The 57671-nt window shown below is 60.3% G+C and carries 52 protein-coding genes and 1 pseudogene (2 of these 53 only partly in view); 19 read left to right on the top strand and 34 right to left on the bottom strand.

Features of this window, described 5'->3' with window-relative positions; genetic code table 11:
* From AC07V8_RS14745 to recA, 10 genes and pseudogenes are all read right to left on the bottom strand, one after another.
* Window positions 1-129, bottom strand: the start of a protein-coding gene (locus AC07V8_RS14745; RefSeq protein ID WP_494678863.1) for a hypothetical protein. 171 nt of this gene lie to the left of the window's left edge; 129 of the gene's 300 nt are visible here — the first part of the coding sequence; it begins with the start codon at window positions 127-129; its stop codon lies beyond the left edge, outside the window.
* 248 nt (window positions 130-377) lie between these two features.
* The gene (locus AC07V8_RS14740) at window positions 378-860 is read right to left on the bottom strand and encodes a pilin (protein ID WP_494678862.1); all 483 of its coding nucleotides are present in this window, start codon (window positions 858-860) and stop codon (window positions 378-380) included.
* A 224-nt stretch (window positions 861-1084) separates the two neighbouring features.
* Window positions 1085-1567: a pilin gene (locus AC07V8_RS14735; RefSeq protein ID WP_494678861.1), complete on the bottom strand. Its 483-nt coding sequence runs from the start codon at window positions 1565-1567 to the stop codon at window positions 1085-1087.
* Between the two features lie 371 nt (window positions 1568-1938).
* Window positions 1939-2541, bottom strand: a complete 603-nt coding sequence (locus tag AC07V8_RS14730) for an FHA domain-containing protein (RefSeq protein WP_494678860.1) — start codon at window positions 2539-2541, stop codon at window positions 1939-1941.
* Between the two features lie 224 nt (window positions 2542-2765).
* Entirely contained in the window at window positions 2766-3530 is a 765-nt protein-coding gene (locus AC07V8_RS14725; RefSeq protein ID WP_494678902.1) for a Stp1/IreP family PP2C-type Ser/Thr phosphatase, read from the bottom strand.
* A 241-nt stretch (window positions 3531-3771) separates the two neighbouring features.
* Window positions 3772-4653, bottom strand: coding sequence for a succinate--CoA ligase subunit alpha (gene sucD / locus AC07V8_RS14720; protein ID WP_092355167.1), 882 nt, complete (start codon window positions 4651-4653; stop codon window positions 3772-3774).
* Window positions 4654-4672: 19 nt separating this feature from the next.
* Window positions 4673-5845 (bottom strand): annotated as a pseudogene (gene sucC, locus AC07V8_RS14715) (ADP-forming succinate--CoA ligase subunit beta); the annotation flags it as partial.
* A gap of 14 nt (window positions 5846-5859) precedes the next feature.
* Window positions 5860-6465: a DUF2889 domain-containing protein gene (locus AC07V8_RS14710; protein WP_494678859.1), complete on the bottom strand. Its 606-nt coding sequence runs from the start codon at window positions 6463-6465 to the stop codon at window positions 5860-5862.
* Window positions 6466-6722: 257 nt separating this feature from the next.
* On the bottom strand, window positions 6723-7184 hold the full coding sequence (gene recX, locus AC07V8_RS14705; protein ID WP_494678858.1) for a recombination regulator RecX: 462 nt from the start codon (window positions 7182-7184) through the stop codon (window positions 6723-6725).
* A gap of 190 nt (window positions 7185-7374) precedes the next feature.
* Window positions 7375-8493, bottom strand: coding sequence for a recombinase RecA (recA, locus tag AC07V8_RS14700; protein WP_494678857.1), 1119 nt, complete (start codon window positions 8491-8493; stop codon window positions 7375-7377).
* Window positions 8494-9030: 537 nt separating this feature from the next.
* On the opposite strand from recA, the gene ggt reads away from it, so the two are divergent.
* The 5 genes from ggt to amaB all read left to right on the top strand — a co-directional run bounded on the left by ggt (window position 9031) and on the right by amaB (window position 16044).
* Window positions 9031-10692 carry a gamma-glutamyltransferase gene (gene ggt, locus AC07V8_RS14695; protein WP_494678901.1) on the top strand — a complete coding sequence of 554 codons (1662 nt, stop codon included), beginning with the start codon at window positions 9031-9033 and terminating at the stop codon, window positions 10690-10692.
* Window positions 10693-10884: 192 nt separating this feature from the next.
* Window positions 10885-11922: a DUF1338 domain-containing protein gene (locus AC07V8_RS14690; RefSeq protein WP_494678856.1), complete on the top strand. Its 1038-nt coding sequence runs from the start codon at window positions 10885-10887 to the stop codon at window positions 11920-11922.
* A 7-nt stretch (window positions 11923-11929) separates the two neighbouring features.
* Complete coding sequence (locus AC07V8_RS14685; protein WP_494678855.1) at window positions 11930-13348, top strand: FAD-binding oxidoreductase; 1419 nt, start codon at window positions 11930-11932, stop codon at window positions 13346-13348.
* A gap of 123 nt (window positions 13349-13471) precedes the next feature.
* Complete coding sequence (gene gcvA, locus AC07V8_RS14680) at window positions 13472-14356, top strand: transcriptional regulator GcvA (protein ID WP_494678854.1); 885 nt, start codon at window positions 13472-13474, stop codon at window positions 14354-14356.
* A gap of 167 nt (window positions 14357-14523) precedes the next feature.
* On the top strand, window positions 14524-16044 hold the full coding sequence (amaB, locus tag AC07V8_RS14675) for an L-piperidine-6-carboxylate dehydrogenase (protein ID WP_494678853.1): 1521 nt from the start codon (window positions 14524-14526) through the stop codon (window positions 16042-16044).
* Window positions 16045-16144: 100 nt separating this feature from the next.
* On the opposite strand, the gene AC07V8_RS14670 is transcribed toward amaB, so the two are convergent.
* The 5 genes from AC07V8_RS14670 to AC07V8_RS14650 form a co-directional block, all read right to left on the bottom strand.
* Complete coding sequence (locus AC07V8_RS14670) at window positions 16145-16984, bottom strand: SDR family NAD(P)-dependent oxidoreductase (RefSeq protein ID WP_494678852.1); 840 nt, start codon at window positions 16982-16984, stop codon at window positions 16145-16147.
* Between the two features lie 61 nt (window positions 16985-17045).
* Window positions 17046-17816 (bottom strand): SDR family oxidoreductase, encoded by a 771-nt coding sequence (locus tag AC07V8_RS14665; RefSeq protein WP_494678851.1) that lies wholly within the window; start codon window positions 17814-17816, stop codon window positions 17046-17048.
* A gap of 45 nt (window positions 17817-17861) precedes the next feature.
* The gene (locus AC07V8_RS14660; RefSeq protein WP_494678850.1) at window positions 17862-18569 is read right to left on the bottom strand and encodes a histidine phosphatase family protein; all 708 of its coding nucleotides are present in this window, start codon (window positions 18567-18569) and stop codon (window positions 17862-17864) included.
* 42 nt (window positions 18570-18611) lie between these two features.
* Window positions 18612-19679: a phosphotransferase family protein gene (locus AC07V8_RS14655; protein WP_494678849.1), complete on the bottom strand. Its 1068-nt coding sequence runs from the start codon at window positions 19677-19679 to the stop codon at window positions 18612-18614.
* Complete coding sequence (locus tag AC07V8_RS14650; protein WP_494678848.1) at window positions 19676-20911, bottom strand: acyl-CoA dehydrogenase family protein; 1236 nt, start codon at window positions 20909-20911, stop codon at window positions 19676-19678. The genes AC07V8_RS14655 and AC07V8_RS14650 overlap by 4 nt, the downstream gene beginning before the upstream one ends.
* Window positions 20912-21002: 91 nt before the next feature.
* Here AC07V8_RS14650 and AC07V8_RS14645 point away from each other — a divergent pair, with 91 nt between their 5' ends.
* Window positions 21003-21947, top strand: a complete 945-nt coding sequence (locus tag AC07V8_RS14645) for a LysR family transcriptional regulator (protein ID WP_494678847.1) — start codon at window positions 21003-21005, stop codon at window positions 21945-21947.
* 16 nt (window positions 21948-21963) lie between these two features.
* Here the strand turns inward: AC07V8_RS14645 and AC07V8_RS14640 are convergent, their stop codons facing one another.
* The gene (locus AC07V8_RS14640; RefSeq protein WP_494678846.1) at window positions 21964-22326 is read right to left on the bottom strand and encodes a helix-turn-helix domain-containing protein; all 363 of its coding nucleotides are present in this window, start codon (window positions 22324-22326) and stop codon (window positions 21964-21966) included.
* 96 nt (window positions 22327-22422) lie between these two features.
* Here AC07V8_RS14640 and AC07V8_RS14635 point away from each other — a divergent pair, with 96 nt between their 5' ends.
* Window positions 22423-23205 (top strand): SDR family NAD(P)-dependent oxidoreductase, encoded by a 783-nt coding sequence (locus AC07V8_RS14635; RefSeq protein WP_494678845.1) that lies wholly within the window; start codon window positions 22423-22425, stop codon window positions 23203-23205.
* A gap of 526 nt (window positions 23206-23731) precedes the next feature.
* Here the strand turns inward: AC07V8_RS14635 and trpS are convergent.
* From trpS to AC07V8_RS14620, 3 genes are all read right to left on the bottom strand, one after another.
* On the bottom strand, window positions 23732-24766 hold the full coding sequence (trpS, locus tag AC07V8_RS14630; RefSeq protein WP_494678844.1) for a tryptophan--tRNA ligase: 1035 nt from the start codon (window positions 24764-24766) through the stop codon (window positions 23732-23734).
* 168 nt (window positions 24767-24934) lie between these two features.
* Window positions 24935-25879: a Tim44 domain-containing protein gene (locus AC07V8_RS14625; RefSeq protein WP_494678843.1), complete on the bottom strand. Its 945-nt coding sequence runs from the start codon at window positions 25877-25879 to the stop codon at window positions 24935-24937.
* Window positions 25880-26119: 240 nt separating this feature from the next.
* The gene (locus tag AC07V8_RS14620; RefSeq protein WP_494678842.1) at window positions 26120-26461 is read right to left on the bottom strand and encodes a hypothetical protein; all 342 of its coding nucleotides are present in this window, start codon (window positions 26459-26461) and stop codon (window positions 26120-26122) included.
* Between the two features lie 148 nt (window positions 26462-26609).
* On the opposite strand from AC07V8_RS14620, the gene AC07V8_RS14615 reads away from it, so the two are divergent.
* Genes AC07V8_RS14615 through AC07V8_RS14600 form a run of 4 tightly spaced genes read left to right on the top strand, consistent with a single transcriptional unit; the run spans window position 26610 to window position 31221 of the window.
* Entirely contained in the window at window positions 26610-27335 is a 726-nt protein-coding gene (locus tag AC07V8_RS14615) for a response regulator transcription factor (RefSeq protein ID WP_211473677.1), read from the top strand.
* A 9-nt stretch (window positions 27336-27344) separates the two neighbouring features.
* Window positions 27345-28883 carry a sensor histidine kinase gene (locus AC07V8_RS14610; protein ID WP_494678841.1) on the top strand — a complete coding sequence of 513 codons (1539 nt, stop codon included), beginning with the start codon at window positions 27345-27347 and terminating at the stop codon, window positions 28881-28883.
* Window positions 28884-28909: 26 nt separating this feature from the next.
* The gene (locus AC07V8_RS14605) at window positions 28910-29188 is read left to right on the top strand and encodes a DUF4212 domain-containing protein (protein WP_494678840.1); all 279 of its coding nucleotides are present in this window, start codon (window positions 28910-28912) and stop codon (window positions 29186-29188) included.
* Entirely contained in the window at window positions 29185-31221 is a 2037-nt protein-coding gene (locus AC07V8_RS14600) for a sodium:solute symporter family protein (RefSeq protein WP_494678839.1), read from the top strand. Before AC07V8_RS14605 ends, AC07V8_RS14600 begins: the two co-directional genes overlap by 4 nt.
* Before the next feature lie 518 nt (window positions 31222-31739).
* On the opposite strand, the gene AC07V8_RS14595 is transcribed toward AC07V8_RS14600, so the two are convergent.
* From AC07V8_RS14595 to AC07V8_RS14575, 5 genes are all read right to left on the bottom strand, one after another.
* Entirely contained in the window at window positions 31740-33251 is a 1512-nt protein-coding gene (locus AC07V8_RS14595; RefSeq protein WP_494678900.1) for a M20/M25/M40 family metallo-hydrolase, read from the bottom strand.
* Window positions 33252-33503: 252 nt separating this feature from the next.
* Complete coding sequence (locus AC07V8_RS14590) at window positions 33504-34436, bottom strand: transglutaminase family protein (RefSeq protein WP_494678838.1); 933 nt, start codon at window positions 34434-34436, stop codon at window positions 33504-33506.
* Window positions 34436-36985 (bottom strand): circularly permuted type 2 ATP-grasp protein, encoded by a 2550-nt coding sequence (locus AC07V8_RS14585; RefSeq protein WP_494678837.1) that lies wholly within the window; start codon window positions 36983-36985, stop codon window positions 34436-34438. Before AC07V8_RS14585 ends, AC07V8_RS14590 begins: the two co-directional genes overlap by 1 nt.
* Window positions 36986-37106: 121 nt before the next feature.
* Window positions 37107-40466, bottom strand: coding sequence for a transglutaminase family protein (locus tag AC07V8_RS14580; RefSeq protein WP_494678836.1), 3360 nt, complete (start codon window positions 40464-40466; stop codon window positions 37107-37109).
* 93 nt (window positions 40467-40559) lie between these two features.
* On the bottom strand, window positions 40560-41786 hold the full coding sequence (locus tag AC07V8_RS14575) for a polyhydroxyalkanoate depolymerase (protein WP_494678835.1): 1227 nt from the start codon (window positions 41784-41786) through the stop codon (window positions 40560-40562).
* 140 nt (window positions 41787-41926) lie between these two features.
* On the opposite strand from AC07V8_RS14575, the gene AC07V8_RS14570 reads away from it, so the two are divergent.
* From AC07V8_RS14570 to AC07V8_RS14540, 7 genes are all read left to right on the top strand, one after another.
* On the top strand, window positions 41927-42580 hold the full coding sequence (locus AC07V8_RS14570) for a glutathione S-transferase family protein (protein ID WP_098494125.1): 654 nt from the start codon (window positions 41927-41929) through the stop codon (window positions 42578-42580).
* A 34-nt stretch (window positions 42581-42614) separates the two neighbouring features.
* Window positions 42615-43043 carry a cupin domain-containing protein gene (locus AC07V8_RS14565; RefSeq protein WP_494678834.1) on the top strand — a complete coding sequence of 143 codons (429 nt, stop codon included), beginning with the start codon at window positions 42615-42617 and terminating at the stop codon, window positions 43041-43043.
* Window positions 43044-43311: 268 nt separating this feature from the next.
* On the top strand, window positions 43312-44727 hold the full coding sequence (locus tag AC07V8_RS14560) for a circularly permuted type 2 ATP-grasp protein (protein ID WP_211444961.1): 1416 nt from the start codon (window positions 43312-43314) through the stop codon (window positions 44725-44727).
* Window position 44728: 1 nt separating this feature from the next.
* Window positions 44729-45739: an alpha-E domain-containing protein gene (locus AC07V8_RS14555; RefSeq protein ID WP_494678833.1), complete on the top strand. Its 1011-nt coding sequence runs from the start codon at window positions 44729-44731 to the stop codon at window positions 45737-45739.
* 19 nt (window positions 45740-45758) lie between these two features.
* Window positions 45759-46571 (top strand): transglutaminase family protein, encoded by an 813-nt coding sequence (locus AC07V8_RS14550; protein WP_494678832.1) that lies wholly within the window; start codon window positions 45759-45761, stop codon window positions 46569-46571.
* Between the two features lie 116 nt (window positions 46572-46687).
* On the top strand, window positions 46688-47563 hold the full coding sequence (locus AC07V8_RS14545) for a proteasome-type protease (RefSeq protein ID WP_494678831.1): 876 nt from the start codon (window positions 46688-46690) through the stop codon (window positions 47561-47563).
* Window positions 47564-47590: 27 nt separating this feature from the next.
* Complete coding sequence (locus AC07V8_RS14540) at window positions 47591-48091, top strand: GNAT family N-acetyltransferase (RefSeq protein WP_494678830.1); 501 nt, start codon at window positions 47591-47593, stop codon at window positions 48089-48091.
* Window positions 48092-48121: 30 nt separating this feature from the next.
* Here the strand turns inward: AC07V8_RS14540 and panB are convergent, their stop codons facing one another.
* The 7 genes from panB to AC07V8_RS14505 all read right to left on the bottom strand — a co-directional run bounded on the left by panB (window position 48122) and on the right by AC07V8_RS14505 (window position 54134).
* Entirely contained in the window at window positions 48122-48955 is an 834-nt protein-coding gene (gene panB, locus AC07V8_RS14535) for a 3-methyl-2-oxobutanoate hydroxymethyltransferase (protein ID WP_494678829.1), read from the bottom strand.
* Window positions 48956-48957: 2 nt separating this feature from the next.
* Window positions 48958-49605, bottom strand: a complete 648-nt coding sequence (locus AC07V8_RS14530; protein ID WP_494678828.1) for a deoxynucleoside kinase — start codon at window positions 49603-49605, stop codon at window positions 48958-48960.
* Window positions 49606-49710: 105 nt separating this feature from the next.
* On the bottom strand, window positions 49711-50220 hold the full coding sequence (gene folK / locus AC07V8_RS14525; protein WP_494678827.1) for a 2-amino-4-hydroxy-6-hydroxymethyldihydropteridine diphosphokinase: 510 nt from the start codon (window positions 50218-50220) through the stop codon (window positions 49711-49713).
* 4 nt (window positions 50221-50224) lie between these two features.
* Window positions 50225-51601 carry a polynucleotide adenylyltransferase PcnB gene (gene pcnB, locus AC07V8_RS14520; RefSeq protein WP_494678826.1) on the bottom strand — a complete coding sequence of 459 codons (1377 nt, stop codon included), beginning with the start codon at window positions 51599-51601 and terminating at the stop codon, window positions 50225-50227.
* Entirely contained in the window at window positions 51598-52272 is a 675-nt protein-coding gene (locus AC07V8_RS14515) for a histidinol-phosphatase (RefSeq protein ID WP_494678825.1), read from the bottom strand. The genes pcnB and AC07V8_RS14515 overlap by 4 nt, the downstream gene beginning before the upstream one ends.
* Complete coding sequence (gene hda / locus AC07V8_RS14510; protein ID WP_211444953.1) at window positions 52269-52970, bottom strand: DnaA regulatory inactivator Hda; 702 nt, start codon at window positions 52968-52970, stop codon at window positions 52269-52271. Before hda ends, AC07V8_RS14515 begins: the two co-directional genes overlap by 4 nt.
* Window positions 52971-53051: 81 nt before the next feature.
* A complete protein-coding gene (locus tag AC07V8_RS14505; RefSeq protein WP_494678824.1) occupies window positions 53052-54134 on the bottom strand; it encodes an AI-2E family transporter in 1083 nt (360 codons plus the stop codon).
* A gap of 144 nt (window positions 54135-54278) precedes the next feature.
* Between AC07V8_RS14505 and purM the strand changes: the two genes are divergently transcribed.
* On the top strand, window positions 54279-55331 hold the full coding sequence (purM, locus tag AC07V8_RS14500; RefSeq protein WP_211444951.1) for a phosphoribosylformylglycinamidine cyclo-ligase: 1053 nt from the start codon (window positions 54279-54281) through the stop codon (window positions 55329-55331).
* 75 nt (window positions 55332-55406) lie between these two features.
* Here the strand turns inward: purM and can are convergent, their stop codons facing one another.
* From can to dnaJ, 3 genes are all read right to left on the bottom strand, one after another.
* A complete protein-coding gene (can, locus tag AC07V8_RS14495; protein ID WP_494678823.1) occupies window positions 55407-56075 on the bottom strand; it encodes a carbonate dehydratase in 669 nt (222 codons plus the stop codon).
* Between the two features lie 293 nt (window positions 56076-56368).
* The gene (locus AC07V8_RS14490; RefSeq protein ID WP_494678822.1) at window positions 56369-56965 is read right to left on the bottom strand and encodes a chalcone isomerase family protein; all 597 of its coding nucleotides are present in this window, start codon (window positions 56963-56965) and stop codon (window positions 56369-56371) included.
* Window positions 56966-57218: 253 nt separating this feature from the next.
* Window positions 57219-57671, bottom strand: the end of a protein-coding gene (dnaJ, locus tag AC07V8_RS14485; protein ID WP_098494138.1) for a molecular chaperone DnaJ. The gene runs 675 nt beyond the window's last position; 453 of the gene's 1128 nt are visible here — the last part of the coding sequence; its start codon lies off the right edge, out of view — the gene reads right to left on this strand; the stop codon is at window positions 57219-57221.

The raw sequence follows: 57671 nt of genomic DNA, 5'->3' as shown, positions 1-57671 counted from the left end.
ATCGTGTTTCTTCCCCATTAAACGGTTATTGTGAGCCAATTCCTCAAAAACAAGCCTCTCCATTAAGGTAGCGGCAAGTGATTGTCCAAACTGCTTTTCTTCACGCGCATTTAACCAGCTAAACCACATCTCGTTACCCCACAAAAAATTGCATCAATACGTAGGTAGTCCTTGTTAGCAAGAGCGAAAAATAAATCTAATCTTGATTCGATCCATCAGCGTTATTCTTGCAAAATATCTAAACCGTCTCTTTACGACTATAAACTTCAAACCGCACTTGCTGCTCTCGCTAGCTTATGTCGATGCTTGTTAGGTTATTGAACAAAATTCCAACTATATTATTACTTACACAGATGATTTAGTTACTCGGTCAATATTTAAGTACCTGAGCACACTAGCGGAACGACTTTTTGTGGTGCAGACGAAATACATGTCCAACTCATGCTTCCTGAAGTTCCTGAATTAGGGGTGGTTCCCATCGTCAAAACCAAATTTGCACCATGGATGCTATTCGAGGTGGACGTGACGTTCATCACGACAGTAATTGTACAGCCACCGCTTGCGCTCGAAACACCGCCAGTAGTGACAGACTCCACATATTTACCACGAATTGAGGTTGAAGCTGGAATGCCATTAGTGCCATTTGTCGGGCATGTACCGTCTTGAGCAAACGCAGTTCCAATTGGAACTTTCAGGCCCGCAGCGAGCTCCAGGCCCTCGCTGATCTGGGCGCGTGCAATGCTATCCTGATAGGCAGGGATTGCTATCGCCGCCAAAATACCAATGATGGCCGTCACGATCATCAACTCAATTAATGTAAATCCGTGGTCACTGCTTCGCAACGCTTTTGTTTGTTTCATCTTATATCCCTCTGCAAGAGTCACACAATTTCGAGAGCTAGCTTTGACAATGCAATATTTGCTCCAGCTAAACGACGTATGTCAGCGCACTCGCTTTAAGAAATATCTGGGAACTATTATTGCAGGCAAAAAAAAACACTTCTCATCTGTACCAGCATGAGAAGTGTTTCCTGCAGGGGTATATTTTCTATACCCTAGACTGCTCAATCAAACATTTAATACAATTAGGCTCCAACGCAAGCTTTAGGTACATATTTTTGCAGAGCGTCAGAAGTACATGCCCAGTTCATCGTTCCAGCAGTAGCAGCAGTTGACATAGTCAAAGTCAAAGTTTTGCTTACGATGCCTGTGGATACACCACTCGCTTGCATCTTAGCCGCAATCGTACAACCACCCGCTGCTGACCCTGTGCCAGCAGTTGTTACCGACAGTACATACTTACCTGTAATATTTGCAGCAGCTGCAATCCCACTAACTGCCGCAGCAGCATTCGAAGGACAATTGCCGTCCTGTGAAAATGATTCTGAAACTGCAGTTTTCAGACCGTCAGCAAGAACCATTGCTTCAGACATTTGGGCTCGTGCAATGTAATCCTGATAGGCCGGCAAAGCAATCGCTGCCAAAATACCAATAATCGCCACAACGATCATCAATTCAATCAAAGTAAAACCGCGCTGAACGCGTTGCATCATTTTCATCGATTTCATTTGTTTCTCCTGTTAATAAAAAGGGGGGTCACTACGCAAGAGATAGAGCAATGTCTGTGCCAGTTGCGAATCCTAGGATTTCACGATTTTCTTTGGGGAAAGTGAGGAAATTTGGCAGATTTTCGATAACGCGCTGACAAAGTTTGTCACAAAGAAACTACGCAAAATCGTCTTTTCCGACCTGATCCGAAAGATGAGCTTGCTTACCTATCTTGCGCGGCAAGCAAGGCCCTTTTAGTGTCATTACGTTGCGGGGGAAAGGGTATTGGTATTCAATCTAAACCCTGTACATCGTACGAAATACCTGCCAGCGTGGAGATCCGGTATCAAGAGTCATTCAGGCAAAACTGCTGAGCGCTCATCGAAGCCGATTAAACGGCCTTCCAGGAAAACTTCATCAAGGTGCCGGCGATATCAATCACATCCTCATCCTTCAGCGCCCGCGTCCCTGAACTCAAGGGCGTATCGTTGACACGGGTATAAGTCTGCCCTTCAACATGCGTCAGCTCATAGCCATGCGGCCGGCGCGTCACAATCGCCACCTGGATGCCAGGACGGCCAATAGTCGTCAGCACCTTGGTCAGCAACATCTCCTTGCCGACACTAGGCCCATCCAGCACAGTAATAGTGGCATCCGGCCGCGGCACCGGGAACATCTTGGGCCGGTTGTCCTTGATCTCTTCATCCGTATCCACCTGGTATAGCAGCTTGTACCTTGCCATCTGGATCACATCATTGTGCTGCAGGAAATGCTTGGTGACCGGATGGCCATTGACCTGGGTGCCGTTGGTGCTGTTGAGGTCTTCCAGAAACGAGTCGTTGTAGATAGTGATGATGACCGCATGCTCGCCGCTGATGGCGAGGTTGTCGATGACCAGGTCATTGTGGGCGCGGCGGCCGATGGTGGTGCGCTCTTTGGTGAGCGTCATCTCTTGTATTACGGTGCCGCCTTTGGTCAGGATGATCTTCGCCATTCCTATCTCTCTTGGGAAACGCTATCTGTAAGTTGATTAAAACAATATCCTGGCGGCTATTGGTGCTGGCGCTGCTCTCGCAATTCACACATCGGGCCGTACATGTCTTCACACACCCCAGTTTAATGTTGTTTTGGGGCAATCGTACTCAAAATCCGGGATTTATGTTGCGGCCCGGGCTGTTGCACCGCCCGCGGCCTGCGCTGGCAATTTAACAACGGCACCTATTCATTCTGCGCCACCCTGATCAGTATCACCGACACATTGTCCTGCCCCCCGGACTTGTTGGCAGCATTGATAAGCATGGTGCATGCCATCTTGAGGTCGCCCTGGGCGTCGCTGATGATATTGCTGATATCGCCGTCGCCGATGCGGTCCGACAGACCATCGGAACAGAGCAGATACAGGTCGCCGGCCTGTATGTCGTGCTGGTGGACTTCCACCACCAGCTGGTAGTCGATGCCGACGGCGCGCGTGACGATATTGCGGTTGAGCGCAAATTGCGCGTCTTCAGCACGAATCAGGCCGGCGTCGATCTGTTCCTGCAGCAGGGAATGGTCGCGCGTCAACTGTTCCAGCAAGCCGTCGCGGATGCGGTAGGCGCGCGAATCGCCGACGTGGGCGATGCTGACCTGGCCTTCGGGCTGGAACCAGGCCACCACCAGGGTGGTGCCCATGCCGCGGTATTCCGGCTCGCGGCGGGCGGCGTTGATGATGGTGCTGTTGGCTTGGCGCACGGCCTGCATCAGCCACAGACGGGTCGGCAGTTCTTCTTCCGGTTTTTGCAGGCGGCGATACTCCTGCAGCTGACTTTCGATTTCTTCCTGGATGGCGACGGTGGCGATGCTGCTGGCGACTTCACCGGCGTTGTAGCCGCCCATGCCGTCGGCCAGGATCGCCAGCTGCAAGCCGGCATCGACGACGACGGTGTCTTCGTTTTGTACTCGCACCATACCAATATCCGTTTTGGCGGCAAACTCAAGCGGCATATGTCGAGACATGTTCGGTGAATAAAGGTGATACAGATTAGGCGGTTGCCAGATTACAAGCATTTTCCTTGGTTCTGCCGGGGACGGCAAGACATATTGCAGTCTCTCCAGATGCCGACTTCAGGATGCCGCATCCCCACTGCGGACGGAATTGTGCACCACAATAAAAAAGGGAGCCGAAGCTCCCTTTCCTGTCTGGCCGGCTGATGCTGCGCCGGCCGTCCGTTTTGCTATGCGACGATTACAGCATCGCCTTCAGCAGACGCGCCATTTCCGATGGATTCTTGGTCACGGTGATGCCACACGCTTCCATGATGTCCAGCTTGGCTTGCGCCGTGTCGGCGCCGCCCGAGATCAGCGCGCCGGCGTGGCCCATGCGCTTGCCTGGAGGAGCGGTAACGCCTGCGATAAAGCTGACCACCGGCTTCTTCATGTTGTCCTTGATCCAGTAAGCGGCATTCGCTTCGTCCGGACCGCCGATTTCGCCGATCATGATGACGGCATCGGTTTCAGGATCGTCGTTGAACATCTTCATGATGTCGATGTGCTTCAAGCCGTTGATCGGATCGCCGCCGATGCCGACTGCCGACGACTGGCCCAGGCCCAGTGCGGTCAATTGACCGACTGCTTCATAAGTCAGGGTGCCGGAACGCGACACCACGCCGATGCGGCCCTTCTTGTGGATGTGGCCCGGCATGATGCCGATCTTGATTTCGTCCGGCGTGATCAGGCCTGGGCAGTTAGGGCCCAGCAGCAAAGTCTTGCTGCCGGCTTTTGCCATGCGGTCTTTCAAGGCCAGCATGTCGCGGACCGGGATGCCTTCGGTGATGCAGATGGCCAGGTCGAGTTCAGCTTCGACGGCTTCCCAGATCGCTGCTGCCGCGCCTGCTGGCGGCACGTAGATCACTGAAACGTTGGCGCCGGTGGCGGCCTTGGCTTCGGAAACGTTAGCGAAAATCGGGATGCCTTCGAAATCTTCACCGGCTTTTTTCGGGTTCACGCCGGCGACAAATGCGTTCTTGCCGTTTGCGTAATCGCGGCAGCCGCGGGTGTGGAATTGACCGGTCTTGCCGGTGATGCCTTGGGTGACGACTTTAGTGTCTTTGTTGATCAGGATCGACATAGTTGTTCCTTGTTATTTATTACTTACCGTTAGCAGCAGCAACAACCTTCTGCGCCGCTTCTTCCATGCTGTCCGCCGAGATGATCGGCAGGCCGGAGTCGGCCAGCATTTTCTTGCCGATTTCTTCGTTGGTGCCCTTCATGCGGACCACCAGCGGCACTTTCAGCGAAACGGCTTTGGATGCGGTGATGACGCCTTCGGCGATCACATCGCAGCGCATGATGCCGCCGAAAATGTTGACCAGGATGGCTTTCAGGCCTGGATTCTTCAACATGATCTTGAACGCTTCAGTCACTTTTTCAGCAGTTGCGCCGCCGCCGACGTCGAGGAAGTTGGCTGGCTCGCCGCCGAACAGCTTGATGGTGTCCATGGTGGCCATGGCCAGGCCGGCGCCGTTCACCAGGCAGCCGATGTTGCCGTCGAGCGAGATGTAAGCCAGGTCGAACTTGGAAGCTTCGATTTCAGCTGGATCTTCTTCGTCCAGATCGCGGTAAGCGACGATTTCAGGATGGCGGAACAGGGCGTTGGAGTCAAAGTTGAACTTGGCGTCCAGGGCGATGACCTTGCCGGAACCGGTAACGATCAGCGGGTTGATTTCAGCCAGCGAGCAATCGGTATCCCAGTATGCCTTGTACAGACCTTGCAGCTGGACGCGCGCGTCGGCGATCGAACCGGCAGGAACGCCGATCAGAGTGCTGATGCTGTCAGCGTCAGCATCGGTCAGGCCGGTAGCCGGATCGATGACGACTTGGTGGATCTTTTCCGGGTGGCTGGCTGCGACTTCTTCGATGTCCATGCCGCCTTCGCTGGATGCCATCAGCACCACGCGCTGGCTTACGCGATCGGTGACCATACTCACATACAGTTCTTGCTTGATGTCAGCGCCTTCTTCGATCAGCAGGCGACGCACTTTCTGGCCTTCAGGGCCAGTCTGATGCGTGATCAGCTGCATGCCGAGAATCTGGTTGGCGTACTCGCGCACTTGTTCCAGCGACTTGGCAACCTTGACGCCGCCGCCCTTGCCGCGACCGCCGGCGTGGATCTGGGCTTTGACGACCCAAACCGAACCGCCGAGTGTTTCGGCTGCCTTGACCGCGTCATCGACGCTCAGGCACGGGATGCCACGCGGTGTTGTCACTCCGAACTGGCGGAGAATTTCTTTACCCTGATACTCATGGATTTTCATGCGAGCTTCCCTTCTGACACTTAATTAAATGAAATTGCTTGGTTGGATAAATGCGTTTGTTGGTCTACTTCGGCTGGTGGGCTGATTGCCCACTTCGGATAATATTGGGCGACGACTGCGCCTTCACTACGTAAAGCATGACAGCGGTCGAGCTGGGGCGGCTTACCCTGCCCGGCGGCGGCATCGGCGCTGCGGTCTATCTCGCCGCCGAAAGCCTGCAAGGCGGCGGTCGGCAGGATCTGCGCCAGCTCGGTTAAATGAGTACAACCCAGGGCGCCACCGATGCGCTCCTTGAGCGTATAGCGGAAGCCCTTGACCAGGCTCAGGCCGACCAGGGTTTTATATGCGGGGTTGATGGTATTGCAATAGCCCTGATATGGCACCGCTTCCGAGTGCGCCTCGACCTCGACAATGGTGAACTGGCGATCCAGCGTCAGCCGCAGCCACAGGCTGTGCAGCGGTGCACCCGCGGGCAAGTTACCGGCAGGCAAAGAAAGGTCGAAAGGCTTGGTATCGGTCAGGTGCGCGTCCAGTTCCCACAAGCCGTCATCACGCACAAATGCTTCGATGTGAATCGCGCGGGTGTGCTTCAACGCTCGGCGGGAAATGGAAGGTGTCAGAGACATAATGGTGGACTTATTTGCGTGTCGTTACCACAGTTTCTATGGTAACTGCCGCTCCTGCGGTTTGCAAAAAACCCCAAAAGTGTAGCACAGCTTCGCTGGCTTAGCGATGTTGACGGACAGTTGCAAAATAGCCATCAACGGCGCTCGCCACCGGAATCAGCTGGAGAAACAAGAAGGCACACGATGGAAAGCAGCATGAGCATGCTGCCGGTTTTGTCGCATTTCAATCACATATATACAAATGCGACGCTTCGTTCTCAGCAATCCTCAGCGTCCTCATCCCCGCCTTTTACCGCCGCCTGTATGGCCCGATGAGAAAACCCGCGCTGCAGCAGGAACCGCATCTGTTTGGCCCGTTCGGCCGCATCCGCCGGCGGCCGATTGAATTTCTTGCGCCAGACCTCGCGCGCTCGCGCGACTTCGCCGCTGGCCAGGTCGGCCTTGATGTCCACCAGTGACTCGGCGTCAATCCCGTGGCTTTGCAATTCGGAGAGGATGCGGCTGTTGCCGTAGCGATGGGCGCGGCGGTGGATCAGGGATTCGGAGAAGCGCGATTGCGACAGCAGCTTGGCCGCTTCCAGCGTGTCGAGCAAGGCTTCAATGTCGTCGCCTTCCTGTGCATAGCGCGCCAGTTTGCGCGCCAGTTCCAGGCGGCTGTGTTCGCGTGCCGACAGATAGCGGAGCGCCCTGCCCTTCAGGCTGATTTGCAGTTTGGCCATCTCCGCTTTCCGAGTAATGCGTATCAAGTATCAAGTAGCGCTGGTTATGTACCTTATGTACTGTATATGCAGCTCGCTACAAACAACAACGCCTTTCAAAAATCCGTTGTGTGGAATTTTATGAAAGGCGCTTTCTTACTTCCTTAGACGGCCCGGCCTGCTTGATTGCTGAAGCAAGGCCGCCGGGATATCAGACCGGCTCTTCAGCCTTGGCCGCAGCCGCAGCAGCGGCCTTATTGGCTTTGGCAGCGGCTTTATCAGCCTTGTCGCCGCCTTCCGCCTTGATCTCGCCCAACAGCGGCACGCCCAGCGAAGCGCGCACCTTGTTTTCGATCTCGCGCGCCAGTTCCGGACGTTCTTTCAGGTAGGTGCGTGCATTGTCCTTGCCCTGGCCGATGCGTTCGCCGTTGTAGCTGTACCAGGCGCCCGACTTTTCAACGATCTTGGCATCGGAACCGAGATCGAGGATTTCACCTTCGCGCGATGTGCCTTCGCCATACAGGATGTCGAAGTGCGCTTCCTTGAATGGCGGCGCGATCTTGTTCTTGACAACCTTGACCTTGGTTTCGTTGCCGATGACTTCGTCGCCGGACTTGATCGAGCCGGTACGGCGGATATCCAGGCGCACCGAAGCGTAGAACTTGAGGGCATTGCCGCCAGTGGTGGTTTCCGGATTGCCGAACATGACGCCGATCTTCATGCGGATCTGGTTGATGAAGATCACCAGGGTATTGGTGCGGTTGATGCTGCCGGTCAGCTTGCGCAGCGCTTGCGACATTAAACGCGCCTGCAGGCCTGGCAGGGAATCGCCCATGTCGCCTTCGATTTCGGCGCGTGGCGTCAAGGCCGCCACCGAGTCGACCACGATCAGGTCGACGCCGCCCGAGCGCACCAGCGCGTCGGTGATTTCCAACGCCTGCTCGCCGGTATCCGGCTGCGAGATCAGCAGTTCGGACAGGTTGATGCCCAGCTTCTGGGCATAGCCGACGTCCAGCGCGTGTTCCGCGTCGATAAAGGCGCAGGTGCCGCCCAACTTTTGCATTTCGGCGATGGTTTGCAGGGTCAGCGTGGTCTTGCCGGACGATTCCGGACCGTAGATTTCCACGACACGGCCGCGCGGCAAGCCGCCGACGCCGAGTGCGATATCCAGGCCGAGCGAACCGGTCGAGACCACTTGCACTTCTTCGACCACGGCGCCGTCTTCCATGCGCATGACCGAACCTTTGCCGAACTGCTTTTCGATCTGCGCCAAGGCCGCGGCAAGGGCCTTGCTTTTATCCGGGTTGGCGGCGGATTTTTTATCGTCCATGGTTGCTCTTTCGACAAAAGTGATGAGATAACGGTGACAAATTCGGGACTTCAGGTAAGCACTGTATAAAAAAACAGTGATTTATGCAAGCACTGTCGTCATCTTTTCAAAAAGCTTGTGGCCATATTGTATGTCCGCAAGCCCCTGACTTGCATGCGGATTATCGCAAACTGCCAAACCGAAGCTTTGTTTAGGGTCGAACTTATGCCCGATCCTGGTGAATGCAGACCACGCAGCGCGGGCGCAAATTATGCTTAATACGCATATCGTCATCCGGAAAAGTAAAAAGGACAACGCCCGGACGACAGCAATGCAATAATTGTGGCGCCTATCATTTGTTCATGCAGCCGGTCCGCTGCCGGTTCAAATTTATGCGCCATATTCAAAGCTAGGGGCAAACGGCTTGCCCACTAATAAAAGGGAGAAGGTATGCGTACTACTTATTGGTTGAAACCGTTGGCGGCATCGGTGCTGCTGCTGGGCTTGCTGGGCAGCGCGCAGGCGGCATCCGCGCCTGCGGTCGAGGCGAAGAACGGCATGGTGGTGACTTCCCAGCACCTTGCTTCGCAGGTCGGGGTCGATATCCTCAAGATGGGCGGCAACGCCGTCGATGCGGCGGTAGCGGTCGGCTATGCGCAGGCGGTGGTGAATCCCTGCTGCGGCAATATCGGCGGCGGCGGCTTCATGACCATCCACCTGGCCGATGGCCGCGATACCTTCATCAATTTCCGTGAAACCGCGCCGGCCGCGGCCAGCGCCAATATGTACCTGGATGCCAACGGCAAGGCAATTACCAACGCCAGCCTGTTTGGCTACCTGGCGGCTGGCGTGCCGGGCACCGTGCTGGGCCTCGACAGCGCGCAGCGCAAGTACGGCAAGCTGACCCGTGCACAAGTCATGCAGCCGGCGATCAAGCTGGCGCGCGACGGCTACATCCTGAACCGCGGCGACACCGACATCCTCGACACCACCATCGCCCAGTTCAAGAAAGACCCGGAAGCGGCCCGCCTGTTCCTGCGCCGCGACGGCACGCCGTTGCAGCCGGGCGACCGCCTGGTGCAGAAAGATCTGGCCAAGACCCTGGAAGCCATCTCGCGCAACGGTCCTGACGCATTCTATAAAGGCGCGATTCCTGCCGCGGTGGAACGCGCCTCCAAGGCGGGCGGCGGCATCATTACCGCAGCCGACTTCGCCAGCTACAAGATCAGCGAAAGCGCGCCATTGTCGTGCAACTACCGCGGTTATGTATTCGTCTCCGCCCCGCCGCCAAGCTCCGGCGGCGCCACCATGTGCCAGATCCTCAATATCCTCGAGGGCTACGACATGAAGGGGCTCGGCTTCCACTCGGCAGCCTCGGTGCACTACATGACCGAAGCGATGCGCCACTCCTATATGGACCGCAACACTTTCCTGGGCGACCCGGCCTTCGTCAAGAATCCGCTGGAGCGCTTGCTGAGCAAGGAATACGCCGCCTCGATCCGCGAAAAGATCAGCGCCGACAAGGCCACGCCATCGGTAGAAGTACAGCCAGGCATGGCGCCGCACGAGAAGCCTGAAACCACCCATTACTCGATCGTCGACAAGGATGGCAATGCGGTATCCACCACCTACACCATCAACGGTCGCTTCGGCGCCGTGGTGATTGCGCCGGGCACCGGCTTCTTCCTCAACGATGAGATGGATGACTTCACCGTCAAGGCCGGCGTGCAGAACCTGTTCGGCCTGGTGCAGGGCGCGACCAACTCGATCGCTCCCGGCAAGCGTCCGCTGTCGTCGATGGCGCCGACGCTGGTGACCAAGGATGGCAAGACTTATATGGTGCTGGGCTCGCCGGGCGGTTCGCGCATCATCACCATCACGCTGGAAACCGCGCTGAACGTGATCGACTACGGCATGGCGCCGCAGGAAGCGGTCGATGCGCCGCGCATCCATCATCAATGGCTGCCGGACGAGGTGTACTACGAAACCCGCGGCCTGTCGCCGGATACCCTGAAGATTCTCGACGGCATGGGCTACAAGATGAAAGAGCAAACCCCTTGGGGCGCGGCTGAGCTGATCATGATCGGCTTGCCGGGCGCGGCAGGCGTTGCCGGCGCCAGCTCCGGCAATGATGCCGGCGTTTCAGGCGTCGTCCGTCCGGGCTTGTATTACGGCGCCAACGATACGCGCCGCCCTGCCGGCGCTGCCATCGGTTACTAAATAAGTAAATAAGCCGTTTCCGGTTTGTTGCGCAAAAGATGGGCATCCGCCGTGCCCATCTTTTTTTCGCCCTTAAAAAACCAAAAACACCATTTCCATGAGTAAAACGCATGGTTCTAATAGTATTTATCGTTTTATCCAAGCCCGAATCAAATTTACACTGCGCCTATCCTCCTCCGATAAAGAGCGCGCATGTCCACCACCAACCTGCAATTCATGCTGGCCTCCCTGCTGGGCGCCGAGCATGCCGACCAATTATCCGATCTGCTGCAAATCCCGGCCAGCACCCTGCGTCCGCGTTCCGACACTGTTTCGCGCATCGAAATCGCCCAGGCACTGAACATGCTGCTGTTCGAGAAACTGCTGAAAGCCGTCCCGCAAGGGAACGACTACGTGCAGGATTCTGTACGCGCCGGCAACAAGATCCGCTTCGATCACGGCGCCCTGCGCACCGTGCTGGGCATCAGCACCGGCACCCTGCCGGCCGGCGAAGCGGCGTTCACGCGCATCCTGCGGCCGCTGGGCTACCACGTGAACGGCATCTATCCGCTGCAACGGATCAGCATGACCGGCCGCGCTTACGCCCATGAAGACGATGCCGAAGAAATCGCCCAGTTCTTCCTGAGCGAACTGCATCCGCACAATTTCTCGGCCGAATTCCAGCACACCGTCAACCGGGTCCTGGCGACCTCTCAGGATCCGATCGACCCGCACTCGGCGCAGTTGCTGCAGCAGCTCGGCAAGGATAAGGTCCTGCCGATAGCCGACGCGCTGACGCTGTTGCCGGTGCTGGTCGCCTGCTTCGACCGCCAGCACGAGCTGCCCAGCATCGCCGACTACCAGACCCTGCTGGCGGAATCGGCCGAGATGGCCTGGATTTCGACCGAGGGCAACGCCTTCAACCACGCCACCGACCGCGTGCCGAACGTGGAACAGGTGGCCGATGCGCAACGCGCGCTGGGCCGCGCCATCAAGGAAAAGATCGAAGTCTCGCGCAACGGACGGGTGCGCCAGACCGCCTTCCGCGCCAGTACCGTGACCCGCGCCATGCGCGATGAAAACGGCGTGCTGGTCGACATGCAAGTACCGGGATCGTTCTACGAATTCATTTCGCGCGACCGCTACCTGGACGCCGACAGCCAGGCCGAGAAGCTCGACCTGACCTTCGACAGCGGCAACGCCCAGGGTATTTTCAAGATGACCGCTTCCGCCGCGGCGAATCAACAATGAAGCAAACATGACAAGCGCCAGCCAGACCCTGCAAAAAATCATCGGGCTGCTCGGCCCGCAAGGCTGCCTGAGCACGCCGGAGCAGCGCCAGCCCTATGAGCACGGCGCCCGCTACGGCAGCGGCAAAAGCCTGTGCATTGCGCGCCCCGCCAGCGTTGAAGAGGCGGCCGAACTGCTGCGCTTGTGCGCCAGGGACAAGATCCGCATCGTCCCCCAAGGTGCGAACACCGGCCTGGTGGGCGCGTCCTCACCCGACCATAGCGGCCACGATGTGGTGCTCAGCATGGAACGCATCAAGGGCGTCATCGATATCGATCCGGTCGACCGCGTGGTGCAGGCCTATGCCGGCACCCGCTTGTCGGAGCTGAACCAGGCGCTGGAAAGGCACGACCTGTATTTTCCCATCGACCTCGGCGCCGATCCGTCGCTGGGCGGCATGCTGGCGGCCAATACCGGCGGCGCCCGCCTGATCCGCTACGGCGACGTGCGCCACAACGTCCTGGGCCTGGAGGCATTGCTGATCGATCCGCCCGGCGAGCGCCTGGATCTGTGCAACCGGCTCCGCAAAAACAATACCGGCCCCGACTGGAAGCAATGCTTCATCGGCACCGGCGGCGCCTACGGCATCATCACCCAGGTGGTGTTGCAGGTGCATCCGCGGCCGCAGCAAAGCGCCACCGCGCTGGTCGTGCCGGCCTCGATGGCAGCGGCGGCGCTGCTGCTGCGCGACGCCGAACGCAACTTCGCCGATTTCCTCAGCGCCTTTGAAGGCATCTCGCAAAACGCCCTGCAATCCGTGCTGCAGCATGTGCCGGGCATCACAGCGCCGTTTGACCCGCTGCCGCCCTACGCCTTTTTGATCGAACTCAGCTCGGCGCGGCCGCGCAGCGCCGATTTCGACCTGGAAAAGCTGTTCGGCGCCTGGCTGGAAAGCTGCTTCGGCGATCTCATCCTGGACGCCGTGATCGACAAACCCGAGGTGCTGTGGCGCATCCGCCATGCCGTCAGCGACAGCGTGCGCCAGGAAGGCAAAGTGGTGGCTTTCGACATTTCCGTGCCGCGTTCCAGGCTCGGCCAGTTCCGCCAGGATGCGGTCGCGCTGCTGGAACATGGCTACGCCGGCATCAAGGTCTTCGATTTCGGCCACTGGGGCGATGGCGGCCTGCATTTCAACCTGGCGATTCCGGAACAGCTGATCGCCGATTTCCCGCCCTTGCGCATCAACGCCCTGCGCCAGGAAATCTACGACCTCGCCGTGCGCGAATATAAAGGCAGCTTCAGCGCCGAACATGGGGTCGGCCCGTTCAACCAGCAATTCTACGAGCGTTATACGATGCCCGAACAACTGGCCTTGGCGGCGAGGATGCAGAACGTGTTCGATCCCGAGCGGCTGCTGGGCGTCACCAGCTTTGCGTCTACGCAGTAATGCCGCCGTCGATGCCGGTTAGCGTATATGCAAGCTAAAGGTAAAGCTGAAAAGCTGCGCGTTTGGTATAGTGCCTGCTCGATAGCAAGCACGGCAGCACATACCTACTCGGCAACACGAAAAATGCGTAGATTCATCCCCTCGACCTCCTGTCTGATCGCTTTCGACACGGCCGCACGCCACCTGTCCTTCACCAAGGCCGCCAACGAACTGCACATGACCCAGGGCGCAGTCAGCCGGCAAGCGGCGATCCTGGAGGATTATCTCGGGGTAAAACTGTTCGAGCGCATCAACCGCCGCCTGATCCTGACCGCCGCCGGCGCCGAATACGCCGGCCAGGTGGCCGTCATCCTGAAAGAAATCGAGATGGCGACCTTCCAGGTGATGGCGCACAAGAATTCGGGCGGCGTGCTCAATCTGGCAACATTGCCGACTTTCGGCATCAAGTGGCTGATTCCGCGCCTGGCCAAGTTCACCGCCGCGCATCCGGACGTGATCCTGAACCTGAGCACCGAGGTGCTGCCTTTCGATTTCAACAAGCGCTCCGTCGACGCCGCCATCCACTTCGGCGAGCCGAACTGGCCCGGCGCGGTGATGGTGCGGCTGATGGGCGAGGAGGTGGTGCCGGTATGCAGTCTGGCGCTGAGCCAGCAGATCCAGCGCATCGAAGACCTCGGCAGCATGACCTTGTTGCAACACACCACCCGCCCGCAAGCCTGGCAAGACTGGTTCAACCATGTTGGCGTGACATGTCCCGACGCCCTCTCCGGCCCCCGTTTTGAGCAGCTGGCGATGGTGATCCAGGCTGCCGCCGCCGGCCTCGGCGTGGCGCTGATGCCGAAATTTCTGGTGGAAACCGAAATCGCCCTCGGCCAGCTGCACGTGCCCTTCCCCTTTGCCGTCAAAAGCCCGCAAGCCTATTACCTGACCTATCCCGAGAAAAACGCCAGCAAGGCGGCGGTGATCAAGTTCCAGGAGTGGATCCTGGGCGAACTGGCGGACGCCTGAGCCCGGCATTTAAAATTAAAATACGGCGCTGCATGATCAAAGGTAATGATGTCCTGATATTTTTTGATTTTAAGATTCCCCGATTTATTCCTTATACTCAGCTATATCACTGATATGAAACTCGCCCATTCTTGCGGCAAGCTGATAGAACTCAGAACAAGGACATCATGACGCAAATCTCATCCATCTTCGCCGAACTCGGTTTCGACTTTTCCGCCCATGCCGGCAACGACCTGCATTCGCGCTCGCCGCGCGACGGCGCTGCGATTGGCGCGCTGCGCGCCCATACCGTGGCGGAAACCGAAGCCGCCATCAAGAACGCCCATCAAGCTTATGAAAAATGGCGCGTGGTGCCGGCGCCGGTGCGCGGCGAACTGGTGCGCATCCTGGGTGAAGTGCTGCGCGAAAACCGCGAGCCGCTGGGCAAGCTGGTGACACTGGAATCCGGCAAGATCCTGTCCGAAGGCATAGGCGAAGTGCAGGAAATGATCGACATCTGCGATTTCGCGGTCGGCCTGTCGCGCCAGCTGTACGGCCTGACCATCGCTTCCGAGCGTCCAGGCCACCGCATGATGGAAACCTGGCATCCGCTGGGCGTGTGCGGCGTCATCACCGCCTTCAACTTCCCGGTCGCGGTATGGGCCTGGAATGCGGCACTGGCGCTGGTATGCGGCAATGCCGTGATCTGGAAACCGTCCGAAAAGACCCCGGTCGTCGCGCTGGCCGTGCATGCCTTGTACGAAAAAGCCGTGGCGCGTTTCTCGCAACAGCGCCCTGACCTGCTGCCGGCCCATCTGTGCCAGGTGGTGCTGGGCCGCGCCGAAATCGGCGCCGCCCTGTCGGCTTCGCCGCTGGTGCCGCTGGTGAGTGCCACCGGCAGCGTGCGCATGGGCCGCAAGGTTGCCACTACCGTGGCAGAGCGCCTGGGCCGCAGCCTGCTGGAACTGGGCGGCAACAACGGCATGATCGTCACGCCGACAGCCGACCTCAGCCTGGCCTTGCGCGCAATTACCTTCTCCGCCGTCGGCACCGCCGGCCAGCGTTGCACCAGCCTGCGCCGCCTGTTCGTCCACAGCAGCATTTATAACGACGTGGTGAGCCGCATCGAACGCATCTACGCCAGCGTCAAGGTCGGCGATCCGCTGGCTGCGGATACCCTGGTCGGTCCGCTGGTCGACCAGCAATCGTTCGAAGGCATGCAAGCCGCGCTGGCGCAGGCCAAGGCCGAAGGCGGCGTGGTGACCGGCGGCGAACGGGTGCAGGTTGGCGACAATGGCAACGCATTCTATGTGCGGCCGGCGCTGGTGCGCATGCCGCAGCAAAGCGCCATCGTGCATCACGAAACCTTTGCGCCTATCCTGTACGTGCTGTCCTACGATCATTTCGAGGATGCCGTGCGCCTCAACAACGCCGTGCCGCAAGGCTTGTCGTCCGCCATCTTCACCAATGACGTGCGCGAAGCGGAAGCGTTCATGTCCGCCAGCGGCAGCGATTGCGGCCTGGCCAACGTCAACATCGGCACCAGCGGCGCTGAAATCGGCGGCGCTTTCGGCGGCGAAAAAGAAACCGGCGGCGGCCGCGAATCGGGTTCCGATTCCTGGAAGACCTACATGCGCCGGGCGACCAATACCATCAACTACAGCCGCACCTTGCCATTGGCGCAAGGCGTCAAGTTTGATATCGACTAAGCCGCGCTAGCTGAAATAAAAAGGCAGGATGAGCATGCAAAAGCTCATCCTGCCTTTTTTCATGTAGGGTGGGCACGATGCTGTGCCCACCATACATTCTTTATATCTTCAGCAAAGTCGGTGCACGCTGCTGCAGGATATCTTCCATCCGCAGCTGGATCGCCTGCTTCATTTCCGGATGCGTCAGGATGTAAAAACGTTCCGCATCAATCGCAGCGAACACATCGTCGGCCACCTGGTTGACGGAGATGCCGTTTTCCACCGCATGCAGCACCGCCATGCCGACCTTGGCGGCCACAGGATCGATGGCGGCCGGCGCGGTTTTGTCGCCATCGCGATTGCGTTCCGAATGGCCGATGCCGGTCTTGACCCAGCCGGGGCACAGCACCGAGACCTTGATGCGCGACTGCCGCAACGCGAGGTCATGATGCAGCCCTTCGGACAGCGTCACCACCGCATGCTTGCTGGCGTTGTAGCTGGCCAGGCTGGGCTGCGAAGTAAGACCGGCCATCGACGCCGTGTTGACGATATGCCCTTCCTCGCCGTGCTTCAGCATGGCCGGCACAAACGCGCGCAAGGCATGCGTCACGCCATAGAAATTGACGCCCATGACCCAGTCCCAATCCTTCTGGCTGGTTTCCCATGCCGGCTTGGCGACCGCGACGCCGGCGTTGTTCACCAGCAGATGCACCTTGCCGAATGTGGCGAAGGCCAGCTCCGCCAGCGCGTTGACCTGCTCTTCCCTGGCGACGTCGGTCGGCACGCCGATGACTTCGCATCCTTGCGCCTTGAACTCCGCCACCGTGACTTCCAGCTTGGCGGCGTTGATGTCGGCCAGCACCAGTTTCATGCCTTCGGCTGCAGCGCGTACTGCGATGCCCTTGCCTATTCCTTCGGCGCCGCCGGTGATCACCGCGACCTTGCCTTGTAAATTCTTCATGCGTGTTTTCCTGTCAATCCAAGTATTCATGCAAGTATTAATGCAGGTATTAATGCAGGTATCAATTCAGCAGATAGCCGCCATCGACATTCATGCAAACTCCGGTGGTGTAGCTTGCCGCCGGCGACACCAGGTACAGCACCGCGCCCGCCATCTCGTCCGGCTGGGCGACGCGGTTCATCGGAATATGCTGCAGCGCCTGTTTCAGGATCGCCGGATTGTCGATCAGGGTCGCCGCAAACTTGGTTTCGGTAAAGCCAGGCAGCAAGGCGTTGACGCGCACGCCGCTGGCCGCGCACTCCTTGGCGAAGGCCTTGGTCATCGAGATCACCGCCGCCTTCGTGATCGAGTAGATGCCCTGGAACACACCGGGCGTGACGCCGTTGACCGAGGCGACATTGACGATGGCGCCGCCACCGCCCTGGGCCATCAGCTTGACGCCATACGAGGACATGAAAAAATAGCCGCGGATATTCACATCAACCGTTTTCTGGAAGGCAGCCAGGTCGGTGTCGACGATTGGCCCGAAATGCGGATTGGCGGCGGCGTTGTTGACCAGGATATCGAGCCGCCCGTGCTGGCTGGCGATGTTCTGGAACAGCGTTTCGATCTGCGCCATTTCACCGATATGGCAAGCCATGGTTTCGGCCGTGCCGCCGGCCGCCTGGATCTCAGCCACCACCTTGTCGCAGGCTTCCGCCTTGCGGCTGGAAACGATGACGTGCGCGCCGTGTTGCGCCAGCGTACGGGCGATCGACGCGCCTATGCCGCGGCTGGCGCCCGTCACCAGAGCGATTTTTCCTTTCAGGTCAAACATGGTTGTGCTGGTCATGCCTTGCTCCTTTTAATTTGTCGCTGGTTGTCTATCGCTGGTTTTCTATCTATAACTCACTAAGCCCGGATCGCGCGCGCCTTCAAGATGCGCGTAACTATTCATGTAGCTCAAGCTGACCCGCCCCGGGCTATGCAACAGCTTGGTGACGCCGGTGTTGACCAGCGCCCAGTTCAGCTCGAAAATCTGGCGGTCCGGGATCGCCAGCAGCTGCTGGCAGATCACGCTGACCGGACCGCCCGAAGTAAATACCCAGACCGACTGCCCCTTGCCGGCTTGCTCCAGCAATCCGGCCAAGGCCGCCTGGCAGCGCGCCTTGAACAGCGGCCACGGCTCGCTATAGTCGCCGTCGTGCTGACCATCCACCCAGCGCGCCACCGCCCTGGCAAACACTTTCTGAAAGGCGCGCGCGGGATGCTCCTGCTGCGCCAGATAGGCTGCCAGCACGGCGGGGTCGGCAAACTCCGGCATCAGCCGCAACAGGACTTGCCGGTGATCGAATTCGTCGAAGCCGGGATCCTGCAAAACCTGCGGCGCCTGCTCCGCTGCCTGCGGCCATGCGGCCAGGCAGGCGTCACGGCTCTGCTGATGGCGGCGATGGCTGCCGGTCACCAGCAAGGAAATATCCTGGCCGGTCTGCGCCAGCCACTGCCCCAGCAAGGTCGCCTGCCGCGCACCCAGCGCAGAGAGCTGGTCGTAATCGGCGGCGCCGAAGCTGGCCTGGCCATGCCGCACCAGATAGATCGCGCCCATCTCAGGTTTGCTCCGGTGCCGCCGTCGTCAGCATGGTGTGCTTCATATGCTCGATTGCGCGATCAGATTCCTGCAGCGCTGGTCAAGGTAGTTGACCACATGGCCAAACATGGCGAACTGCGGATTGGTGGTTTGACCATGATGGAAGCGGTAGTAAATTTGCTGGATGATCACGGCCAGCCGGAACAAGCCGTAGATTTCATAGAAATCGAAATGGCCGGTGCGGTAGCCGGTTTGCTCGCCGTAATAGGCGATCACTTCCTTGCGCGTCAGCATGCCCGGCAGGTGCGTCGGCTGGCGCCGCGTCTGCTGGAACTGCGGCTCGTCGTCGGCCTGCACCCAGTAGGCCAGGGTATTGCCGAGGTCCATCAGCGGATCGCCCAGGGTCGCCATTTCCCAGTCCAGCACGCCGATCACCTGCAAGGGATCGTCGGCATCCAGCACCACGTTATCGAAGCGGAAATCGTTGTGGATCAGGCAGGTGGCGACATCGGCTGCAGGCATCTTGGCGGCCAGCCAGCGCATCACCTCTTCGCAATCGACCACGTCGTCGGTGCGCGCCTTGCGGAAGCGCTCGCTCCAGCCGGCGATCTGCCGCTGCACATAGCCTTCACCCTTGCCCAAATGGGCCAGGCCGGCCGCCTGGTAATCGACCTTGTGCAGGGCGATCATCTTGTCGATCACGTTCAGGCACAGCTGGCGCGTGTCGCTCTCGCTCAGCGCCAGGCCGGGCGGCAGCTTGTTGCGCAGGATGATGCCGCGCAGCCGCTCCATCACATAGAAATCGCTATCCATCACGTCGCGGTCCTGGCAGGTCGCGAACACGCTCGGCACATAGGGATAGACCGGCTTCAATTCAGCCATGATATTGGCTTCGCGCAGCATGTCGTGGGCCGACTTGGCCTTGGCGCCGAACGGCGGCCGGCGCAGGATCAGTTCGCGGTCGCCATAGCTCAGCAGGTAGGTCAGGTTGGAGGCGCCGCCGGGGAACTGGCTCACTGCTGGCAAGCCTTGCAGGCTGCTGTCGACTCCCTGCAGAAAGGCCGCAATCCTGGCGACATCCAGTTCTTCGCCGCTGCGCACCGCGCCGGCTTGGTCGATCAGGCTCATGCCGCGGCTCCTTGCGCCGCGGCGCGGGCGCCTTGCGCTTTCAGTTCCAGCTTGGCGACCAGGGCCCGATGCACTTCGTCCGGACCATCCGCCAAACGCAATATGCGGGCATAGACATACAGGCCGGTCAGCGACAGATCATCGCAGACGCCGGCGCCGCCGTGCATCTGGATCGCCTGGTCGATCACCAGCTGCGCCAGGTTCGGCACCACCACCTTGATCTGGGAAATCTCGCTCATGGCCGCCTTGGCGCCGACGGTATCCATCATCCATGCGGCTTTCAAGGTCAGCAAGCGCGCCTGTTCGATACGCATGCGGACATTGGCGATGATGTCGGCATTACCGCCGAGATCGGCCAGCGGCTTGCCGAAAGCCGTGCGCGTCAAGGCGCGCTGGCACATCATTTCCATGGCCACTTCAGCCGCACCGAGAGCCCGCATGCAGTGATGGATGCGGCCAGGTCCGAGGCGGCCCTGGGCGATTTCAAAACCGCGTCCCGGCCCGGCGATGATATTCGACAGCGGCACCTTTACGTTGGTGAAACTGACTTCACCGTGACCGTAGGGCTCGTCAAGCGCGCCGAATACCGGCAGCATGCGTTCGATCTTGACCCCGGGCGTATCGAGCGGCACGATCACCATCGAATGGCGGGCATGCTTGGGGCCATCGGGATAGGTCAAGCCCATGAAAATCGCGAATTTGCAGTCGGGATGGCCGATGCCGGTGCTCCACCATTTGCGGCCGTTGAGCAGCACTTCGTCGCCTTCGACAATGGCGGTAGCGCGCATATTGGTGGCGTCGCTGGAAGCGACTTCAGGTTCGGTCATGCAGAACGCCGAGCGGATTTCACCGGCCAGCAGCGGCTTGAGCCATTGCTCCTGCTGCGCTGGCGAACCGTACTTGACCAGCACTTCCATATTGCCGGTATCCGGCGCGTTGCAGTTGAAGATTTCCGGCGCGATCTGCGAGCGCCCCATGATTTCCGCCAGTGGCGCGTAATCGGTATTGCTGAGGCCGGCGCCGAATTCCGCGTCCGGCAGGAACAGATTCCACAAGCCGGCTGCTTTCGCCTTGGCTTTCAGCGCCAGCATCACCGGCGGCACATTCCATGGCCGCGCGCCGCGCTTGAGCTGGCTGAAATATTCTGCTTCAGCCGGCAGCACATGCTCGCTCATGAAGGTATTGAGCCGCTCGATGTACTGGCGGGCCTGGGGCGAATAAGCAAAATCCATGATCTTCCTCGACTGTTGGGCGATGCAAGCAGTGTGCCGCAAGGTCTATAATTCATCAAATGAATGATTTACATAGATAATAATTAATCTCATGCATATTAGCCGCATCGACCTCAACCTGTTCGTGGTGCTCGACACCATCTACGCGGAAGGCAATATCACTCGCGCAGCCAAGGCCCTGAGCCTGACCCAGCCGGCGGTCAGCCACGCCCTGGCGCGCCTGCGCGAACTGCTGGGCGATCCCTTGTTCATCCGGCAAGGCAGCAATATGCTGCCGACGCCGATGACGCGTTCTCTGATCGGTCCGGTGCGGCAAGCCTTGCAGACGCTGGAAGTCAGCGTCAAGCACGGCAACCAGTTCGATCCGGCCAGCAGCCGCCGCAGTTTCAACCTCGGCCTGACCGGCGTGCTGGAAGCGCGGCTGCTGCCGCCGCTGATCCAGCTGCTACAGGCACAGGCGCCGACAGTGGCGATCAACTCGGTGCGGGTGGAGCGGCGCCAGCTGGCATCGGAACTGGCGGCCGGCACGCTCGACATCGCGGTCGACGTCTTGCTGCAGCGGCCGGCGGAGATCCACAGTACGCCTTTATCGCGCGATGCGCTGGTGGTGATCGCGCGCCAGGATCATCCGGCGCTGCAGAAGGGCCTCGACCTGGAAACCTATCTGGCGCAAAGCCACATTTTAGTATCTTCGCGGCGCACCGGCCCCGGCATTGAAGATGTCGAACTGGCGCGCATGGGCCGCCAGCGCCAGATCGGCTTGCGCTGCCAGCACTACCACGCTGCCTGCCATGTGGTCAGCGCATCGGACCTGCTGACCACCATGCCCGAGCACTATGCGCAGATCGCCAACCTCAACCTGCCGAACCGGATCTATCCGCTGCCGCTGCCGACGCCGACCCTGGATGTGTATTTGTACTGGCATGAGAATGCGGAACTTGATCCGGCCAACCGCTGGCTGCGCGGGGTGCTGGGACAGCTGTTTCCTGAACCGAATCGCCTGGCGACAGCTGCATCTCCACGCAAGAAAAAATAGCTGCGGATGCAGCTGCTTATTTTTTCGCCGGATGGGCCGCCTGCCACTTCCTGACGCAGAACTCGATGTATTCGCCTACACGGTTCTGCTCTTCCTCCGGTATTGCCAGGAACGATTCCAGACTGATGCTGAAAGGCCACTGGCCGGACATCTTGGTCACTATCTTCGCGCTGCCGGTCCCGGTGGCCAGCCAGAAAATGTCGACGCCGAGGAATTTCGCGGCGAGCGCTGAATTCTCCGCTGTCAGCGCCTTGGTTTTTCCGGCAATCACCTGCCCAACCGCCTGCACGCTCACGCCGATGGCGTCCGCGAGTTCTTGCCTGTCTTTTCGGGCTATCTGCAAAGCCTCCGCGAGTCGCGCGCCATAATTATTCACCATCGGTAAAGAATACTTTCATTCAATTAAAGCATGGTTGCAATGTGCACTAAAGAATGCTTTAATCCACGTGTAAAAACTGACAATGGTTTTAGCGACATGGACCCACTTTCCACGTATTTCCCGCTCAAAAACAAAGTCGCCCTGGTCACCGGTGCGGCGCGCGGCATAGCTTTACACATTGCCTGCGCCTTGTCTGCGGCTGGTGCACATTTAGCGATCCTGGATGAGCGGGAGCAGGAAGGAGAGGTTATTGCGGGGCTGCTGGGCAGCAAACAGAGCGAGGTCCGGTTCTGGCAACTGGATGTCAGCGACAACGATGCCGTACAACAGGTGATTACGGCAGTTGAAGCGCACTTCGGCCGCATCGATATCCTGGTCAACAGCACCGGCGTCGATGCCAATCAACCGTATGCATACGGGCTGTCGCAGAAACATTGGGAAAAAGCCATGCTGGCCAACGTCAACGGCAGCATCCTGTGCAGCAAGCACGTGGCGCCCGCCATGGAGCGCGCCGGCGGCGGTTCCATCGTCAACGTCCTGGCGCCCTGCGCCATGAACGGCAAACAGCATGCGGCCGCCGATCAGGCAGCGAAAGCGACGCTGCGCATGAACAACATGAATGCCATGCGCTATGTCACGCAAAACATCCGCGTCAACTCCATCCACCCAGGCGTAGTCCGCCCCCCCGCCCTGGCCGCAGCCATGCGCAAACGCGACGACCTGACCCAAGCCCTGGCCGACCGCGCCGAACTACAAATGCAAACCAGCCGCGGCTCCGCCACCGACGTAGCCGCCGCCATCCTCTACCTGACATCAGACGCCAGCCGCTTTGTCACCGGCAACGAACTGGTGATTGACGCGGGGCCTTGCCATAGCTGATGGTAGGGCCGTTGGGGTTGCTTTTGAAGTTGCCGTTGACGTTGCTTTTGACGTTGGGGTTGCTTTTGACGTGCCCCGCATTGAGACGTTGCCAAATCCGGCGCGTGTCAGCCGGGAATTGTGGGAGGACATGTTTGAGCCGAAGGCGAGTTGGTCCTCCCACCCGGCTGATACGCGCCGGATTTGGGGACCCGACCGAAGGGAGGGCAACGGCTTTGCGGTCGCCTTCTTTTTGGTTACTTTTTCTTGGCGAAGCAAGAAAAAGTGACTGGCTGCCGGGCCACCCCCGGCAAGCTTCCACGGAGTAGCAACAGTGTTATCAAGCCATAGACCGTTCTTAGCATGCCACCGCACTCACTCCGTAGAACGTCAAATGGGGTCAGAGTAATTTTCGCAAAGAACGCGAAAAAAAACTCCGACCCCATTTGACTGCTGCGGCGGCGAATTTGACTGCTGCGGCGAATTTGACTGCTGCTGCGGTGAATTTAGCTACGGCAGTGGTGAATTTGACCGCGGCTGCGTTGATTTAGAAGTAGCTCAGGCCCAGAGCGGCTTTGACTTCGTCGGCTGTCTTCGCCGCTACTTCACGCGCCTTGGCCGTGCCCTCTTTCAGGATCTGCATGACATGCCCCTTGTCCTTCGCCAGCTCCTCCCGGCGCGCCCGGATCGGCGCCAACAGATCCTGCAGACAAGCCTCCAACCGCGCCTTGACCAGACTATCGCCCAGCCCGCCACGCACATAATGCGCCTTCATCTCCGCCAGACCAGCCTTATCCAGGTCAAACGCATCCAGGTACAAAAAGGCCACATTGCCCTCCAGATGCCCAGGATCCTGCACCCGCAAATGCAAAGGATCCGTGTAGACCTGCTTGACCGCAGCCCGGATCTCATCCGCGCTGGCGCCAAGATTGATCGTATTGCCCAGCGACTTGCTCATCTTCGCCTTGCCGTCGATCCCCGGCAAACGCCCGATCTCAGGCACCAGCGCCTTCGCCTCCACCAGCACATCCCGCCCGGCAGTGCGATTGAAACGCCGCACGATCTCATTGGTCTGCTCGATCATCGGAATCTGGTCCTCCCCCACCGGCACCAGCGCCGCCTTGAAAGCCGTGATGTCGGCCGCCTGGCTGGCCGGATAAGTCAGGAAGCCAGCCGGAATATCACGCTCGAAACCGCGCAAACGGATTTCTTCCTTGACCGTAGGATTGCGCTCCAGGCGCGCCACCGTCACCAGGTTAAGGTAGTAAAAAGTCAATTCCGCCAGCTCAGGAATCTGCGACTGGATCAGGATGGTCGACTTGGCCGGATCGATGCCGACCGCCAGGTAATCCAGCGCCACCTCCACCACATTGCGGTGCACCTTGTTGGTGTCGTCCATATTGTCCGTCAGCGCCTGGGCGTCGGCCAGCATGATGAACTGCTTGTAGGTGTGCTGATATTCGATACGATTACGCAAGCTGCCGACGAAATGGCCGAGATGCAAAGGCCCGGTAGGACGATCGCCGGTCAGGATCACGGCTGATTCGGTGGACTTGGGAGACTCGTTCGTTGGCAAACTCATTAACTTTCCTTTTTAGCGATATCCTGAAAACCCTCTATTGTGCCATCAGCGACGCCGAAGAATAAGAAAAGCCGCCGGCGATCTCTCGCCGGCGGCTTTTTTGCTTCCAACCGATGCAATCGGCGGTACAGCGCGGCGCTAAGCCAACCCTGCCCGCCAACACCGCTATCAGCTGGTTTTCTCTTCCTGCTCGATCCCCGCCAGGATCCAGCCGCCCTGGCCGGCAGTCGGCTTGGACAGGTTCCAGATCTCGGCAAACGGCGCGGCAGCGGCATTGGCGTCTTCCTTGATCATGCCGGTGAAGCGCACGCTCGCCAGGTAGTCGCTATCGACAGTGTCGATGCCCAGCAATTCCGCATCCAGCGACACCACGTCGGTATGGTTTTCCGAAGCGCCGCGCTCCTGCAATTGCATGCGCAGTTCGGCAAACATTTCAGGCGTGGTGAATTCGCGGATATCGTTGCCGTCGGCCTTGTCCCAAGCCGCCTGCAGGCGCAGGAAGTAAGTCTTCGCGTGACGCAGGAAACCGGCGGTATCGAAATCCGCAGGCACGCCCCAGGCAGCGACGCCTGCAACACCAGCGCCGGCAGCTGCTGCAGGCGCAGCGTCAAATGCCGTGCGCTGCATAGGCTGTTCGATGCGCGAAGCGATTTCCGGCGTGAAGCTGGACGGCGCTGCGCTGGCGAAGGCAGGCTGCATGCCGCCGTTAGCCGAGTTGCCGCCGGCCATTTTGCGGCGCACCAGCTTGTAGATGAACATGGCGGCAAACGCGAACAAGGCGATCATGATCATGTTGCTGATCATGCCGGCCATGGCGCCGCCCAGACCCATGCTGGACAGCAATGCGCCCAGGCCGAGGCCCAGCAAGGCGCCGCCCAGCATGCCTTTCCACATGCTCGGCTTGGCTGCCGCAGCGGCGCCCGCCGCGGCTGGTGCTGCAGCCGCGGCAGCAGGCTTGGCCGCCTGGCTTGGCGCCGGCGCGGCCTGGCGGTTCATGCTTTGCGATTTCTTGCCGAAGGAAGCGCCGCCGCCCATGCGCTTGGCTTCCACGGTTGAGATACCGGCTGAGAACGTCATGGCGACGACGATCAGCGCGAGGAATAATTTCTTCATACTTTCTCCTGAGATTTGACGCCATGCAGGACATGGCTATAGGTATTACGGATTGCTGGGAATGCTGATTCGATCTCCTCGCATGCACGGCCGATCAGACAGGCAGAGGAATTGCATAATGAAATCAAGCAATCCGGCAAGCTGAGCGGCAAACAATGGCTACGAGGAAGGCCGGATAAAGATCCGGCAGATGGCTAGGCGCCCGCCGCCGGAACAGATATCCATGCGGCGTGAAGGCGCTTATGCTCTAGGAGGAGGTCCGACCGGAGGCAGGAATGGCGGCTGACGCGCTTTGTCGTTGCTCAGCGCGGGACTGGATGCGATTGCCGTGGCGGCAAATACAAAAGGGAAAGCAGGTACGGTGTCGTCGCCAAGATCGACGTGCATCTCGATTTCGTCGGCAAGGCTGTCTTGATCGTCCTGCGCGTCATGACTGTCGGCCAGGTTGCATTGCGCTGCCGCGGCATCCAGCTGAAACGTGTACGCCAGCGCCGCCGTCGCATCCGCCTTGGATTCGGCGATGCCTGCAAAGACTTGCATAGGCAGCAGAAACACCAGCAGAAGGATCAATAAGCGTTGCATCAAGGCAGTAAACCACGTCAAGACGAAAATAAGGAGCGATGATTATACCAAACGGCAGCAATTTCACAGTCTGTCTTGCTGACAAGAATGAAACGCCATAGACTACAAGCAGCAGCGTCCACTTACCCCACAGGGAACCCACAAGATCATGCGCATTTTGCTTGCCGAAGACGACAGTGTACTGGCCGATGGATTGACGCGTTCGCTGCGGCAGTCGGGCTATGCCACGGATTGCGTCATGAACGGGATGGAAGCGGATTCGGCCTTGTCGACCCAGGATTTCGACCTGCTGATCCTCGACCTCGGCTTGCCGAAAATGAGCGGCCTGGAAGTACTGCGCCGCCTGCGCGCCAGAAATTCGCACTTGCCGGTGCTGATCCTGACCGCCGCCGATTCGGTCGAACAGCGTGTCAAAGGACTGGATCTGGGCGCCGACGACTACATGGCCAAGCCGTTCGAGTTGTCGGAACTGGAGGCGCGCGTGCGCGCCCTGACCCGCCGCGGCGCGGGCGGCGGCCCCACCGTCATCAGGCACGGGCCGCTGAGCTACGACCAGGTCGGGCGGATCGCCTATATCAATGAACAGATGCTGGACCTGTCGGCGCGTGAACTGGGCTTGCTGGAGGTTTTACTGCAGCGCACCGGCCGCCTCGTCTCCAAGGAGCAGCTGGTCGACCACCTGTGCGAATGGGGCGAAGAAGTCAGCAACAACGCCATCGAAGTCTATGTACACCGCTTGCGCAAGAAAATCGAAATCGGCGGCGTGCGCATCGCCACGGTGCGCGGTCTCGGCTATTGCCTGGAGAAAATCAGCGAGCCGCCTCCCAATCCAGTCACCGCTCTCTCCCCGCTCGATTCTTCCAGCCGCCGCTGAAGCTGAGCCATGGCCTTGTCTCCGGATACGCTGCCGACCACACATCCACCCACTGCGCCGCTGGCACAACAGGCTGAAGAGCGCGTCCAGCGCTCGCTGTTCGGCGAAATTCTCGACTGGATGCTGGTGCCGCTGCTGCTGCTGTGGCCGATCAGCATTGCGATTACCTATGTGGTGGCGAAAACCATCGCCAACCAGCCTTTCGACCAGGCCTTGGACGACAGCGTCATGGTGCTGTCGCAACAGGTGATCGAAATCAACGGCAAGGTGACGACGCGGCTCAACGGACCGGCGCGCGATTTCCTGCGCGCCGATGATATCGACAATGTCTACTACCTGATCACCGATGCGCGCGGCAATATCGTCGAAGGCGACCGCGACCTGATCATCCCGCCGGCCATCGCCCAGGAAGACACCGCTCATCCGGGCACGGTGCAGCACCGCGACGCGATCCTGCATGGCAACGACGTGCGGATTGCCTACGCCTACGTCGACCTGCGCAGCGTCGCCGAGGTCAACGCCACCGCACCGCCACGCACGGCGCTGGTGCAGGTTGCGGAAACGCTGGAAAAGCGCGCGCGCCTGGCGAACGCCATCATCAAGGGCGTGATCCTGCCGCAGTTCCTGATCCTGCCGATCGTGCTGGCGCTGATCTGGTTTGCGCTGTCGCGCGGACTGTCGCCCCTGTCCGAGTTGCAGCAACGGATCCGGGCCCGGCGGCCGGACGACCTCAGCCCTATCGATTCTGGCCAGGTGCCGGAAGAAATTTCGCCGCTGGTGCGTTCCCTCAACGACATGCTGGAACGGCTCTCGCTTTCGATACAAACCCAGAAGCGCTTTATCGCCGACGCCGCGCACCAGATGAAGACGCCGCTGGCCGGCATGCGCATGCAATCGGAACTGGCGCTGCGCCAGACCCGCCAGGAGGATGTCCATCGCTCGCTGCAGCAGCTGGCCAAGAGTTCCGAGTCTGCCACCCGGCTGGTGAACCAGCTGCTGTCGCTGGCCAGGGCGGAAAACCAGTCGCAGGAAAATGCGCCGTTCGTGCAGCGCGACCTGTCCGAGTTTGCGCGCGGCGTGGTGCAGGACTGGGTGCAGGCGTCTTTCACGCAACGCATCGACCTCGGTTTTGAACAGGCAGAACTGCCGCTGCCGGTCATGTGCAATCCCCTCATGCTGCGCGAACTGCTCAGCAACCTGATCGACAATGCGCTGCATTACACGCCGGTGGAGGGCCGCGTCACGGTGCGCGTGCGCGCCGACGGCGAACCAGGACAGGCGCAGTTCGCCATCCTGGAAGTAGAAGACACCGGACCAGGCATTCCGCCGGCCGAGCGCGATCATATCTTCCAGCGCTTCTACCGCATCCTCGACAGCAGCCGCAGCGGCAGCGGGCTGGGGCTGGCGATCGTACGCGAGATCGCCCTGCAGCACGACGCGCACATCACGATTTCCTACAATCCCCACAGCAGCGATCCGGAACTGCCGGGCAGCCTGTTCCGCGTCAGCCTGCATTTGCTGAAAACAGCCAAGACAGATTTCCATTGACCGTCAATCCGAGACCAGAACTATCCATGCCGACTTCCCCCTCTCCCAGCCATTGGCGCAGCACCAGGCGACTGACCCTGGCGCTGCTGCTGGTCTGGTTCGTCCTGACCTTCGCTGTCATCTTCTTTGCCCGAGAACTGGCAAGCATCACCTGGTTCGGCTGGCCGCTGTCGTTCTACATGGCGGCGCAAGGCCTGGCCCTGGGCTACCTGCTGATCGTGGCGCTCTATACCTGGCGGATGCACAAGACTGATCGCCGCCACCAGGCTGACAACATGGACAACGCGGACAGCAGCGCGCGATGAACGACAAATCCTTCTTCTGGCGGCTGGTGCGCTACTACGGCTGGTACACCGCCGGTTTCATCGCCTTGCTGGTGGTGCTGGCGATCCTGGAACAGGAAGGCTTGCCGCGCACCTGGATCGGCTATATGTTCATGTTTGCCACCGTGGTGCTGTATGCCGGCATCGGCATCATGAGCCGCACCTCCGACGTCTCCGAATATTATGTAGCGGGACGGCGCGTGCCGGGCCTGTTCAACGGCATGGCCACCGCGGCCGACTGGATTTCCGCCGCCACCTTCATCAGCCTGGCCGGCGGCCTCTACCTGCAAGGCTTTGACGGCCTCGCCTACATCATCGGCTGGACCGGCGGCTATTGCCTGGTGGCGCTGCTGATCGCGCCCTACCTGCGCAAGTTCGGGCAGTACACCATTCCGGATTTCCTGGCGGCGCGCTACCGCGGCCGCACCAGCAGCAATCCGGTGCGCATCCTGGCCGTCATCGCCACCGTGCTGATTTCCTTCATTTATGTGGTGGCGCAGATCTACGGCGTCGGCCTGATCACCTCGCGCTTTACCGGCGTCGATTTCTCGGTCGGCATTTTCCTCGGGCTGGCCAGCATTCTGGTCTGCTCTTTCCTGGGCGGCATGCGGGCGATCACCTGGACTCAGGTAGCACAGTACATCATCATCCTGTTCGCCTACCTGATCCCGGTGGTCTTGCTGTCGACGCAGCACACGCACAGTCCGCTGGCGCAGGTTTCCTACGGCACGGTGCTGACCCAGATCACCGATATCGAAAAGAAGTTCGACGCCGATCCCAAGGAAATCCAGGTGCGCGAGATCTTCAAGGCCAAGGCCGACGACTACGATGCACGCCTGCACAATCTGCCGACCTCCTGGGAGCAAGGCCGCGTAGAGGCCCAGCAGTACCTGGAAAAACTCAAGCGCAGCAACGGTTCGCTGATCGAGATCCGCGCCGCCAGCCGCGCCCTCAGCAACTATCCGAAAACGCCCGAGGAAGCCGAACGCAGCTGGCAGCAGGAGAAAGCCGGCTACCTGGCGCGCGCCGAACCGCCGATTCCGCAAGCCACGCCGTTTGCCGCCGCCAGCCCGGAAGCCTCGGACATCAAGCGCAACAACTTCCTGGCACTGGTGTTCTGCCTGATGCTGGGCACCGCCGCGCTGCCGCATATCCTGATGCGCTACTACACCACGCCATCGGTGCACGAGACGCGCAAGTCGGTATTCTGGACCTTGTTTTTCATCCTGCTGATCTACCTGACGGTGCCGGCGCTGGCGGTGCTGGTGAAATACTATATCTACACGTCGCTGGTCGGTTCCGACTACGCGCACCTGCCGGAATGGATCTCGTACTGGGCCAATATCGACAAGGCCCATCCGCTGGTCAGCGTCACCGACGTCAACCACGACGGCATTGTGCAACTGTCGGAAATCGTGCTGGACGGCGACATCATCGTGCTGGCGACGCCGGAGATCGCCAAACTGCCCTACTACATTTCCGGCCTGGTCGCCGCCGGCGGCCTGGCGGCGGCGCTGTCGACCGCGGACGGCTTGCTGCTGACGATTTCCAACGCCCTCTCGCACGACGTCTACTACAAGATGATCGACCCGCACGCCTCCACCGCCAAGCGCGTCACGGTGTCCAAGTTGCTGCTGCTGGTGGTGGCGCTGCTGGCGGCCTACACGGCATCGCTGAAGCCCGGCGACATCCTGTCGATGGTAGGCGCAGCGTTTTCGCTGGCAGCTTCCGCCCTGTTCCCGGTGCTGGCGCTAGGCGTATTCTGGAAGCGCGGCAACCAGGAAGGCGCCATGGCCGCCATCGTGGTCGGCTTCGTCACCTGCGTGTACTACATGCTGCACACCTATCCGTCGCTAGGCGGCTCCGCCAACGGCCAATGGTTCCACATCGTGCCAATGGCAGCCGGCGTGTTCGGCGTACCAGCCGGCCTGCTGGCCCTGATCGTAGTCAGCCTGCTGACGCCTCCACCAGACCCGCGCGCGATGAAGCTGGTAGATCAAATCCGCGCGCCGTAGTGCTGTTGAAGTTGCCGTTGATTTTACGGTTGCTTTTTTTTGCACGGACTAGCAAAAACGTTATCAAACCACAGGCCGTTCTTAGCGTGCCATCGCATGCACTCCGTAGCCCGTCAATTGGGGTTGATGTTGCCGTTGCCTTTGAAGTTGCGGTTGCTTTTGACGTACCCCGCATTGAGACGTTGCCAAATCCGGCGCGTGTCAGCCGGGAATTGTGAGGGGCATGTTTGAGCCGAAGGCGAGTTTTGCCCCTCACCCGGCTGATACGCGCCGGATTTGGGGACCCGACCGAAGGGAGGGCAACGGCTTTGCGGTCGCCTTCTTTTTGGTTACTTTTTCTTGGCGAAGCAAGAAAAAGTGACTGGCTGCCGGGCCACTCCCGGCAAGCCTCCACGGAGTAGCGAACGTTTTAGCAACCCTCAGGCCGTTCTTTAAAAACCACCGCACGCACTCCGTAGAACGTCAAATGGGGTCAGACTGACCCCAATTGACTGCTGTCGTGGCAGTTTTCAGGTCGTTCAAGGCTTGCTGTTCAAGGGCTCCGACAGAATGCCCACAAGGCTGTTCACGCCATTGATGTAATTTCCCAGCCGCATATTCTCATTGGCGCTGTGCTGATTGTTGTCGGCATTGACCAGCGGCACAATCACAAAAGGAACTTTCAGCGCATCGACCAGCGCACCGGTCGGAACGGTGCCGCCCATCATTCTGATCTGCACCGGCTCCTTGCCGTAGGTCTTGCTCAAAGAACGGCGCAGCCAATGACCAATTGGCGCATTCAGATCGGTACGGACCGCGCTGCTGGAAGCCGACGCCGACTCGAATTCAAGCGAGGCCAGCTTAGGATAGCGGGCACGATCCGCATCGCTCGGCTCGCCATTGACCAGGTGAAAACCCTGCTTCTCCACAAATCCCTTGAGTAAAGCCACCAAGGCCGCCGGCTCGGTTTCAGGTACGGTACGCAGATCCAGTTCCGCGACAGCCACCGCCGGCACTATCGTGCGCGCCTTCCCGCCAATATCTCCAGATTGCATGCCACGCACATTGAGCGACGGATATTGCATCGCTTCCTGATAGTTTTGCCCGACCTTATCCGCCACCGCAATTCCGAGACGCTGGCGCAATGCCGCTTCGTCGTCCGGCACCGCGCGCATGACGCGCAAGGAATCGGCGTCCAGCTTGACGCCATCGTAATAACCGGGAACCGTAACACGGCCCTCATCATCTTTCATCGATGCCAGCAAGCGCGCCAACAATTGCGCCGGGTTGGCGGCATAGTTACCGTAGTGCCCGCTATGGCTATCTTGTTTCGGGCCATAAACCTTCAAAGTGCCGACAACGATGCCGCGATTGCCGAACACCAATGTCGGCTGATTGCTGGGGTGCATCGGACCATCCAGCACCACCAGCATATCGGACTTCAACAAATCCTGATTGCGCTTAACGACGCCACCCAATGACGGCGATCCTTTTTCTTCCTCCGCGTCGAGAATGACCTTGACGTTGATCGCCGGCGTCTTGCCGCCGGCTTTGAGTGCATCGATCGCAGCCAGCAGCATCATGATCGGCGCTTTATCATCCGCAGAAGCTCTGGCGAACAAACGCCATTCAGGATCGACATCCTTGGCGAACAACTTATCCAGCGGCATGGCTTCCCACTGGCCTGCGGCATTGCGCTGTTTCAATACCGGCGCCCACGGACTTTTCTGTTGCCATTCAGAGGGATTGACCGGTTGTCCATCCATATGGCCATAAAACAGCACTGTGGGAAGAGCGGGATCGCTCTTGGGAAACTCGGCAAACAGCAGCGGCTTGCCGTTATTGGCCAATTGCCTGGCATGAAAACCGCGCCGCTGAAAAGCCTGTTCAAACCAGGCGGCGTTGCGCTGCATATCGGCGGCTACCGCGGAGTCGTTGGGAATTGCCAGCACCTCGGCCCATTCCTTGAAGCTTGCCTGTGCGGCGTTTTGCACTTGTGGCGCGATCGGTGGCGCGGCCGCATAAAGAGCCGGCGTCGAAAATATGGTCATGGCGCAGGCGGCCAATTGACAGTGCTGGAAGAATTTTTTCATATGCTTTTTATTTTATAGGGATGATAAAAAGTAGAAGTTGCGGCCCGGATCAGAGTAACGAAGAAGGTTAAGCGAATGTCGCCGCATGTACTCCGTGGCCCGTCAACTGGGGTTAGAGTAATTTTCGCAAAGTGCCGCGAAAAAAAACTCTGACCCCAGTCGACTGCCGCGTCGATGGTGTTAGCCATTTCAAGGTCTTGGCGCATTTGCTCAGACCGCGAATCCGAAGCCCGGCGCTTCATGTGCCGGCATGACGGTGACGGCGACATCCATAGTTTGCTGGCCGCCGCCGATCAATACTCCACGCAAGGGCGAGACATCAAGAAAGTCGCGGCCCCAGCCCAAAGTGATATGGCTGGTGTCCGGGAAAATGCCATTGGTCGGATCGGCATCGATCCAGCTGCTAGCCTGCCCATCGACGCCAGGACAATACACCGACACCCAGGCATGCGAAGCATCCGCCCCGATCAAGCGCGGCTGCCCCGGCGGCGGCTCGGTCAGCAGATAACCGCTGACATAACGCGCCGCCAGCCCCAATGAACGCAGGCAAGACAACATGAAATGCGCAAAATCCTGGCAAACCCCGCGCCGGGTAGCAAACACCTCAGTCACCGGGGTCGACACCGTGGTCGCCAGCGGATCGAAAGTAAACTCCCGGAAAATCCGCGTCATCAAAGCCTGGATGCCGTCCAGCAGAGACAAGCCTGGGGTAAACGATTCCATCGCATAAGCCAGGAATTCGCGCTTGATCCGCACATGCGCCGATTCAAACAGATAACGCGTCGCCTCCAGGTCGTCAGGCAACAAAAACTGCCCAGCCTGGTAAGACAGCTTGCCACGCGCCAGCTCCCACGGCGGCGTCGGCGGCGACAACTGCCGCTGGGTCAAGGTCACCCAGGAATCGGCGATGGCGCGCAGATCGGTATGATCGCTCTCCAGCGAAAACGACTGCATCGGATTGCCGAAACTATCCAGCAGCAGGCGCAGGTTTTGCGGCTCTGGAGCAATCGCTATGCCGTGCGAAGTGCAGGTCTGCCACGGCAGCGAACGCGGCGTCAGGCGCAGCATCTGGTGCGACAGCCGTACCGGCTGCGAGTAGGCATAATGCGTATCGTGGCGGATGTGGTAAACGTAGTCGCTCATCAGGACACCCCCTGGCTGACCGGGGCATTCAGCGGCGTGAAGAAATGCCGCGCCAGCTCATCGGACAAGGCAAAGGCGCCGGTGATCGCATCGCGCATCAGCTGCACCAGGCGCGCATGCGCATCCGCCACGAACAGCGAATCATGGCTGAGATCCTGCAACTCGAATTCGCGCAACAGCGCCGACAGATGCGCCGGCGTATCCATGCTCAGCGTCCCCAGCTGCCCTGCAATATCGCTCAGATAGCGCTCCAGCATCTGGAACTGGAACGCGATGCCGTGCGGATTGCTGGCGTCGAACACCAGCAGGTGCAGGACCGGCAGCCACTCCGGCGCGCGCCGGTAGCGCACGCGGTAGGTGACCACGCTGTTGGCCGACTCCAGCAGCCACGGCAAGATCTTGTTCTGCGCTTCCGCCGGCAGCCGCAGGAACTGGCCGAACAAGGTCGCCAGGTGCGTCATGCGTTCTATGTGGCGTCCCAGCATCAGGAAATGCCAGCCTTCGTCGCGCGTGGTGTCGTCCAGCGCGTGGCCGGCCAGGCCGACGCAAGCCTGGATCACATTGTTCAGCATGTGCTGCGCCAAGGCTGGCGTCATGCCGCCGACGCCGCCGCTGTCAGCCACCAGGCCCGGCATGCGATTGATGGCATGCCAGTTGTCGAGCGAAAGATGTTCGCGCACCTGGTAGCCGCAATGATGCAAATGGCGCAGATTGGCGGCGATGCTGGTGGCGGCAGTGGGATCGGCAACCGCCGCGATCAGGGCTTGCTGCATGGCGCTGATGGTCGGCCGTCCGCTCGCCGAGAGCGCCGGCAAGGCAATCCCGAGGCCACGGCAAATCTCGCACAGTTGATAGAAATTCTCGCGCGCATCGCCTTGCAGATCGGTGCTGCGCTGCAGGGTGGCGCGCAGCAGATGCGCCAGGTTGTCGCAACGCTCGGCATAGCGCCCCATCCAGAACAGGTTTTCTCCCGCATGCGATGAGATGTCGACGGTGCTGCGGATAGTGTCTAGCGAGATGTGCAGGGCGCGCTGCCGGCCATCCTGGTTTTCAGGCGGCGCAGTTGCCCCATCGACGGCTTCCGGCCGCATCTGCCCCAGCACCCAGACATCCTTGCTGGCGCCGCCCTGCTGCATCGAAACGATATCCTTGCGCTGGCGCGGCGCCACCCGCGTCAGGCCGCCCGGCATCACGTGATAGCTGCCGTCGGCGGCCGCCACCACGAACACGCGCAGGCTGACGGCGCGGCTCATCAAGCGATACTCGCCGCTGCGCGACAAGACCGGCGCCTGCGACAAGCGCACCCATTCCTGCGCCACATAGGCGTGCGGCTGAGCCAGCAGGCTGTCGATCACGCGCTGGCGCGACTGTGCGTTCAGGCTGTGGCCGTAGACCGGCTGCATGCGCATCGAAGGGAAGGCCGGCATGATCACCAGCTGTTCGAGATTGGCCAGCGTATATTCCAGCGCCGGCTTTTCGCCGCACCACCAGGACGCCACCGCCGGCAAGGCCAGCGGCTGGCCCAGCAAGCGCTGGCAGATGGCCGGCAGAAAGCCGTGCAAGGCGCCCGATTCCAGCACGCCGCTGCCGAGCGAATTGGCGATCAGCACATTGCCCAGGCGCGCCGCCTGCACCAGGCCCGGAATGCCCAGCGCGGAATCGGCGCGCAGTTCGAGCGGATCGCAATAATCGTCGTCCAGCCGGCGCAGGATCGCATGCACCCGGCGCAAGCCGCTCAGAGTCTTCAGGTAGACCATGTCGCCGCGCACCATCAGGTCCGCCCCTTCCACCAGCGGGAAGCCCAGCGTATGCGCCAGGAAGGCGTGCTCCGAATAGGTTTCGTTATACGGCCCCGGCGTCAGCAGCACCACCAGCGGCGGTTCGCCGCCCGCCGGCGCCAGTTCGCTCAGGCTGTTGTGCAGGGTATGGAAAAATTTCAGCAGCGACTGCACATGCATGTCGCGCACCGTGTCCGGCATCGCGCGCGACATGATCTGGCGGTTTTGCAGAGCATAGCCGGCGCCCGAGGGGCCCTGGGTGCGGTCCGACATGACCCACCAGTGGCCATCCGGCGAACGCGCCAGGTCGATCGCATACAGGTGCAGATGGACGCCGCCTGGCGGCTCGATGCCGCGGCAGGGCCAGAGATAGCCGTGCTGGCCGAACACCAGCGCCGGCGGCAGCAAACCTTCCGACAGCAGCGACTGCGGCCCGTAGAGATCGGCCAGCACCGCGTTGAGCAGCTTGGCGCGCTGGGTGACGGCGGCGGACAGGGTCTGCCATTCTTCGGCGGAAATGATCTGCGGCAACAGGTCCAGTTCCCAGGGCCGGTTGGCGCCTTGCGGATCGGCGTACACATTGTAGGTCACGCCGTCGGCGGCGATGGCTTCGCGCACCTCGCGCGCGCGGCGCCGCAGCACCTCCGGAGAAAGGTCTTCCAGCTGGTCGATCAGGGTGCGCCAGTGCGGCCGCAGGCGGCCGCCTGCCTCAAGCATTTCGTCGTAACGATCGGCCTCAGCAGGATAACTCTCGAGTAAACGCCGGTACATGGTTGATCGCTTGCGTCACTTGTAGTGGTTAAAGACAACCTGCTGCAGCGCAGGAAAAAGCGGCGGGCAACTTTGCACAAGTTGCCCTACAGCTTTTCCTGCCACCGACCGGCGAGGTTGGTCAGAAGTGACGTAAGTCTAACGTAAATGGGAACTCGACGGACGCTATTGCTGGCTTCACCTGCATCGTTCCCGGCGTGTGATTAAGGCGGAAATAGCGTCCCAGGCGGCGGCTTTCCGCCTCGAACGCATTGACCGGGAAGGTGTCGTAGCTGCGTCCGCCCGGATGCACCACGTGATACTGGCAACCGCCCAGGCTGCGGCCGTTCCAGGTATCGACCAGGTCGAAGGTCAGCGGCGAATCGATGCCGATGGTCGGATGCAGCGCCGACGGCGGCTGCCAGGCGCGGTAGCGGATGCCGCTGACGAACTCGCCGACGCGGCCGGTCGGCTGCAGCGGCACGGCGACGCCGTTGCAGGTGAGGACGTAGCGATCCGGCGCCATGCCGCTCACCTTGACCTGCACCCGCTCCAGCGAGGAATCGACGTAGCGGGCATTGCCGCCGGAACGGTTTTCCTCGCCCAGCACGTGCCAAGGCTCCAGCGCCGTGCGCAACTCCAGCGCAATGCCGTTGACCGCGTAGTCGCCGATTTTCGGAAAGCGGAACTCGAAGTGGGAGGCGAACCATTCCGCCTTGAAGGCATAGCCGGCCTGCTGCAGATCGTCGATGACGTCGCCGAAATCCTGCCAGATGAAATGCGGCAGCAGGAAACGGTCGTGCAGCTCGGTGCCCCAGCGCACCAGGCGCGGCGGCTTGTACGGCGTCTTCCAGAAACGCGCCACCAGCGCCCGCAGCAGCAGTTGCTGGGTCAGGCTCATGCGCGCATGCGGCGGCATTTCGAAGGCGCGCAATTCCAGCAGGCCGAGCCGGCCGGTGCTGCTGTCCGGCGAATACAATTTATCGATGCAGAATTCGGCGCGATGTGTGTTGCCGGTGACGTCGATCAACAGATTGCGCAGCAGGCGGTCCACCAGCCATGGCGCGCAGTTATCCTTGGCCAGCTGCTTTTCCATTTCGGCGAAAGCCAGTTCCAGTTCCACCACCGAATCGTTGCGCGCTTCATCGACCCGCGGCGCCTGCGAGGTGGGGCCGATGAACATGCCCGAGAACAGGTAGGACAGCGCCGGATGGTTGTTCCAGTAGCTGATCAGGCTGCGCAGCAGGTCGGGACGGCGCAGGAACGGCGAATCGCCGGTAGTCGCCCCGCCCAGCACCAGGTGATTGCCGCCGCCGGTGCCGGAATGGTGGCCGTCGAGCATGAATTTCTCGGTGGTCAGGCGGGTCTCGCGCGCCACCTCGTACAGATAGCTGGTGTTGGCCACCAGCTCGCTCCAGCTGTGCATGGGCTGGACGTTGACTTCGATCACGCCCGGATCCGGCGTCACGCTGAATTTCTTCAGGCGCGGGTCGTTGGGCGGCTCGTAGCCTTCCAGCAGCATCGGCTGCTGCAGGGTTTCGGCGGTAGCTTCGATCGCCGCCACCAGCTCCAGGTAATCTTCCAGGCGCGCCAGCGGCGGCATGAACAGATACAGCACGCCGTTGCGCACTTCGGCGCACAAGGCGGTGCGCGTGATCTGGTCGGCCGATTCCAGGGGCGCCGGTATGCTGGTGAGCTTGGCTGCAAGATTCGGATCGCTGCTGAACGCCGTGCTGTATTTCGGCGCATCGCTTGCTGCCGCTGCACTCTTGGCACTAGTGGTCGGCGCCAGCTTGTCGCGCTGCTGGTGCGCTACCGGCAGCGGCTGGAACTGCTGGGTCGGATCGGGCTGATGCACATAGGGATAATCGCCAGCCTTGACCCACGGCTGCGAATCGAGCGGCAGGCGATAGCCGAGCGGCGAATCGCCGGGCAGCAGATAGCAGTGGTCGCCGCGCAGGTACCAGTTGCCGCTTTTCCAGCTGCGCTCGTCGGCGCTGCGCGCCAGCGGCAGGACATAGCCGGCGACCTTGCGCAGGCCCTGCGAAAACACCCGCGCCAGGCGTGCCCGTTCCTGCTTGTCGTCCAGCCGCGAATCGGAAGGATCGACATTGATCGCCAGGCGCCGTTCGCGCCACAGGTAGTAGTAGATGTCTTCATAGGCGGCGAAGACGTTTTGCCGTTCCAGCGTCAGCCGCGCGGCGACGCTGTGCAGGAAACGCTCGGCGACGCCGTCGTCGGTCGCCTGCTTTTTTGTTTCATCGGCGATCAGCCCGGGCGTGTGCCAGATCGGTTCGCCGTCGCGGCGCCAGTAGCAGTTCAGCGACCAGCGCGGCAGCTGTTCGCCCGGATACCATTTTCCCTGGCCGAAATGCGGCAATCCCTGCGCTGCATATTGCTGGCGCAGACGGTGATACAGCTGCGCCGCCAGCGGCTTCTTGCCCGGTCCCATGGCGGCGGTGTTCCACTCGTCGCCCTCGGGATCGTCGAGCGCCACGAAGGTCGGTTCGCCGCCCATGGTCAGGCGCACGTCCAGCGCATCGAGGTCATCGTCGATGGCATGGCCGAGTTCTTCGATCTGCTCCCATTGCTGCTCGCTGTAAGGCTTGGTGACGCGCGGCGATTCCCAGATGCGGGTGACGCTCATCGCGTGGCCGAATTCCACTTCGCTCGGTTCCACCATGCCGCTCACCGGCGCCGCCGACGACGGCTCCGGCGTGCACGACAGCGGGATGTGGCCTTCGCCGGCCAGCAAGCCGGAAGTCGGATCGAGGCCGATCCAGCCGGCGCCCGGCAGATACACTTCGCACCAGGCATGCAGATCGATGAAATCGACCTCGGTTCCGGAGGGACCATCCAGCGATTTCTGGTCCGCCGTGAGCTGGATCAGGTAGCCGGAAACGAAGCGCGCCGCCAGGCCCAGGTGGCGCAGGATCTGCACCAGCAGCCAGGAGGAATCGCGGCAGGAGCCGGAGCCCAGGTCCAGCGTCTGTTCCGGCGTCTGCACGCCCGGCTCCATGCGGATGGTATAGCTGATCAGCTGCGCCAGGCTCTGGTTCAGATTGACCAGGAAGTCTTCAGTGCGCGTCTTTTCGCGCGGCACCGTATCCAGGAATTTTTGCAGCTGCGGCGACACCGGCAGTTTCTTGCGGTAGGGCTCCAGCTCGTTGAGCAATTCCGCAGCGTAGGAAAACGGCACTTTCTCGGCATACGGTTCGAGAAAGAAATCGAAGGGATTGAGCACCGACATTTCCGCCACCAGGTCGACCTCGATCTGGAATTCGGTGGTCTTTTCCGGAAACACCAGGCGCGCCAGGTAGTTGGCCTGCGGGTCCTGCTGCCAGTTGATGAAATGCGGCTGCGGCAAGATCCGCAGGGAGTAGCTCAATATCCGGGTACGGCAATGCGGCGCCGGCCGCAGGCGGATGATCTGCGGGCCGAGGCTGATGGCCTTGTCGTAGCGGTAAGTAGTGAGATGGTTGAGTGCAACGTGAATCGACATGGCTATCCTTTGCGACAATCAACAATCAATCAATCGGCCAGCGAAAAAATTCTGCTGCCGGATATTCAACGAACTGAAAAAAAACTTACTGCTCTACGGCTCATGGCTGTGGATGAATTCGCGCAGGCGCGGATAGATTTCATTGTCCCAGCGGCGGCCGTTGAAGACGCCATAATGCCCTACCCCGGTCTGCACATGGTGCAGCTTCATGTACGGCCGTATGCCGCTGCACATGTCCTGCGCCGCCACGGTCTGCCCCACCGCGCAGATGTCATCCTTTTCTCCTTCGACCGTGAACAGCGCGGTGCGGCGGATCGCTGCCGGATCTATGGTACGCCCTAATGCCTGCATTTCACCAAGCGGCAATGCATGATCCTGGAACACGCTTTGCACGGTTTCCAGATAGAACTCCGCCGCCAGGTCCGACATGGCGAAATACTCGGCATAGAAAGTCTTGATGGCATCGGCTTTTTCAGCCTCCCCTTCGACCAGATAGTTGTACAGGTTCTGGAAGGCTTTCAGGTGGCGCTCCAGGTTCATGTTCATGAAGGCCGTCAGCTGCAAAAAACCGGGATAGACCTGGCGCTGGCTGCCGGCATAGCGGACGGGAACGGTGCTCACCAGGTTTTTCTCGAACCAGGCGATAGGCTTGCTTTTCGCCAACTCGTTGACCGCGGTCGGATTGATGCGGGTATCGATCGGACCGGCCATCAGGGTCATGCTGGCCGGCTGCGCCGGATGGTGCTCGGCCGCCATCAGCGAGACCGCCGCCAGCGCCGCCACGGTCGGCTGGCAGACCGCCACCAGGTGCGTGCCGGGGCCGATTTTCTCGATGAAGCGGATCAGGTGGGCGACGTATTCGTCGAAGCCGAAGCGGCCGTCGCTGAGGGCGACATCGCGCGCATTGTGCCAGTCGGTGATGTAGACGTCGTGATCGCGCAACAGGGTTATGACAGTGCCGCGCAGCAAGGTGGCGAAGTGGCCCGACATCGGCGCCACCAGCAGGATCCGCGGTTGTGGAGCCTTGGTTTCCTTGTGGAAACGCAACAAGGTGCAGAACGGCGTCTGGTCGGCTACCTCTTCTTGCACCGAAACTGTGCGGCCGCCGTCTTCCGCGCTGTTTATCCCGAATGCTGGGCGCTGATGCGTCAACCGGGTGCATGCAAACACTTCGCAGGCCGCCGCCAGCTTGCGCAGCGTCAGGCTCTCCGGCCAGCCCGGCCATCCGGCGCCGAACATTGGTGCAGTAGCGCCAGCCAAGATGCGCATGGGGTCGCTGAGGTCCGCATAGCCCTGATATGCCTGGTAAATTTTCGTCATGGGACTACCCTATTATTGGAATGCCGGCATTCCCTTCAGGTGCAATAACCATGCCCAAACGTCTGGCACGGTGCTTGCTCGGTAATTAACAAACGGTTTGCCAATCCAATCCCTTTCGACCTCTACGGAAGAATATTGCCATGCCTAAGACCACCTTGAGCATCACCAGCAAGAACTATTCGTCATGGTCCTTGCGCGGCTGGCTGCTGACCCGATTTTCCGGCCTGGAATTCCAGGAAAACATCATCTCGCCGGACGATCCCGACGCCCGCGCGGAAATCCTGCTGCTGTCGTCGTCGATCCTGGTGCCTTGCCTGTACCACGGCAATATCGTGGTGTGGGATACGCTGGCGATCGGCGAATACCTGCACGAAATCCGCCCCAAGGCCGGCCTGCTGCCGGCGGATCGCGCCGCCCGCGCGCACTGCCGTTCGATCTGCGGCGAAATGCATTCCGGCTTCAGTTCGCTGCGCTCGGCGCTGCCGATGAACATCAAGGCGCGCTTTCCCGACTTCAAGGTGTGGTCGCGCGCCGAGGCCGACATCAAGCGCATCACCACCATCTGGAAACAGTGCCTGGCTACCTACGGCGGCCCCTTCCTGTTCGGCGAACGTTCGATGGCCGACGCCATGTACGCGCCGGTGGCGACCCGCTTCGTCACCTACGACGTCAAGCTCGATTCGGTCTGCAACGCCTATTGCAAGCGCATCATCGCCATGCCGGAGATGCAGGAATGGATCAAGGCGGCCAAGCTGGAGCCGGAAGATATCAATGAACTGGATGTGGAATTCTGAGCTGGGCCTTGATGAATCATGAAAGGAGCGTTCGATGGATACCGAAACGAGCTCGACAAATCTGTTTTCGCATGTCCGCGAAGGCGACACCGAATTCCAGTCCGGCGGCCTACGCGATTTTTTCCTGTACCGCGATCTCGGCATCGCCGCCGCCACCGGCGGCAAGGTGGTGGCGCATCTGGTGAAGGCCAACATGGCGCCGGAAGTCGGCACCGGCTGGCATCGCCATGAAGCGGATTTCCATATCGTCTACATGCTCAAGGGCTGGGCCCGCTTCATGTACGAAGACAAGGAAACCCTGGTCAAGGCCGGCGATTGCGTGCACCAGCGCCCCGGCATCGTGCATTTTTTATTCGACTACTCGGAAGACATGGAGTATCTTGAAATCGTTAGCCCGGCAGCATTCACGTCGATCGACATGCCCGGCCCCTGCGCCGTTCCGGCGCCCAAGCCATGGGCATGAGAGCCGTATGAACGCACTCTGACGAACCAGGCCATGCAGCAGCTTGCACTACCTCTCACCTAAAACAAGACGGAGGCCGCCACCAGACATATGCAAAATTTGCTAAGAGTTGACGCCGCATTGTTGCAAATAAAGCCTGTTCAAGACACGAGACCGCATGTTAATCTTTGAATAAGTTAATGCTTAATCGTCAACCAATAGCGTGCTACAGGCACGCTTCTTGATAGCTACTTGATAGTTCCCGATCAAACCACAGCAAAGCAAGATCATGGCAAATTTTTTCGATGAAATGTATTCCGATGGCAGCTCGTTGGTGCGTCCGCATTACAACGAATTTTCCAATTGGCTCAATGCCCAGACCGCTGAAACCATTGCGCGCAAACGCGCCGAAGCCGATCTGATCTTCCGCCGCGTCGGCATCACCTTCGCGGTCTACGGCAACGATGCCGGCACCGAACGCCTGATCCCCTTCGATATCATTCCGCGCATCATCCATGCCCAGGAATGGGCGCAGCTCGAAGCCGGCCTGATCCAGCGCGTCAAGGCGCTCAACATGTTCATCCACGATATCTACCATGAGCAGAACATCGTCAAGGCGGGCGTGATACCGGCCGAGCAGATCTTCCGCAATGCCCAGTACCGCCCCGAAATGCAAGGCATCTCGGTAGCTTCGGACATCTACGCGCATATCGCCGGGGTCGACATCGTGCGCGCCGGCGAGGGCGAGTTCTATGTGCTGGAAGATAATCTGCGGGTGCCGTCGGGCGTTTCCTACATGCTGGAAAACCGCAAGATGATGATGCGGCTGTTTCCTGAGCTGTTCCTGCGCCACAAGATCGCGCCGGTCGACCACTATCCCGACATGCTGTTGGATAACCTGCGCTCAGTGGCGCCGGTCGGCGTCACCGATCCGACCGTGGTAGTGATGACGCCGGGCATGTACAACTCAGCCTATTTCGAACACGCTTTCCTGGCCCAGCAGATGGGCGTGGAACTGGTCGAAGGACAGGATCTGTTCGTCAACGACAACCACGTCTACATGCGCACCACGCGCGGCCCCAAGCGGGTCGACGTGATTTATCGCCGCATCGACGACGACTACCTCGATCCGCTCGCCTTCCGTCCCGATTCCTCGCTCGGCGTGCCCGGCCTGCTGTCGGTGTACCGCGCCGGCAACGTCACCCTGGCCAACGCCATCGGCACCGGCGTCGCCGACGACAAGTCGGTCTATCCCTTCGTGCCGGACATGGTCAAGTTCTACCTGTCGGAAACGCCTATCCTCAACAATGTGCCGACCTTCCAGTGCCGCAAGAAGGAAGACCTGCAATACACCCTCGACAATCTCAAGGACCTGGTGGTCAAGGAAGTGCACGGCGCCGGCGGCTACGGCATGCTGGTGGGCCCGGCCTCGACCAAGCAGGAAATCGAAGACTTCCGGCAGCGCGTGATCGCCAAGCCGGATGGTTATATCTCCCAGCCGACGCTGGCGCTGTCGGCCTGCCCGACCTATGTCGAATCCGGCATCGCGCCACGCCATCTCGACCTGCGGCCGTTTGTCCTGTCCGGCAAGAACGTCTCCCTGGTGCGCGGCGGCCTGACCCGCGTCGCCCTCAAGGAAGGCTCGCTGGTGGTCAATTCGTCCCAAGGCGGCGGCACCAAAGACACCTGGATTCTGGAGAAATAACATGCTGAGCCGTACCGCTGACCATTTGTTCTGGATGTCCCGCTATACCGAGCGGGCCGAAAACACCGCGCGCATGCTGGATGTGCATGTGCAGACCGGGCTGCTGCCGCAGTCGGTCGAAGATGTCGAAAAGGGCTGGCGCGCCGTGCTCGGCATTTCCGAGCTGACCCAGGCCTACGACAAGAAATACGACGTGCTGACGCAGAAGGACGTGATCGATTTCATGGTGCGCGATCCCAGCAACTCGTCCTCGATCGCCTCCTGCCTGAAGCAGGCGCGCGAGAATGCGCGCGCGGTGCGCGGCGCGCTGACCACGGAAGCCTGGGAAATCCAGAACGCGACCTGGATCAAGATGCAAGGCTATCTGCAGACCAACGCGCTGGAACAGAATCCGGCCGAGTTTTTCGAATGGGTCAAGCATCGCTCGCATCTGTCGCGCGGCGTCACCATCGGCACCATGCTGAAGGACGAGGCTTTCCACTTCATCCGCCTGGGGACTTTCCTGGAGCGCGCCGACAATACCGCGCGCATCATCGATGTCAAATTCCACGGCGCCAAGGAAAGCAGCTACATGAAGGGCCAGAACGGCCACCAGCAAATTCGCCAGCAGCAAAGCCAGGAGCAGGACGCCATCGCCGCCGATCCGCAAATCGATTTCTACTACTGGGCGGCGATCCTGCGCTCGGTGTCTGGCTTCGAGATCTACCGCAAGGTCTATCGCGACGTCATCACGCCGGCGCGCGTGGCCGACCTGCTGATCCTGCGGCCGGACATGCCGCGCTCGCTGCTGTCCTGCATGGAGCAGGTGGTCGGCAATCTCAAGCATGTGCACAACGATATTTCCTCCGATACCGAACGCTTCGCCGGCAAGCTGCATGCCGACCTCAAGTTCAGCACCCTGGATGAAATCCTCGACGCCGGCCTGCATGACTACCTGACCCGCTTCTTCGAGCGCATCTTCGAACTTGGCAATCGCATCAGCCGCGATTTCCTGGTGCCCCTTAATACTTGATGGCCGATTGTTCAACCTGATGTTACTCACCATCCGCCATGAGACCGTCTACCACTACACCGCAGCCCTGACTTACACGATTCAGCAGCTGCGGCTGTGGCCGCGCGCGGAAGCGCAGCAACGTACCCTGGCATGGCATATCAGCAGTTCCGGCAGCCGTCATCCATTCACCGATGCCTTCGGCAACCTGAGCCACATGCTGACCGTCACCAAGCCGCATCACGAAGTGCGCATCATCGCGGAAGGCACGGTGGCGGTGACGCCGTTGCAGGAAGGCCGGCTGCCGCAAGCCGGAGAGTTTTCGCCGCTGGTGTTTACCGTGCCGACGCCGCTGACCCAGCCGACCGCCGCCGTCATGGATTTCGCCTATCGACATCTGCAGGCCGGCGCCAACAGCAGGCAGCTGCTCGACCTGGCGCAGGCGATCTGCAGCGCAGTGGCCTACCAGAGCGGCTCCACCGCCGTCACCAGCAGCGCCGACGACGCCCTGGCGCTGGGCCAGGGCGTGTGCCAGGACCATGCGCACCTGTTCCTGGCGTGCTGTCACACGCTGGGGATTTCCGCCCGCTATGTCTCCGGCTATATCGATCCCGGCAACACCAGCCATGCCGAAAGCCACGCCTGGGTCGACGTCTGGGTAGAGGAAGGCGCATTCGCCGGCTGGATCAGCATCGACGTCACCCACGCCTGCTTCGCCAGCGACAATTATTGTCGATTGGCAATAGGGCGCGACTACGAATCGGCGGCGCCGGTGCGCGGCGTACGCCGCGGCGGCGGCGAAGAAACCATGAGCGTGCAGGTGAATGTTTCCGCATTGCCATCGCAACAATGAGACGGCTCGCCGCCATGCCACAATTTATTGCAAATTCAACCATAAAACCTGCGTCGCGGCGGGGCAGCGGCTGCCGCTTCCTGTAGAATCTCCACTTTGTATTTTTCTTTGACATCATGACTTACTGCGTCGCACTGCGCCTGGACTCCGGTCTGGTTTTCCTCTCCGACTCCCGCACCAATGCCGGAGTGGACCACGTTGCCACCGCGCGCAAGATGAGCGTATTCGAGAACCCGGGCGAGCGCCTGATGGTGTTCATGACCGCGGGCAACCTCTCCATTTCGCAATCGATCAAGCAAGTCATCGGCGAATACGTCAACGCCGCCGGCAAGACCATCTGGACCGTGGCGACCATGTACGAAGCGGCGCAGATCGTCGGTGAAGCGGTGCGCGTGGTGTATGACCGCGAAGCGCAGAAGCTGGAAAAATTCGGCATCGAGTTCAATGTCGGCATCATCTTCGGCGGCCAGATCAAGGGCGAGGCATGCCGCTTGTTCCAGGTCTACGCAGCCGGCAATTTCATCGAATCGCTCAATGAAAACACCTATTTCCAGATCGGCGAGGCGAAGTACGGCAAGCCCATCCTGGACCGCGTGATCACCCCTGCGTCCACCCTCGACCAGGCGGCCAAGTGCGCGCTGATCTCGATGGATTCCACCATGCGCTCCAACATCTCGGTCGGCCTGCCGCTGGACCTGCTGCTGTATGGCCGCGACACGCTGGCGGTGACCCGCTTCGTCACCATCGACGAAAAGAACCAGTATTTCCAGATGATCCATGAAAACTGGGGCAAGCAGCTGACCGCGGTGTTCAACGGCCTCGCCGATCCGGTCTGGAACGCCAATCCCGACACCGTGCCGAACGTGGTGCTGGCCAAGGGTGCGCTCAGCGAAGCGCTGGTGCTGGCGCCGCCCGCGGTCAACGCCAATCCTGCACAGCCGGTGCCGCTGCAAACCCTGGCGCAAGGGCCCGAAGGCAACGAGCAGCCCTGAAGCTTGCCGCAAGCGCGCAGCACATCCATGATTTCAAACAACTGCCTGATTCGTCCTGTCGCCAGCGCCGATCTCGAACGCTGCTACGAGATCGAATCGATTTCCTACGAGGGCGACGAAGCCGCCACGAAAGAAAAGATCGCCACCCGCATCGCCACCTGGCCGCAGGGTTTCATCGTGTATGAAATTGACGGCGTGGTGGCCGGCTTCATCAACGGCGGCGCGGCGTTCCAGGTCGAGATGTCGGACGAGGCATTCAAGGAACTGATCGGGCACGACCCGGATGGGCCGCATGTAGTGATCATGTCGGTGGTGGTGCATCCGGATTTCCAGGGGCGCGGCATCGCCGGGCAACTGATGAAGGAATTCATCGCCCGCATGCGCGCCCTGCGCAAATCCAGCATCCACCTGATGTGCAAAGAGCGCCATGTGGCGCTCTACGAAAACCTCGGCTTCACCTATCTCAATGCTTCAGAGTCCGACCATGGCGGCATGGCCTGGCATGAAATGGCGATGCGGCTGCAATAATGCCCCGTTAGCATCGCCTTCATCTCTCGCTCAGAAGCAGTGTTCCGGCGCCGGGAACGACTTGTCCTTGACCGCCCGCACATACGCCAGCACGGCAGCGTCGATGCTGGTCTGGCCTTCCATGAAATCTTTCACGAAACGCGCCTTGTGACCGGGGAAAACCCCCATCAGATCGTGCATCACCAGCACCTGGCCTGAACAGTCCGGGCCGGCGCCGATGCCGATGGTCGGGATCGTCAGCAGTTCGCTGACTTCCTTGCCCAGCGCCGCCGGAATCGCTTCCAGCACCAGCAGGCTGGCGCCGGCTTCCTGCAGGGCCAGGGCGTCGGCTTTCAGTTGCTCGGCAGCGGCGCTGGTCTTGCCCTGCACTTTATAACCGCCCATCTGGTGCACCGACTGCGGCGTCAGCCCCAGGTGGCCGCATACCGGGATCGCCCGTTCGGTCAGGAAACGCACCGTCGGCGCCAGCCAGGCGCCGCCTTCTATCTTGATCATCTGCGCGCCCGCCTGGATCACCGGTACGGCGTTGGCGAAGGCGCTTTCCGGCGTGGCGTAGGCGCCGAACGGCAGGTCGGCCAGCACCAGCGCCGTGCGATTGCCGCGCGCCACGCTGGCGGTGTGATAAGCGATATCCTGCACCGTCACCGGCAGGGTCGAGTTGTGGCCCTGGCACACCATGCCGAGCGAATCGCCGATCAGCAGGGTCTCGACGCCGCAGCGATCCATCAAGGCTGCAAAGCTGGCGTCGTAACAGGTCAGCATGGTGATCTTTTCACCTTTGTCGCGCAACGCCTGCAAGGCCGGGATGGTCACCGGTTTGCTGCGCGCCGCTGCCGCGTCGCCATCTTGTAAATAAGCTGCCATTGTCATTCTCCACGATTGAAAAATTCACGCCTGCCGCGCATGCTGTCGATACGCGCCAAGAGTAAGCTGAAATCGGCATCGCTGCCGGCTAGGTCCAGATGTTCGTTGTTGACGATCAGCAAGGGCGCATCGTCGTAATGATGAAAGAAGCGGCTGTAGCCTTCGCACAGACGCGTGAGGTATTCCTGGGTGATCGCGGTTTCCATCTCAATGCCGCGCATCCTGATGCGTTCTATCAGGGTTTCCGGCTCGGCCTGCAAGTAGATCACCAGGTCCGGCGTGGCCGCCTGCGGCCGCAGATGATCGTACATCTGCTGGTACAGCTTGAGCTCTTCATCGGCCAGGGTCAAGCTGGCGAAAATGGCATCCTTGGCCAGCAGGAAATCGGCGACCAGGTGATTGCGGCCTTCAAACAAATCGTTCTGCGAAGTCTCGCGCAACTGGTTGATGCGCTGGAACAGGAAAAACATCTGGGTCGACAGCGCGTAACGGGAGGCGTCCCGGTAAAATTTTTCCAGGAAGGGATTGGCCTGCGGCTGTTCCAGCAGGACGCGCGCGCCCAGATGCGCTGCAATCTTGTTGGCCAGCGTGGTCTTGCCGGCACCGATAGGGCCTTCCACTACAATGTATTTATAACTGTCTAGATTCATGTTCAACCGTGAATGGCGCGTGGGCGAAGACAACAGTGTGCCAGAAGCTGCTGCATCCGGCACTAGTGGCTGTTACAGTCCACCAGGCCCGGGAAAGCACGCGCTCTATAGTTTGCGGATACGCTGGTCCGCCACCAGCGGGGCGAACTGATGCGCCGCGCCGTGCTTGGGGATGACGATGAAGGGATCGAGCTGCAATAGCGGGATCAGGACAAAAGCGCGTTGCGTCATGCGCGGATGCGGCACCGTCAGCACATCGTCCTGGATGCTGGACTGGCCGTACAGCAGCAGGTCCAGGTCCAGCGTGCGTGGCGCATTCGGATAGGGGCGCTCACGGCCGAAATCCTGTTCGATCTGCTGCAAGCCTCGCAGCAGGTCATGAGCGCCGAGGCGGGTTTCGATGCGCGCGACAGCGTTGACGTAATCGTCGCCGCCGGCATCCAGCGGCGCCGTGCCGAACAGGCTGGACTGGCCGCCCAGGCTGGTGTGCGGCAGCTTGCCGAGCTGCAGGATGGCGCGCTGCACCTGGCCGGCAGCGTCGCCCAGATTGGCGCCGATGCCGATATAAGCGGTGACCGCAGGGCCAGCCGCATTAGACGTGACCGTCGATGTCATTGGATCAGGCGCCTTGCCCATCGTCGCTGCGGCCGCCCGGATTGACCGGCTTGGCGCCGCTGCGGGAACCGCGCCGGCGCGGACGTTTCTTGGCGGGGGCGGCCTCGGCCGCCACTTTCGGCTTTTGCGCCATCAATGCTTCGCGTTCGTCGCCGTCGCCTTCCATGAAGGCCGTCCACCATTCGCCGATTTCGCCGTCGATTTCGCCGGAGGCGCAACGCAGCAGCAGGAAGTCGTAGCCGGCGCGCAGGCGCAGGTGTTCCAGCATCTTGTATGGAGCCTTGCCGGTGCGCCGCTCAAAGCGCGGCTGCATGGCCCAGATATCGCGCATGTCGGAGGCGATCTTGCGCTGCAGGGCCAGCTTGTCGGTCTGCGCTTCCAGCACATCGTCGGCAGCCAGATGCAGCGCCGGGATCGGGAATTCGCCGGCGGCCTTGTAGGCGCTCCACTTTTCCAGCACCTGGTGCCACAGCAGCGAGGCAAACAGGAAACCCGGGGACACCGGCTTGCCTTGCTGCACGCGGACGTCGGTATTGGCCAGCGCCAGCGTCACGAACTTCTCGCCCAGCGGCTGCTCCAGCACCACGTCCAGCAGCGGCAGCAATCCGTGGTGCAGGCCTTCCTTGCGCAACTGCTGCAGGCAGGCCAGCGCGTGGCCGCTCATCAGCAGTTTCAGCATTTCGTCAAACACCCGTGCCGCCGGCACGTTGTCGATCAGCGCCGCCATTACCGGGATCGGCGCTCGGGTAGCCGGATCGATGCTGAATTTCAGCTTGGCCGCAAAGCGCACGATGCGCAGCATGCGCACCGGATCTTCGCGGTAGCGCGCTTCCGGCTCGCCGATGATGCGCAGGGTCTTGGCGCGGATGTCGGCGATGCCGCCATGGTAATCCAGCACGCTTTCGGTGGCCGGATCGTAGTACATCGCGTTGATGGTGAAATCGCGCCGTACTGCATCTTCATGCTGCTCGCCGAAGGTGTTGTCGCGCAGCACGCGGCCATGCTCGTCTTTGGGCGAACCGTCGGAGGACGCGCCGCGGAAAGTGGTGACCTCGATCAGTTCCTGGCCGAACATCACATGCACGATCTGGAAGCGCTTGCCGATGATGAAGGCGCGCCGGAACAGGCGCTTGACCTGTTCCGGCGTGGCGTTGGTGGCGACGTCGAAATCCTTCGGCTTGACCCCCAGCAGCAGGTCGCGCACGGCGCCGCCGACAATGAAGGCCTTGTAGCCGTTATCCTGCAGCGTCTTGGTGACCCTGACCGCGTTGGGCGACACCAGTTGCGGATTGATGCCGTGCTCTTTCGGGCCGAGTATCAACGGTTGGGTGGGATCTTTTTTCTTTTTCCCGAGGATGGAGCGAATCAGCTTCTTGATCATTGCGCGTCGAATAAATTCAGGATGGGCCAGCCGTGCTCACTTGCGTGGGCTTTCAACAGGGCGTTGGGATTGGTGGCGACCGGGTCGGTCACCAGCTTCATCAAGGGCAGGTCGTTGTGCGAGTCGCTATAAAAATAACTGCGCGGGAAACTGGCCAGCGTCATGTCCATGGTCGCCAGCCAGGCGTGGGTGTGGATCACTTTGCCGGGGCCGTAGGTCGGCGTGTCCGCCAGGCGGCCGGTGATCTCGCCGTCGTCCGTGGTTTCCGGGTCCGAGGCGATCAGGAAATCGACGCCCAGCGCCTTGGCGATCGGCTCGGTGACGAAGCTGTTGGTGGCGGTGACGATCGCCACCAGGTCGCCGGCATCCTGGTGCTTTTGCAATAGCGCGCGGGCCGCCGGCGTGATCGTCGGCAGGATCACTTCCTGCATGAACTGCTGGTGCCAGGCGTCGAGCTGCTTGCGCGGGAACTTGGACAAGGTGCCGAAAGCGAATTCCAGGTACTTGACCGGATCCAGCGTGCCGGCCTGGTACTGGGCGAACCACTCGGCGTTGCTCTTTTCGAAAGCGTCAGGATCGACTGCGCCGATGCGCGCCAGGAACTGCCCCCATTCATAGTCGGAGTCGACGGGCAGCAGCGTATGGTCAAGGTCGAATAAGGCCAGGTTCATAGTGAATGTTTATCTTCGGATTCGAGTTGCAACAAGCTGCGCAGCAAAGGCAGCGTTATGGGACGCTGGGTTTCCAGCGAAAAGCGGTCCAGTTCGTTCAGCATGGCTGTCAAAGACCGCATATCGCGCCGGAAATGCGTAATGAGGTAGGGTAACACGCCGCTCGACAGGTGCAGGCCGCGGACTTGCGCCGCGTGGGTCAGGGCGGCGATTTTTTCTTCGTCGCTGAGGCCGTGCAGCTGGTAGATCAGCCCCCAGCCCAGGCGGGTGCGGAAATCTTCGCGCACGCTCAGCTCGGATGGCGGCAGCTGGCCGCTGGTGACCAGCCAGCCGCCATGCTCGCGGATCTGGTTGAACAGGGCGAAGGCTTCGATCTGGTCGCCGGCCGAGAGCTTGTCGCAATCGTCGATCAGGTAGCCGGGCACATCCGGAGAAAAATTGAAGACGTCGCCGTTGTACTGGCTGCCGCGGATCAGGCGCGCGCCGGTGCTGCTGGCGAGGGCGCGCAGCACATGGCTTTTGCCGGCGCCGGCGCCGCCCCACAGGTAGACAAAACGGTCGCCAGGCGCGGTGAGGTATGCCGCGCTAGGCGCGACCAGACGCTGCAAGAACTGTAAAGCTTCTTGATTTTGCCCGACCACGAAAGTAGCCAGGGTCTGCGGTTCTTCCGCAGTTATGTCCAGCGTTAACTGCCTCATGCTTGTTTCTTCACGATTACTTAAGGTGGCTCGGCAAACCTGCTGTACGATTTTCGAGCCCGTTTTGATTTATTTAATTGCTCAATGTTGATAAAAACTGCTGTCGAGGTAATGCGCCTTCACATGCTTGACCACCACCGACATCACCGCTGAACACGGCAGCGCCAGCAGGATGCCGACAAAGCCGAACAGCTGGCCGAAGGCCATCAGGGCAAAGATCACTACCAGCGGGTGCAAGCCTATGCGCTCGCCGACCAGGCGCGGCGTCAGGATGAAACTCTCCAGCACCTGGCCGATGCCGTACACGATGGCGACGGCAATCAAGCCATGCAGGCCGTCGAATTGCAGCATTGCCGCAATCAGCGCCAGCACCAGTCCCAGACCGAAGCCGACGTAGGGAATAAATACCAGCAAGCCGGTAATAATGCCAACCGGCAATGCCACGTCAAAACCGGCAATCGCCAGCCCGGTCGAATAATAAATCGCCAGAACCAACATTACCAGCAATTGGCCGCGCAAATATTGCGCCAGCAGGCTGTCCACCTCTTGCGTCATGTTGGCAGTCTTGCCCTGCCAGCGGCGCGGCACCAGCTTGCCGACCCGGTCGACGATGGAATGCCAGTCTTGCAACAGATAAAACAACACCACCGGCACCAGCAGGATGGTGGCCAGCCAGCCCAGCACCGCGGTGCCGCCGACCTTGACCGAGGCCAGCACCGAGGCCCAGATCTCATCGCCGCTGGTGGACAGCTGCTTGGTCAGCATCTCCTTGATGCCGGTGCCGTCGAGCCGCACATTGATGCCGAAATCCTGCAGATGCGGGCCGATCAGGCCATCCAGCTTGGTCAGGAAGGTGGGAATCTGGTTTTGCAATAAAGGCAACTCCTTGCGCAATACCGGGATCACGATCAGGATCACCGCCAGGATCGCGAACACCAGCAGCAGGATCACGACCAGCACCGCCAGCGCGCGCGGGAAGGGAAACTTGCCGATGCGCCGGCGCGACAGCCAGTCCACGCCCGGGTTCAGGGCGTAAGCCAGGATCGCGGAGGCGATGAAAGGGGTCAGGATCGGCCCCAAAGCCACCATCAGCGCCACCAGCAACAGCGCAATTCCTAGCCACAACGCAGTTTGTTTTTGTTCGTCAGTAAAAGAAAATGGCATGGAATCGAGAGTTTGGTGGATCGGTTTGATAAAATACCGCTTTTACCGCGCATTTCATCGCATATACAGCGATGTATATATATAACAGATGCGAGATGCGCGGCCGAATTCCTCTATTTTACCGCCTCTGCCGCCAATCACATCATGACTTCCACTTCAAACGTTTCCAACGTGCCACTCTCTTATCGTGACGCCGGTGTCGATATCGACGCTGGCGATGCCCTGGTCGAGGCCATCAAGCCTTTCGCCAAGCGCACCATGCGTGAAGGGGTGATGGGCGGCATCGGCGGTTTCGGCGCCCTGTTCGAGATCAGCAAGAAATTCAAGGAACCGGTGCTGGTGTCCGGCACCGACGGCGTCGGCACCAAGCTGAAGCTGGCTTTCCACCTGAAGCGCCACGACACGGTTGGCATCGACTTGGTGGCGATGAGCGTCAACGACATCCTGGTGCAAGGCGCCGAGCCATTGTTCTTCCTCGACTACTTCGCCTGCGGCAAGCTGGACGTGCCTAGCGCCACCGATGTCATCAAGGGTATCGCCAAGGGTTGCGAACTGGCGGGCTGCGCCCTGATCGGCGGCGAAACCGCGGAAATGCCGAGCATGTATCCGGACGGCGAATACGACCTGGCGGGCTTCGCCGTCGGCGCCGTGGAAAAATCCAAGCTGATCGACGGCACCAAGATCGTGCCGGGTGACGTCGTGCTGGGCCTGGCGTCGTCGGGCGCGCATTCCAACGGCTACTCGCTGGTGCGCAAGATCATCGAAGTCGCCAAGCCGGACCTGGACGGCGACTTCCACGGCCGCAAGCTGGCCGATGTGCTGATGGAACCGACCCGCATCTACGTCAAGCCGCTGCTGGCGCTGATGGAGTCCATGGAAGTCAAAGGCATGGTGCACATCACCGGCGGCGGCCTGGTGGAAAACATCCCGCGCGTACTGCAAGACAACCTGACCGCCGTCCTGCGCAGCGATGCCTGGACCATGCCGCCGCTGTTCACCTGGCTGCAGCAGCACGGCCAGGTGGCCGACGCTGAAATGCACCGGGTGTTCAACTGCGGCATCGGCATGACCGTGATCGTCGCCAAGGAAAACGCCGCTGCGGCAGTAGCGCAACTGACGGCCGCCGGCGAGACCGTCAACATCATCGGTGAAATCCGCGCCCGCGCCGAAGGCGAAGCGCAAACCATCGTGATCTAAGACCCGCATCCGCAAAAAAAAAGACGGCTTGCTTGCGCGGCCGTCTTTCTTTATTTCCGGCAAAGCCGGAACGCCTTAATCCTCGTAGCGCTTCAAACTGGCTGCCATGCCCTTGTCCAGGTCGGACATGCAACTGACCGTCACTTCCAGATCCCGCAGCAAGCCGTCGCGCACGCCATACACCCAGCTATGGATGGTCAATGGCTGGCCGCGATCCCAGGCGTCCTGGACGATCGTGGTGCGGCAGATATTGGCGACCTGCTCCATCGAATTGAGCTCGCAGAGACGGTCATGGCGCAGGCTTTCCGGCAAGGCTGCGCCCAGGTAGCGCTCATGCTTCTGATGCACGTCCTCGACATGGCGCAGCCAGTTGTCGGCCAGTCCGACGCGGCGCTTGGTCAGCGCCGCATGGACCCCGGAACAGCCGTAATGGCCGACCACGAAGACATGCTTGACCCTCAGCACGTCGACCGCGAACTGCAGCACCGACAGGCAGTTCAAATCGCTGTGTGCGACCACGTTGGCAATATTGCGATGGACGAACAGCTCACCCGGCAACAAGCCCAGCAATTCGTTTGCCGGCACCCTGCTGTCGGAACATCCGATCCAGAAATACTCCGGCGCCTGCTGCGACGCCAGCTTCTTGAAAAACTCCGGATCGCGGGCAGTGATTGCCGCCGCCCACTCACGATTTTTCTGGAACAGATCTTCTCGGGTCAGGGATTGCTTGTTGTTTGCTGTCATCGTTTTCCATTCAATAGAGTTCCGTCTGCGTGGTATTTTGATAATACCGGCACGACATCCTGGGCCTTATTTTATAGAAAACTGGCTTTCTCCATCCGCTTTTATCCAATACCCATTATGCGGATGGAGGCGCCCTAGTGCCATGTCATGCCTGTCTGCCGGTTTATCGCGCCGGCCTTGGCCCGTAGCGCTAGGCGTACCGAGGAGACATAGCGGGGCTATGGCGACGAGGCGCAACGACGCGATACGGGTCAAGGACAAGCGACATGCTGACAGACAGGCATGACACGACACTAAGCCGGCTGGCCTAGCAGCAGGGGCTTGAGGCGGCTGTCGGCCGGCTTGTCGCCGAGCCAGATTTTCAGCAGGGAGTTATAGAAAACCTGGTCGGGCAAGGTTTCCGACACCGACTTGCCGTTGAAGTGAATTTGCGTGCCGACGCCAGGGATCCAGTCGGTGGTCAGCACATCGCCCTTTTTCAATTCAGGGATAGAGGCAAACAGCTCGCCGAATTTCAGCAGCTGGTTGATGATCTTGGCCTTGTCCGCCTTATCCACATTGTTCTGGATGCCGGTCATGAAGGCGCGGCTGAAATCCTCGCTGCTGACGTCGCGCAGCATCACCAGCTCGATGCGGCGCGACCCGCTGGCTGCCATCACATCCGGCACCGTGGTTTTCTTCTCGGTGAGATACAGCGCTGCCGTGTACACCTTGAAAATGACCTTGTAGCGTATGCCGGCGCCATTCAGCTTCAGGTCCTGATTGCCGACCTTGGCAGTCTCGTCGATCTTGACGCCGGCCAGGTCCAGCGCAAATGCCGCCTGCCCCAGCATCAGCCCGGACAGTACGCAGGCGCAAGCCGTTGCACGCTTTAATTGAGCAACTATCATCGTGTCTCCTCCTATGGTTTGTTGTATATGGAGTTTGTATTGATCGCGAATAAAAGAACGATCGTTTTATTATTACCATATACAGAATAGAGAGCAGCGCAAAATTATGCAATAAAGAATTTGTTAATGGCGGCTGTACATGGCGCGCCGCCTGCCGCCGCACTCATAAAAAAAAACCGCCAACCTTGCGGGCTGGCGGTTTTCCTGGAATCAGGATGCTAACTCAAGCGCATCCTCAAGCTCATGTTCACGTTCACTCAAAGAACTCTTTGACCTTGTCTTTCCAGGATTTGCTCTGCGGACTGTGCTTGGCGCCGCCTTCGCTGGTCAGCTGCTCGAATTCCTGCAGCAGCGCTTTCTGGCGGTCGTTCAGCTTGACCGGGGTCTCGACCACGACATGGCAGAACAGGTCGCCGGCATAGCCTGAGCGCACGCCCTTGATGCCCTTGCTGCGCAGGCGGAAGGTCTTGCCTGACTGGGTGCCGTCGGGAATCGTGAAGGAGGCCTTGCCGTTCAGCGTCGGCACTTCGATCTCGCCGCCGAGCGCTGCCTTGGCGAAGGAGATCGGCATTTCGCAATGCAGGTCGTCGCCTTCGCGCTGGAACACCGCGTGCGGCTTGATGTGGATTTCCACATACAGGTCGCCGGTCGGGCCGCCGTTCATGCCTGGCTCGCCGTTGCCGGAGGAGCGGATGCGCATGCCGTC

This window comes from Collimonas sp. GW821-FHT02H07, assembly GCF_059421505.1.
Note: the sequence above shows the minus strand (reverse complement) of the source record. Positions and strands in the feature narration are given on the sequence as shown.

Bases quoted from the DNA above. Each gene is read 5' to 3' on its own strand.
- AC07V8_RS14740 (WP_494678862.1), bottom strand. From the start codon at position 860: ATGAAACAAACAAAAGCGTTGCGAAGCAGTGACCACGGATTTACATTA.
- AC07V8_RS14735 (WP_494678861.1), bottom strand. From the start codon at position 1,567: ATGAAATCGATGAAAATGATGCAACGCGTTCAGCGCGGTTTTACTTTG.
- AC07V8_RS14730 (WP_494678860.1), bottom strand. From the start codon at position 2,541: ATGGCGAAGATCATCCTGACCAAAGGCGGCACCGTAATACAAGAGATG.
- AC07V8_RS14725 (WP_494678902.1), bottom strand. From the start codon at position 3,530: ATGCCGCTTGAGTTTGCCGCCAAAACGGATATTGGTATGGTGCGAGTA.
- sucD (WP_092355167.1), bottom strand. From the start codon at position 4,653: ATGTCGATCCTGATCAACAAAGACACTAAAGTCGTCACCCAAGGCATC.
- AC07V8_RS14710 (WP_494678859.1), bottom strand. From the start codon at position 6,465: ATGTCTCTGACACCTTCCATTTCCCGCCGAGCGTTGAAGCACACCCGC.
- recX (WP_494678858.1), bottom strand. From the start codon at position 7,184: ATGGCCAAACTGCAAATCAGCCTGAAGGGCAGGGCGCTCCGCTATCTG.
- recA (WP_494678857.1), bottom strand. From the start codon at position 8,493: ATGGACGATAAAAAATCCGCCGCCAACCCGGATAAAAGCAAGGCCCTT.
- ggt (WP_494678901.1), top strand. From the start codon at position 9,031: ATGGTGGTGACTTCCCAGCACCTTGCTTCGCAGGTCGGGGTCGATATC.
- AC07V8_RS14690 (WP_494678856.1), top strand. From the start codon at position 10,885: ATGTCCACCACCAACCTGCAATTCATGCTGGCCTCCCTGCTGGGCGCC.
- AC07V8_RS14685 (WP_494678855.1), top strand. From the start codon at position 11,930: ATGACAAGCGCCAGCCAGACCCTGCAAAAAATCATCGGGCTGCTCGGC.
- gcvA (WP_494678854.1), top strand. From the start codon at position 13,472: ATGCGTAGATTCATCCCCTCGACCTCCTGTCTGATCGCTTTCGACACG.
- amaB (WP_494678853.1), top strand. From the start codon at position 14,524: ATGACGCAAATCTCATCCATCTTCGCCGAACTCGGTTTCGACTTTTCC.
- AC07V8_RS14670 (WP_494678852.1), bottom strand. From the start codon at position 16,984: ATGAAGAATTTACAAGGCAAGGTCGCGGTGATCACCGGCGGCGCCGAA.
- AC07V8_RS14665 (WP_494678851.1), bottom strand. From the start codon at position 17,816: ATGACCAGCACAACCATGTTTGACCTGAAAGGAAAAATCGCTCTGGTG.
- AC07V8_RS14660 (WP_494678850.1), bottom strand. From the start codon at position 18,569: ATGGGCGCGATCTATCTGGTGCGGCATGGCCAGGCCAGCTTCGGCGCC.
- AC07V8_RS14655 (WP_494678849.1), bottom strand. From the start codon at position 19,679: ATGAGCCTGATCGACCAAGCCGGCGCGGTGCGCAGCGGCGAAGAACTG.
- AC07V8_RS14650 (WP_494678848.1), bottom strand. From the start codon at position 20,911: ATGGATTTTGCTTATTCGCCCCAGGCCCGCCAGTACATCGAGCGGCTC.
- AC07V8_RS14645 (WP_494678847.1), top strand. From the start codon at position 21,003: ATGCATATTAGCCGCATCGACCTCAACCTGTTCGTGGTGCTCGACACC.
- AC07V8_RS14640 (WP_494678846.1), bottom strand. From the start codon at position 22,326: ATGGTGAATAATTATGGCGCGCGACTCGCGGAGGCTTTGCAGATAGCC.
- AC07V8_RS14635 (WP_494678845.1), top strand. From the start codon at position 22,423: ATGGACCCACTTTCCACGTATTTCCCGCTCAAAAACAAAGTCGCCCTG.
- trpS (WP_494678844.1), bottom strand. From the start codon at position 24,766: ATGAGTTTGCCAACGAACGAGTCTCCCAAGTCCACCGAATCAGCCGTG.
- AC07V8_RS14625 (WP_494678843.1), bottom strand. From the start codon at position 25,879: ATGAAGAAATTATTCCTCGCGCTGATCGTCGTCGCCATGACGTTCTCA.
- AC07V8_RS14620 (WP_494678842.1), bottom strand. From the start codon at position 26,461: ATGCAACGCTTATTGATCCTTCTGCTGGTGTTTCTGCTGCCTATGCAA.
- AC07V8_RS14615 (WP_211473677.1), top strand. From the start codon at position 26,610: ATGCGCATTTTGCTTGCCGAAGACGACAGTGTACTGGCCGATGGATTG.
- AC07V8_RS14610 (WP_494678841.1), top strand. From the start codon at position 27,345: ATGGCCTTGTCTCCGGATACGCTGCCGACCACACATCCACCCACTGCG.
- AC07V8_RS14605 (WP_494678840.1), top strand. From the start codon at position 28,910: ATGCCGACTTCCCCCTCTCCCAGCCATTGGCGCAGCACCAGGCGACTG.
- AC07V8_RS14600 (WP_494678839.1), top strand. From the start codon at position 29,185: ATGAACGACAAATCCTTCTTCTGGCGGCTGGTGCGCTACTACGGCTGG.
- AC07V8_RS14595 (WP_494678900.1), bottom strand. From the start codon at position 33,251: ATGACCATATTTTCGACGCCGGCTCTTTATGCGGCCGCGCCACCGATC.
- AC07V8_RS14590 (WP_494678838.1), bottom strand. From the start codon at position 34,436: ATGAGCGACTACGTTTACCACATCCGCCACGATACGCATTATGCCTAC.
- AC07V8_RS14585 (WP_494678837.1), bottom strand. From the start codon at position 36,985: ATGTACCGGCGTTTACTCGAGAGTTATCCTGCTGAGGCCGATCGTTAC.
- AC07V8_RS14580 (WP_494678836.1), bottom strand. From the start codon at position 40,466: ATGTCGATTCACGTTGCACTCAACCATCTCACTACTTACCGCTACGAC.
- AC07V8_RS14575 (WP_494678835.1), bottom strand. From the start codon at position 41,786: ATGACGAAAATTTACCAGGCATATCAGGGCTATGCGGACCTCAGCGAC.
- AC07V8_RS14570 (WP_098494125.1), top strand. From the start codon at position 41,927: ATGCCTAAGACCACCTTGAGCATCACCAGCAAGAACTATTCGTCATGG.
- AC07V8_RS14565 (WP_494678834.1), top strand. From the start codon at position 42,615: ATGGATACCGAAACGAGCTCGACAAATCTGTTTTCGCATGTCCGCGAA.
- AC07V8_RS14560 (WP_211444961.1), top strand. From the start codon at position 43,312: ATGGCAAATTTTTTCGATGAAATGTATTCCGATGGCAGCTCGTTGGTG.
- AC07V8_RS14555 (WP_494678833.1), top strand. From the start codon at position 44,729: ATGCTGAGCCGTACCGCTGACCATTTGTTCTGGATGTCCCGCTATACC.
- AC07V8_RS14550 (WP_494678832.1), top strand. From the start codon at position 45,759: ATGTTACTCACCATCCGCCATGAGACCGTCTACCACTACACCGCAGCC.
- AC07V8_RS14545 (WP_494678831.1), top strand. From the start codon at position 46,688: ATGACTTACTGCGTCGCACTGCGCCTGGACTCCGGTCTGGTTTTCCTC.
- AC07V8_RS14540 (WP_494678830.1), top strand. From the start codon at position 47,591: ATGATTTCAAACAACTGCCTGATTCGTCCTGTCGCCAGCGCCGATCTC.
- panB (WP_494678829.1), bottom strand. From the start codon at position 48,955: ATGGCAGCTTATTTACAAGATGGCGACGCGGCAGCGGCGCGCAGCAAA.
- AC07V8_RS14530 (WP_494678828.1), bottom strand. From the start codon at position 49,605: ATGAATCTAGACAGTTATAAATACATTGTAGTGGAAGGCCCTATCGGT.
- folK (WP_494678827.1), bottom strand. From the start codon at position 50,220: ATGACATCGACGGTCACGTCTAATGCGGCTGGCCCTGCGGTCACCGCT.
- pcnB (WP_494678826.1), bottom strand. From the start codon at position 51,601: ATGATCAAGAAGCTGATTCGCTCCATCCTCGGGAAAAAGAAAAAAGAT.
- AC07V8_RS14515 (WP_494678825.1), bottom strand. From the start codon at position 52,272: ATGAACCTGGCCTTATTCGACCTTGACCATACGCTGCTGCCCGTCGAC.
- hda (WP_211444953.1), bottom strand. From the start codon at position 52,970: ATGAGGCAGTTAACGCTGGACATAACTGCGGAAGAACCGCAGACCCTG.
- AC07V8_RS14505 (WP_494678824.1), bottom strand. From the start codon at position 54,134: ATGCCATTTTCTTTTACTGACGAACAAAAACAAACTGCGTTGTGGCTA.
- purM (WP_211444951.1), top strand. From the start codon at position 54,279: ATGACTTCCACTTCAAACGTTTCCAACGTGCCACTCTCTTATCGTGAC.
- can (WP_494678823.1), bottom strand. From the start codon at position 56,075: ATGACAGCAAACAACAAGCAATCCCTGACCCGAGAAGATCTGTTCCAG.
- AC07V8_RS14490 (WP_494678822.1), bottom strand. From the start codon at position 56,965: ATGATAGTTGCTCAATTAAAGCGTGCAACGGCTTGCGCCTGCGTACTG.